This window comes from Bradyrhizobium sp. CCBAU 51753 (assembly GCF_015291565.1).
GTDB lineage: Bacteria > Pseudomonadota > Alphaproteobacteria > Rhizobiales > Xanthobacteraceae > Bradyrhizobium > Bradyrhizobium ivorense.
The window spans coordinates 7,290,299-7,347,969 of the sequence record NZ_CP030037.1 but is presented as its reverse complement, the minus strand read 5'-3'; the positions used below and the strand labels follow the sequence as shown (position 1 = coordinate 7,347,969).

46 protein-coding genes (1 of these 46 cut by a window edge) are annotated in these 57,671 nt (G+C 63.7%); 19 read left to right on the top strand and 27 right to left on the bottom strand.

Going from position 1 to position 57,671, the window contains the following annotated elements; genetic code table 11:
* Positions 1–477: 477 nt before the first annotated feature.
* From XH93_RS33535 to XH93_RS33505, 7 genes are read right to left on the bottom strand one after another with little or no spacing between them, the layout of a single operon-like run.
* On the bottom strand, positions 478–1,635 hold the full coding sequence (locus XH93_RS33535; RefSeq protein ID WP_194470749.1) for an ABC transporter substrate-binding protein: 1,158 nt from the start codon (positions 1,633–1,635) through the stop codon (positions 478–480).
* Between the two features lie 30 nt (positions 1,636–1,665).
* Positions 1,666–2,712 carry a branched-chain amino acid ABC transporter permease gene (locus XH93_RS33530; RefSeq protein WP_194470748.1) on the bottom strand — a complete coding sequence of 349 codons (1,047 nt, stop codon included), beginning with the start codon at positions 2,710–2,712 and terminating at the stop codon, positions 1,666–1,668.
* On the bottom strand, positions 2,712–3,584 hold the full coding sequence (locus XH93_RS33525) for a branched-chain amino acid ABC transporter permease (RefSeq protein WP_194470747.1): 873 nt from the start codon (positions 3,582–3,584) through the stop codon (positions 2,712–2,714). The genes XH93_RS33530 and XH93_RS33525 overlap by 1 nt, the downstream gene beginning before the upstream one ends.
* Positions 3,585–5,519 (bottom strand): long-chain fatty acid--CoA ligase, encoded by a 1,935-nt coding sequence (locus XH93_RS33520; RefSeq protein ID WP_194475424.1) that lies wholly within the window; start codon positions 5,517–5,519, stop codon positions 3,585–3,587.
* On the bottom strand, positions 5,519–6,313 hold the full coding sequence (locus XH93_RS33515; protein ID WP_194470746.1) for an ABC transporter ATP-binding protein: 795 nt from the start codon (positions 6,311–6,313) through the stop codon (positions 5,519–5,521). The genes XH93_RS33520 and XH93_RS33515 overlap by 1 nt, the downstream gene beginning before the upstream one ends.
* Entirely contained in the window at positions 6,310–7,164 is an 855-nt protein-coding gene (locus XH93_RS33510; protein ID WP_194470745.1) for an ABC transporter ATP-binding protein, read from the bottom strand. The genes XH93_RS33515 and XH93_RS33510 overlap by 4 nt, the downstream gene beginning before the upstream one ends.
* A 5-nt stretch (positions 7,165–7,169) precedes the next feature.
* Positions 7,170–8,483, bottom strand: coding sequence for an NAD(P)/FAD-dependent oxidoreductase (locus XH93_RS33505; protein WP_246799365.1), 1,314 nt, complete (start codon positions 8,481–8,483; stop codon positions 7,170–7,172).
* A 248-nt stretch (positions 8,484–8,731) separates the two neighbouring features.
* Between XH93_RS33505 and XH93_RS33500 the strand changes: the two genes are divergently transcribed.
* On the top strand, positions 8,732–9,361 hold the full coding sequence (locus tag XH93_RS33500; RefSeq protein WP_139864287.1) for a TetR/AcrR family transcriptional regulator: 630 nt from the start codon (positions 8,732–8,734) through the stop codon (positions 9,359–9,361).
* A 28-nt stretch (positions 9,362–9,389) separates the two neighbouring features.
* Here XH93_RS33500 and XH93_RS33495 read toward each other — a convergent pair whose 3' ends face one another.
* The 4 genes from XH93_RS33495 to XH93_RS33480 form a co-directional block, all read right to left on the bottom strand.
* On the bottom strand, positions 9,390–15,092 hold the full coding sequence (locus XH93_RS33495; protein WP_194470744.1) for a LamG-like jellyroll fold domain-containing protein: 5,703 nt from the start codon (positions 15,090–15,092) through the stop codon (positions 9,390–9,392).
* 235 nt (positions 15,093–15,327) lie between these two features.
* Positions 15,328–17,349 carry a DEAD/DEAH box helicase gene (locus tag XH93_RS33490; protein WP_194470743.1) on the bottom strand — a complete coding sequence of 674 codons (2,022 nt, stop codon included), beginning with the start codon at positions 17,347–17,349 and terminating at the stop codon, positions 15,328–15,330.
* Between the two features lie 10 nt (positions 17,350–17,359).
* A complete protein-coding gene (locus XH93_RS33485) occupies positions 17,360–19,510 on the bottom strand; it encodes a peptidase M50 (protein ID WP_194470742.1) in 2,151 nt (716 codons plus the stop codon).
* A gap of 10 nt (positions 19,511–19,520) precedes the next feature.
* On the bottom strand, positions 19,521–21,443 hold the full coding sequence (locus XH93_RS33480) for an HlyD family efflux transporter periplasmic adaptor subunit (RefSeq protein ID WP_194470741.1): 1,923 nt from the start codon (positions 21,441–21,443) through the stop codon (positions 19,521–19,523).
* A 282-nt stretch (positions 21,444–21,725) separates the two neighbouring features.
* On the opposite strand from XH93_RS33480, the gene XH93_RS33475 reads away from it, so the two are divergent.
* Complete coding sequence (locus XH93_RS33475) at positions 21,726–22,619, top strand: efflux RND transporter periplasmic adaptor subunit (RefSeq protein WP_194470740.1); 894 nt, start codon at positions 21,726–21,728, stop codon at positions 22,617–22,619.
* Between the two features lie 73 nt (positions 22,620–22,692).
* Here the strand turns inward: XH93_RS33475 and XH93_RS33470 are convergent, their stop codons facing one another.
* Together XH93_RS33470 and XH93_RS33465 are read right to left on the bottom strand one after the other, a co-directional pair.
* Complete coding sequence (locus XH93_RS33470) at positions 22,693–23,619, bottom strand: response regulator transcription factor (protein ID WP_194470739.1); 927 nt, start codon at positions 23,617–23,619, stop codon at positions 22,693–22,695.
* Positions 23,609–26,977 carry an ATP-binding protein gene (locus XH93_RS33465; RefSeq protein ID WP_194470738.1) on the bottom strand — a complete coding sequence of 1,123 codons (3,369 nt, stop codon included), beginning with the start codon at positions 26,975–26,977 and terminating at the stop codon, positions 23,609–23,611. Before XH93_RS33465 ends, XH93_RS33470 begins: the two co-directional genes overlap by 11 nt.
* A gap of 168 nt (positions 26,978–27,145) precedes the next feature.
* Here XH93_RS33465 and urtA point away from each other — a divergent pair, with 168 nt between their 5' ends.
* The 7 genes from urtA (at position 27,146) to XH93_RS33430 (ending at position 34,022) form a co-directional block, all read left to right on the top strand.
* The gene (gene urtA / locus XH93_RS33460) at positions 27,146–28,408 is read left to right on the top strand and encodes an urea ABC transporter substrate-binding protein (RefSeq protein WP_194470737.1); all 1,263 of its coding nucleotides are present in this window, start codon (positions 27,146–27,148) and stop codon (positions 28,406–28,408) included.
* Positions 28,409–28,582: 174 nt separating this feature from the next.
* The gene (gene urtB, locus XH93_RS33455) at positions 28,583–29,509 is read left to right on the top strand and encodes an urea ABC transporter permease subunit UrtB (RefSeq protein WP_194470736.1); all 927 of its coding nucleotides are present in this window, start codon (positions 28,583–28,585) and stop codon (positions 29,507–29,509) included.
* Between the two features lie 16 nt (positions 29,510–29,525).
* Complete coding sequence (gene urtC / locus XH93_RS33450) at positions 29,526–30,662, top strand: urea ABC transporter permease subunit UrtC (protein WP_194470735.1); 1,137 nt, start codon at positions 29,526–29,528, stop codon at positions 30,660–30,662.
* 12 nt (positions 30,663–30,674) lie between these two features.
* Positions 30,675–31,430, top strand: a complete 756-nt coding sequence (gene urtD / locus XH93_RS33445; protein ID WP_194470734.1) for an urea ABC transporter ATP-binding protein UrtD — start codon at positions 30,675–30,677, stop codon at positions 31,428–31,430.
* 195 nt (positions 31,431–31,625) lie between these two features.
* Complete coding sequence (gene urtE / locus XH93_RS33440) at positions 31,626–32,315, top strand: urea ABC transporter ATP-binding subunit UrtE (protein ID WP_194470733.1); 690 nt, start codon at positions 31,626–31,628, stop codon at positions 32,313–32,315.
* Positions 32,316–32,343: 28 nt separating this feature from the next.
* On the top strand, positions 32,344–33,573 hold the full coding sequence (gene fmdA / locus XH93_RS33435; RefSeq protein WP_194470732.1) for a formamidase: 1,230 nt from the start codon (positions 32,344–32,346) through the stop codon (positions 33,571–33,573).
* Positions 33,574–33,674: 101 nt separating this feature from the next.
* On the top strand, positions 33,675–34,022 hold the full coding sequence (locus XH93_RS33430) for a zinc ribbon domain-containing protein (protein ID WP_139485336.1): 348 nt from the start codon (positions 33,675–33,677) through the stop codon (positions 34,020–34,022).
* A 94-nt stretch (positions 34,023–34,116) separates the two neighbouring features.
* Here the strand turns inward: XH93_RS33430 and XH93_RS33425 are convergent, their stop codons facing one another.
* Both XH93_RS33425 and XH93_RS33420 read right to left on the bottom strand, forming a co-directional pair.
* A complete protein-coding gene (locus XH93_RS33425; RefSeq protein ID WP_194470731.1) occupies positions 34,117–34,521 on the bottom strand; it encodes a host attachment protein in 405 nt (134 codons plus the stop codon).
* Positions 34,522–34,684: 163 nt separating this feature from the next.
* Entirely contained in the window at positions 34,685–35,632 is a 948-nt protein-coding gene (locus XH93_RS33420; RefSeq protein WP_246799364.1) for an ATP-binding protein, read from the bottom strand.
* A 428-nt stretch (positions 35,633–36,060) separates the two neighbouring features.
* Between XH93_RS33420 and XH93_RS33415 the strand changes: the two genes are divergently transcribed.
* The 4 genes from XH93_RS33415 to XH93_RS33400 all read left to right on the top strand — a co-directional run bounded on the left by XH93_RS33415 (position 36,061) and on the right by XH93_RS33400 (position 38,891).
* Positions 36,061–37,062, top strand: coding sequence for a LysR family transcriptional regulator (locus tag XH93_RS33415; RefSeq protein ID WP_246799363.1), 1,002 nt, complete (start codon positions 36,061–36,063; stop codon positions 37,060–37,062).
* Positions 37,059–37,796: a peroxiredoxin-like family protein gene (locus tag XH93_RS33410; RefSeq protein ID WP_194470730.1), complete on the top strand. Its 738-nt coding sequence runs from the start codon at positions 37,059–37,061 to the stop codon at positions 37,794–37,796. Before XH93_RS33415 ends, XH93_RS33410 begins: the two co-directional genes overlap by 4 nt.
* 12 nt (positions 37,797–37,808) lie before the next feature.
* The gene (locus tag XH93_RS33405; RefSeq protein ID WP_246799362.1) at positions 37,809–38,090 is read left to right on the top strand and encodes a GNAT family N-acetyltransferase; all 282 of its coding nucleotides are present in this window, start codon (positions 37,809–37,811) and stop codon (positions 38,088–38,090) included.
* Between the two features lie 225 nt (positions 38,091–38,315).
* Positions 38,316–38,891 carry a cytochrome P460 family protein gene (locus tag XH93_RS33400; protein WP_194470729.1) on the top strand — a complete coding sequence of 192 codons (576 nt, stop codon included), beginning with the start codon at positions 38,316–38,318 and terminating at the stop codon, positions 38,889–38,891.
* Positions 38,892–39,171: 280 nt separating this feature from the next.
* Here the strand turns inward: XH93_RS33400 and XH93_RS33395 are convergent, their stop codons facing one another.
* The 3 genes from XH93_RS33395 to XH93_RS33385 all read right to left on the bottom strand — a co-directional run bounded on the left by XH93_RS33395 (position 39,172) and on the right by XH93_RS33385 (position 41,479).
* A complete protein-coding gene (locus XH93_RS33395) occupies positions 39,172–39,717 on the bottom strand; it encodes a carboxymuconolactone decarboxylase family protein (RefSeq protein WP_194470728.1) in 546 nt (181 codons plus the stop codon).
* Positions 39,718–39,751: 34 nt separating this feature from the next.
* Positions 39,752–40,369: a nitroreductase family protein gene (locus tag XH93_RS33390; protein ID WP_210340413.1), complete on the bottom strand. Its 618-nt coding sequence runs from the start codon at positions 40,367–40,369 to the stop codon at positions 39,752–39,754.
* Between the two features lie 192 nt (positions 40,370–40,561).
* The gene (locus XH93_RS33385) at positions 40,562–41,479 is read right to left on the bottom strand and encodes an NADP-dependent oxidoreductase (protein WP_194470726.1); all 918 of its coding nucleotides are present in this window, start codon (positions 41,477–41,479) and stop codon (positions 40,562–40,564) included.
* 438 nt (positions 41,480–41,917) lie between these two features.
* Here XH93_RS33385 and XH93_RS33380 point away from each other — a divergent pair, with 438 nt between their 5' ends.
* Positions 41,918–42,319 (top strand): hypothetical protein, encoded by a 402-nt coding sequence (locus tag XH93_RS33380; protein ID WP_194470725.1) that lies wholly within the window; start codon positions 41,918–41,920, stop codon positions 42,317–42,319.
* Positions 42,320–42,377: 58 nt separating this feature from the next.
* Positions 42,378–43,562, top strand: a complete 1,185-nt coding sequence (locus XH93_RS33375) for a GMC family oxidoreductase (RefSeq protein ID WP_194470724.1) — start codon at positions 42,378–42,380, stop codon at positions 43,560–43,562.
* Positions 43,563–43,619: 57 nt separating this feature from the next.
* On the opposite strand, the gene XH93_RS33370 is transcribed toward XH93_RS33375, so the two are convergent.
* From XH93_RS33370 to XH93_RS33330, 9 genes are all read right to left on the bottom strand, one after another.
* The gene (locus tag XH93_RS33370; RefSeq protein WP_194470723.1) at positions 43,620–44,633 is read right to left on the bottom strand and encodes an AraC family transcriptional regulator; all 1,014 of its coding nucleotides are present in this window, start codon (positions 44,631–44,633) and stop codon (positions 43,620–43,622) included.
* Between the two features lie 300 nt (positions 44,634–44,933).
* Positions 44,934–47,141, bottom strand: a complete 2,208-nt coding sequence (locus XH93_RS33365; protein ID WP_194470722.1) for a xanthine dehydrogenase family protein molybdopterin-binding subunit — start codon at positions 47,139–47,141, stop codon at positions 44,934–44,936.
* A gap of 3 nt (positions 47,142–47,144) precedes the next feature.
* Positions 47,145–47,600, bottom strand: a complete 456-nt coding sequence (locus XH93_RS33360) for a (2Fe-2S)-binding protein (RefSeq protein ID WP_139485488.1) — start codon at positions 47,598–47,600, stop codon at positions 47,145–47,147.
* A 292-nt stretch (positions 47,601–47,892) separates the two neighbouring features.
* Complete coding sequence (locus XH93_RS33355) at positions 47,893–48,348, bottom strand: DUF3788 domain-containing protein (RefSeq protein WP_194475419.1); 456 nt, start codon at positions 48,346–48,348, stop codon at positions 47,893–47,895.
* A 418-nt stretch (positions 48,349–48,766) separates the two neighbouring features.
* Positions 48,767–49,834 (bottom strand): LacI family DNA-binding transcriptional regulator, encoded by a 1,068-nt coding sequence (locus XH93_RS33350; RefSeq protein WP_194470721.1) that lies wholly within the window; start codon positions 49,832–49,834, stop codon positions 48,767–48,769.
* Between the two features lie 111 nt (positions 49,835–49,945).
* On the bottom strand, positions 49,946–50,920 hold the full coding sequence (locus tag XH93_RS33345) for a sugar ABC transporter substrate-binding protein (protein WP_194470720.1): 975 nt from the start codon (positions 50,918–50,920) through the stop codon (positions 49,946–49,948).
* 64 nt (positions 50,921–50,984) lie between these two features.
* Positions 50,985–51,968, bottom strand: coding sequence for an ABC transporter permease (locus XH93_RS33340; protein ID WP_194470719.1), 984 nt, complete (start codon positions 51,966–51,968; stop codon positions 50,985–50,987).
* Positions 51,965–52,942: an ABC transporter permease gene (locus XH93_RS33335; RefSeq protein WP_194470718.1), complete on the bottom strand. Its 978-nt coding sequence runs from the start codon at positions 52,940–52,942 to the stop codon at positions 51,965–51,967. The genes XH93_RS33340 and XH93_RS33335 overlap by 4 nt, the downstream gene beginning before the upstream one ends.
* Positions 52,939–54,447, bottom strand: coding sequence for a sugar ABC transporter ATP-binding protein (locus XH93_RS33330; protein WP_194475418.1), 1,509 nt, complete (start codon positions 54,445–54,447; stop codon positions 52,939–52,941). The genes XH93_RS33335 and XH93_RS33330 overlap by 4 nt, the downstream gene beginning before the upstream one ends.
* A gap of 353 nt (positions 54,448–54,800) precedes the next feature.
* Here XH93_RS33330 and XH93_RS33325 point away from each other — a divergent pair, with 353 nt between their 5' ends.
* The 4 genes from XH93_RS33325 to XH93_RS33310 all read left to right on the top strand — a co-directional run.
* A complete protein-coding gene (locus tag XH93_RS33325; RefSeq protein ID WP_194470717.1) occupies positions 54,801–55,280 on the top strand; it encodes a RidA family protein in 480 nt (159 codons plus the stop codon).
* A gap of 5 nt (positions 55,281–55,285) precedes the next feature.
* Complete coding sequence (locus XH93_RS33320; protein WP_194470716.1) at positions 55,286–55,603, top strand: DoxX family protein; 318 nt, start codon at positions 55,286–55,288, stop codon at positions 55,601–55,603.
* 188 nt (positions 55,604–55,791) lie between these two features.
* Complete coding sequence (locus XH93_RS33315; RefSeq protein ID WP_194470715.1) at positions 55,792–56,718, top strand: LysR substrate-binding domain-containing protein; 927 nt, start codon at positions 55,792–55,794, stop codon at positions 56,716–56,718.
* A gap of 148 nt (positions 56,719–56,866) precedes the next feature.
* Positions 56,867–57,671: the 5' portion of a VOC family protein gene (locus XH93_RS33310; RefSeq protein ID WP_194470714.1), read on the top strand. It continues 362 nt past the right edge of the window; the window shows 805 of its 1,167 coding nt (coding positions 1–805); it begins with the start codon at positions 56,867–56,869; its stop codon lies beyond the right edge, outside the window.

Below are 57,671 nucleotides of genomic sequence, written 5' to 3'. Positions count from 1 at the left end.
CGGTCGAGCCGGGCGATGACAGCGGAGTTTGCCGCAAAGGGCGCGCCGCATACGCAGTGTCGTCCCCCGGCTTGACCGGGGACCCAGTACGCCGCGGCCTATCGGTCGATCACTGCCGCCTCTGGAATACTGGATCGACCGGTCAAGCCGGGCGATGACGGCGGAGTTTGCCGCACAAGCAAGGGCGCGCCGCATACGCAGTGTCGTCCCCCGGCTTGACCGGGGGACCCAGTACGCCGCGGCCTATCGGTCGATCACTGCCGCCTCTGGAATACTGGATCGCCCGGTCGAGCCGGGCGATGACGGCGGATTTGCCGCACGAGCAAGGGCGCGCCGCATACGCAGTGTCGTCCCCCGGCTTGACCGGGGGACCCAGTACGCCGCGGCCTATCGGTCGATCACTGCCGCCTCTGGAATGCTGGATCGCCCGGTCGAGCCGGGCGATGACGGCGGGGTTTTGGATCGGGTGAGAGGAGCTCACTTCACCGGCTTGAAGCTCAGTGTCGCCACGTCGGCTTGCATGATCTGCAGCTTCTGGTTGGAGAAGCGGACGCCCGGGCCGAAGCTGATCGGCGCCATGACGCCGGTCTCGACGTTCCTGGTCTTTTCCAGCTCCGAGATCGTGCAGGCCCAGGTCGGCTGCTTGCCGCAGCGCTCGATCGCGGCGATCAGCACCTTGGCGGCGGCGTAGCCGGTCATGGTGTAGCGGTTGATGCCCTTGAACTCGGCCTCCGAGACCAGCGGCTTCGCTTTTTCGAGGAACGCCTTGCCGGCCTCGCCGGCGAACGGCTCGACATAGTCGACGGCGTAGATGCCGTCGCCCGCCGGACCCATCAGCTTCAGCACCGGCTCGATGCGGCCGGGCCAGAAGATGCCGGTCACGGGCTTCACGTTGAGCTTCTCGAGTTCCTTCATCATCGCGATGTTCTCGGCGATGATGCCGCCGGCCAAAAACACCTCGGTGCCGGAGTCCTTCAGCTGCAGCATGTCGGACGAAAAATCCTGCTGGCCCTTCTTGTAGTTGCCGCTGTAGACCACGTTCAGCTTCTTCGCCTTGACGACGCTGTCGAAACCGTCGCGCACGGTGATGCCGTAATCGTCGTCCTGGGTGATCAGGCCCCATTTCTTGCCGGGATTCTTGTCGGCGAGATAGTTGACGAGGTGGATGATGCCTTCTTCGTAGGACTGGCCGATCACGAATACGTTCTTGCGCGGCGGCTCCCACAGGAATTTCACCGGCGCGACATCGATCACGGTCGGAATGCCCGCCTTCTCCAGCACCGGCATCACCGCGATCGACTGGCCCGAGCCTGACATGCCGAGCATCGCAAACACCTTGTCGACGTCGATCACCTTCTTGGCGCCCTGGATGGTGCGCGCGGTGACGTAGCCGTCATCCTCGAGCACATATTTGATCTTGCGGCCGTTGATGCCGCCGGCATTGTTGGCCTCCGCGATCGCGATCTTGTGGCCGATCGAGGCGGCGACGCCGAGCAGGGCCGGCGGCCCGGTCAGCGGTTCGACGTCGCCGATCAGGATCTCGGTATCGGTGATGCCGGGGTCGGCGGCGAGGGCCGGGGCCGTCACGAAAGCCGCGGACAGCAGCAGCGAGGCTGCCGCGAGATGTTTGATCATGGTTTCCTCCTCATGGTGTGCTGTTATTGGTTAGTAGCGAAGCGGCCAGTGCACCCAGGTCCGCCTGATGTCGTGCCACGCGCCGACCAGCCCGCGCGGCTGGAAGCGCAGGAACAGGATGATGACGAGGCCGTAGAGCATGCTCTTCAGCTCCTGGGCGCCGGTGGTGAACATCGCGTCCATCTGCGCGCTGAACAGGCTGAAGACGAGACGCGTCGCCTCCGGCAGCAGCACGATCAGGATGGTGCCGAGCACGGCGCCGAGCGTCGAGCCGAGCCCGCCGACGATCAGGATCGCCAGCGCCTCGATCGAAAGCAGGAACGGAAAACCCTCGACGCTGACAAAGGAGAGGTAGATGCCGTAGAGGGCGCCGGCGATGCCGGTGATGAAAGCCGAGGTAACGAAGGCGAGCAGCTTGTAGGCATGCAGATTGATGCCCATCACGGGGGCGGCGATGTCGTTGTCGCGGATCGCAACGAAGGCGCGGCCGATTCGGCTGCGGCGGATGTTGAGGGTGGCGAACAGCGTCAGGATGGCGATGCCGAGGCAGAGATAGGTGAAGGCGGCATCGCCGTCGAAGCTGATGCCAAAGATCTCCGGCCGCGGCACCGCGATGCCGCGGGCGCCGTTGGTGAGCCAGCGCATCTCCAGGATCACGGTGTTGATGATGAAGGAGAAGGCGAGGGTGGTGATGGCGAGATAGAGCCCCTTCAGCCGCAGCGACGGCGCGCCGACGATCAGGCTCGCCAGCGCCGGCACCACGCCGGCGCCGAGGAAGCCAACCAGCGGCGGCAAATGGTATTTCGAGACCAGGATCGCGTAGGCATAGGCGCCGGTGACGAGAAAGCCGACATGGCCGAGCGAGATCAGGCCGGTGTAGCCGGTGAGGATATTGAGGCCCAGCGCACCGGTTACCGTGATCAGGATGATGATCAGGAATGACAGCGCGTAGGAGTTCAGCACATGGGGCGCCACGATCAGCGCCAGCACCAGCACCGCCGACCACAGCCAGACCGGCGGTGAATCGATCAGCGCAACGAGCTCGCCATAGGTCTGCTTGTAATCGCCGGTGCGCATCAGACCCTCTCGATGTCGCGTTCGCCGAAGATGCCGAACGGGCGGATCATCAGCACGACGATGATCATCAGAAAGCCCGCGACCTCCTTCATGCCGGAGCCGACATAGCCGCCGGCGAGGTTTTCGGTGATGCCGATCAGGAGGCCGCCGATCCCGGAGCCGAGCACGGCATCGAGGCCGCCAAGGATCGTCGCCGGAAACGACTTCAATCCCAGTTGGAACATCGCCGGCGACAGGTCATAGGACAGCGCAAAGAACACGCCGCCGATGCCGGCGATCACCGAGGAGGCCGCCCAGGCCAACGCGTGCACCCTGGTGGCGCTGATCCCCATCAGCAACGCGGTGCGGTCGTCGGCCGCAACGGCGCGCATCGCGACGCCGATCTTGCTGTAGCGGAAGAACGCCCAGATCGCGGCCAGCAGCGCCAGCAGTGTCACGATCACGGCGACCTGTCCGGTGCGCACGCCGATGCCGCCGAGGCGGACGATGTCGCGGCCCATGCCGACATCGAGGCCATGGGGGTAGGCGTCCCAGATGAAGTTGATCGCCGAGCGCAGGATCACCGCAAGCCCGATCGTCACCATCACAGTCGCGAACACCGGCTCACCCAGCATCGGCCGCATCACGACGCGCTCGATGATCAGTCCGAGCAGGATCGCCGCGAGGATCGCGCCGGCCGCGACCACGAACACGTTGCCGCTGACGGTGGTCGAGATCGTCCAGGCGATATAGGCCGTGATCATTGTCATTTCGCCCTGCGCGAAATTGACCAGCCCGGTCGACTTGTAGATCACGGCAAAGCCCATCGCGATCAGGCCGTAGATGGCGCCGATCGCGAGACCCGAGATCAGGAGCTGCAGGAAATACTGCATTCAGCCCTCCGTCGGATAGATGATGGAAAGCTCGCGTGCGAACTTCTTCTCGATCATGGCGCGGCGCACCTTCTGCGTGGCGGTCAGTTCGCCGTCATCGTGGTCGAGCTCCTTTTCGAGGATGGCGAAGCGGCGGATGTTCTCAACCCGGGCGAACCGCTTGTTGGTCTCGCCGACGATGCGCTCGACCAGCTCGTGCACCTCGGGGAGCTGCGACAGCGACTTGTAGTTGGTGTAGGCGAGCGCCCGGTCGCGCGCCCAGCGGCCGACATTGTCGTAGTCGACCTGGATGATGGCGCCGAGATACTTCTTGGCCTCGCCGACCACGATCGCCTCCTTGACGAACTCGGAATCCTTCAGCGCGTTCTCGATCTCGGATGGCGCGATGTTCTTGCCGCCGGCGGTGATGATGATCGCCTTCTTGCGGTCGACCACGGTGATTTCGCCGTTCTCGAGCACCTCGATAATGTCGCCGGTGCGCAGCCAGCCGCCGGGCTCGAGCGAGGCGGTCGAGGCTTTTTCGTCGAGGAAGTAGCCCTTGAAGACGCCGGGGTTGCGCAACAGGATCTCGCCGTCGTCATCGAGCTTCCACTCGGTTTGCGGCAGCGGCAGTCCGCAGCCGCCGAGCCGATGATGGCTTTCGGTCTGGATAAAGGCGACGCCGCCGCTCTCGGTGAGGCCGTAGCCCTGCGAGACCGGTCGGCCGATGATGTCGAAGAAGCGCAAGGTCTCCGGCGAGATCGAGGCGCCGGCGCAGAGCCGGTGCCGGCTATAGGCGAAGCCGAGATGGCGCTGCAAGTTCCGGAACATCAGGAGATAGAGCAGGCCGTAGACGGCGCGGTCGAACAGGCCTTCCTTGCCGGCCTGCCGCCGGTCGGACAGCGTCCGGCCCCAGGCGAGGCAGGCGCGCGTCAAGCGCTGGCGCAGGCTGCCGCTTTCGCCGAGCCTGAACATGAAGCCCTGCTGCAGCTTCTCGTAGATCCGGGGCACGCCGACGAAGAAGGTCGGCGCGATCTCGCGGATGTTGATTGCGACCGTGTCGATCGATTCGGCGAAGCTGACGGTGCCGCCGAGCACGAGATGGGTCACCAGGCCGTAGCAGCGCTCGGCAACATGGCAGAGCGGCAGATAGCTCACGGCCTCGAACGGCTTGTCGGCGATGCCGACCGCAACGGCGTAGGTATAGGCGGCGTAGATCAGGTTGCGGTGGGTCAGCATCGCGCCCTTGGGCGGGCCCGTCGTGCCCGAGGTGTAGACGAGGATGCAGACGTCGTCGGGCGCGGCCTGCGTGATCAGGCGGTCGAGCGTCGCATTCGCATCGGGGTTTTCGCGCGCATAGGCCTGGCCGCGCTGGCACAACGCCTCGAACGACATCAGGTTGGACTGGCGATAGTGCCGCAGCCCCTTCATGTCGATGCAGGCGATGGCTTCGAGCTCGGGCAGGCCGCCATTGTTGGCGAGGGCGTCGAGCACCTTGTCGGTCTGCTCCTGGTCGCCGGTGATCACGACGCGCGCGCCGGAGTGCTTGACGATGTATTGCAGCTCGACCCAGGGATTGGTCGGATAGATGCCGACCGCGACCGCGCCGATCATCTGGATGCCGAGATCGGCATAGAACCATTTCGGCGTGTTCTCGCCGGCGATGGCGACGCGGTCGCCCGGCTTGATGCCGAGCGACAGCAGGCCGAGCGCGACCGCACGCGCGGTGTTGTAATAATGGCGCCAGGAATACGGGTTCCAGATGCCGAAGTCCTTCTCGCGCAGCGCCAGGGCATCGCCGTGCATGGCGGCCCGTTGCCGCAGCAATTGGGGAATGGTGATGGCGGCGTCCCGCAACGCCGTCCGGAACGCATCGGTTTCGGTCGCAGGCAGGCTGCGTGCGGCATTGTCCGACAGCGGCGGGTGGGCGGTACGCAGGTTCTCGAGCGTCGACATCATGCACCCGCCCTTGCGAGGGTTTCGGCGCGCTGGCGGCCGAGATAGGCTTCGGCAACGGCGGGGTCGCGCTTGACGTCGTCGGGCGTTCCTTCCGCGATCTTGCGGCCGAAATTCAGCACATGGACGCGGTCCGAGATGTCCATCACGATCCGCATCTCGTGCTCGATCATCAGCACGGTGATGCCGAGCTCATCGCGGATATCCAGCACGAAACGCGCGATGTCCTCGGTCTCTTCCTGATTCATGCCGGAGACCATTTCGTCGAGCAGCAGGATCTTCGGCTCGCAGGCTAGCGCCCGGGCGAGCTCGACGCGCTTCTGCTGGCCGTAGGAGAGGGTGCCGACCACGGCGTCCCGGATATGCTCGATCTCGAGAAACTCGATGATGTGTTCGACGCGCTGCCGCGCCGCGACCTCCTCCTTGCGGGTCCGGCCGAAGAAGATCACGGCATCGAACACGTTGGAGCGCAGATGGGTGTGGCGGCCGGTCAGGATGTTCTCGACCACGGTGCCGTGCTTGAACAGCGCCAGGTTCTGAAAGGTGCGGCCGATCCCGGCGGCGGCATAGCGCCACGGTGACAGCGTCTTGAGGTCGATGCCGTCATACACGATGCGGCCGCCGCTCGGCCGCAGCACGCCGGAGATCATGTTGAACAGCGTGGTCTTGCCGGCGCCGTTCGGGCCGATCACGCTGCAGATCTCGCCGGGGGCGACGCTCAGATTGACGTCGGCGACCGCCTGCAGGCCGCCGAAGCGCTTGCTGAGATTTTCGACCGTGAGCAGCGCGGTCACGACAGCCACCGCTTGCGGCGCTTGTAGTGCTTGACGTCGCGCAGGCTCTTGCGGCCGGACGAGGAGACGCCGAGGTAGAACTCCTGGACGTCCTCGTTGGCGGCGAGTTTCCTGGCGGTGCCGTCCAGCACCACGCGGCCGGTCTCGAGAATGTAGCCATAGTCCGCGATATCGAGCGCGCGCTGCGCGTTCTGCTCGACCAGCAGCACCGTCATCTTCAACTCGTCGCGCAGGCGGACGATCACCTCGTAGATGCGGTCGATGATCAGCGGCGCGAGCCCGAGCGACGGCTCATCGAGCGCCAGCAGCCTGGGATCGGTCATCAGCGCGCGGCCGATCGCGAGCATCTGCTGCTCGCCGCCGGACATGTAGCCGGCGATCTGGTCGCGCCGCTCATGGAGCCGCGGGAACAGCGCGAACACCTTGTCGCGGCGCGCGCGCGCCTCCGCATTGCTCCTGGTGTAGCCGCCCATCTGCAGGTTTTCCTCGATGGTCAGCGACGCGAACACGCGACGGCCTTCCGGCACCTGCACAATGCCGCGCCGCACCAGCTCGTCCGGCGCCAGGTGATGCACGTCCTCGCCGCGGAAGCGGATGCTGCCGCTCTCGATCACGCCTTCCTCGGTATAGAGGATGCCGGACATCGCCTTCAGCAGGGTCGACTTGCCGGCGCCGTTGGAGCCGAGCAGGGCGACGATGCCGCCTTCGGGCACGGCGACCGACACGTCTCTGACAGCCTCGATCGCATTGTCGTAGACGACGCGGATGTTGCGGAATTCGAGCAGGCTGTCCTGCGCGGTCGTCGGTTGCGGCGCGGCAGATGGAGTCGGAATCGGGATCGTCGTCGGCATCGCGGTCAGATCCGGCTCGCCTGCGGCAGGCGCGGCCGCGTGGCAAGGATCGCGTCGGTCACGATCTTGGCCGTCTCCGCGCAGGCCTGGGTGCCGCCATTGCCGTATTGCTTGACCGCGTCGCCGACGCACCAGAGGCCCTCGATGCCGGTTTCCCGCGGCAGATCGTAGCCGGCGCAGCTCCGCTGGGCCGGCCAGTCGTCGCGCATCACCCGGATCGACAGGATTTTCGCCTGCGCGAAATTGGCGAACTGATCGCGCAGATCGGCAAGCGCGAGCTCGACTTCACTGTCCGAGTCGAAGTCGCCGAGCGCCGGCACCGGCACGGCATAGGCGACATAGAGATGCCAGCCCGGCGGCGCGAGTTCGGGGCAGGTGGCCGAGAGGTTGGCCATGTTGCAGAGCCGGCGGGTCTTGCCGAAGGTGACGATGCCGGGATGGTTCACCAGCGGCTCGCGGCTTGCGATGTTGATGACGATGTTGGCGGCCGGACGAAGCCCGTTCCGGACTTTTGCGACATAATCCGCAGGGAAGGCGGCCTCGCCGGCGAGCGCGACGGTCGCTTTCGGCCCGGCATTGCTGATGACGAGATCGGTGTCGATGCGAACCGGCGTGTCGCCCTTGCGAACCGTGACGCCGGTGACGCGGCCATCGGCAGTGTGGATCTCGGTGGCCGGGGTGTCGAGCCAGACGTCGCCGTTGCGCTTGACCGCGGTGGCGAGGCTTTCCCAGACGCCGATCGTTCCGTCCGGACAGAAGCCGAATTTCTTGAAGGCGCCCTTGCTCGTGAAATAGGTGAGGAAGGCGCGGGCCGGCAGCTCGGCGGCGTTGCAGGCGAAGATCGCGGCGCAGAGGTTGCGGAACAGCGCGTGCACGGTGGCGTTGCTGGTGTAGCCCTTCAGCCAATCCTCGGTCGACTGCCGTCCGTCCGGCAGGTTGCCGGAACGCGCATCGGCGAATTTCTCCAGGATGCGCGAGGCCTGTTTTGTCAGTTGCCCGAGCAGCAGCGACCAGCCGCCGCGGCCGACATCGATCAGCTTGCCGTCGATGAAGAAGGAGCTCGCCGGCTCCGGCGCGCGGATGTTGAGGGGGGCGCCGACCGTATGGAATGTCTCCTCGAACACGCCGCCGAACTCGATCGCGATCGCGCCGATGTTGACCTTGAAGCCGTCGATCTCCTCCGTCGAGGCGCGTCCGCCGAGCCGGCTGTTGTCGTCGACCACCAGCGTACGCAGGCCGCCATGGGCCAGCCGCGCCGCGGCGCATAGCCCGCCGGCGCCGGCTCCGATCACGATAGCATCGACCCTCTGCGTGTCCACGAACAGCCTCCCTCGATGCCGCCGGGTTGGCCCCGCGTGCCTGATTTGCTTGCTCTCGATGCCTGAGCATATTATAATCCGACTGTCCGTTCAAATTATTTTTCGTCGCAGGTTGGAGCCGGAACCTTCGGTGGAAGAGTTCTGGGGAACGGCGGGTGCAGGCCCGGGACGTCATCACCGCGGCGGTAGTATAGAGAGCGGGAGTCGCCGGATCGCGGCGGCGTCGCTTGGAATGTGAGAGACAGTCGATGGCGCGAACGCGCTCCGAGAACTACGACGGCATTCATCAGGGCATTCTTGATGCTGCCTGCGACCTGTTCGCCAGCCAAGGCTATATGCGCGCCTCGATCGCTGATCTTGCCGACGCCTGCAAGCTGTCGCGCGGCGCGCTGTATCACTACTTCGATTCGAAGGAAGCGATCCTGTTCGCCATTCTGGACGAGCATGTGCGCCAGATGATCGCCGATGTCGAAGCAGGGATCGCGAAGCACACGTCCACGCTCGATCAGTTTCGCGCCGCGATCCACGCCATCGTCGATCTCAATGCGCGCTCGCCGCAGGAGCAGCGGCTGATCCTCAACGACCTGACTTTCCTCAGCGAAGCCGACCAGCAGACCATCAAGTCACTGGAGCGCCGCATCGTCGATCTGGTGTCGACGCTGCTGCTCCAGCTCGACGATCAGGGCAAGATCGTCAAGCGGACCAAGAAGGTCTACGCGATGATGCTGTTCGGGACACTGAATTTCAGCCACACCTGGTACGACCCGAAGGGCGGCATCGGGCCGGCCGAGTTTGCCGACATGGTCGTCGATCAGTTCCTGTACGGCATCGCCGGCCACGCTGCGCCGAGGGCCGTCCGCGGGGCGACGAAGTCGTGAGGCGCGCTCGTGACTGCACAGTGACTATTCAGCCCACCGCCTTGAAGGTCGCGACCTGCATCACCCATGCCGCGGAGCCTCCGAGCGGAGCGATGCCGCTGTAGGATCCCGTCGCGGTCACGAACCGGTCTTCAGCGATGTCACCGTTGGGCGAGGTAATGATGCGCGACGTAAAGCCCGTTCCTGCTCCGCTGAACCCGCCGATTGTCGTGCCGGCGGCGAAGACCAGTTCATGGGCCGTTGTGGTCGTAACTGCACCGCTGTTGGCTGAATTGCTGGTCCCCGACGCCGAAGTGCCGACATCGAATGGGTTGGCCAGATCAAGACCGCTGTACTCCAGCGCGCGGAGATCGACGAACTGCGTGGACGCGCTGAAAGTCACCGTCACGGTATTGGTCCCGGCCGCGGCCGCTTTGATGTTCTTGGCGTAGTAGATGGCCTGGCTGATGCCGCTTCCGCGCACGGTCGGAACCGCGAGCTGGTAGACATTGCCCGCTGAATCGGTGACTGAGGTCACGTTTGAGGTGGTGTTGTTCCAGCCGACGACGAGGATGTTCAGGTCTCCCACGACCTGAGGCTTGGCGTAGGCCACCGAGACCTGAGTCTGGTTCGTTTGCGGCACGGCCGCGTTCACTTGCACGAATGCCAGCGGCACCGGCGCCGTGACCGCATTGTATGTCGCGGTATAGGCCGCGCCTCCGACCGGAACGGTGATCACGTGATCCTGCGCGCCGCCGTCCGACCAGGAGACGAAGTTGTAGGTGGTCGTTCCGACCGTTGCGTTGCGCGCTTCGATTTCGTGGTGGAAGCCGATCAGCGTGTCGTAGGTGAAGGGTGCCGTGTGCGCGATACCGTCAAGGTACAGCGTGACGCCGGCTGGAAGAGTGGCGAACTCGAGGTTGACCTTATCGGGGAAGATGATGACCGATTGGGTGGACTGCAGTCCGCTGGAGTCCGTGACCGTCAGCGATATCCGGTAGCGGGTGAAGCCACTGAAGTCGTGACCGCTGGTCGGGATGGTGAATGTGCCGCTGGTCACGCCGGTGATCGGTGTACCCGGATGAACGTGACCTTCATGGAGGAAGTCGATATTCCAGGTATACGCGCTGGCGGGCAGCGTGCCATCCTCGGCGTCAGTCGCGCTGCCGCTGAACGTGATGACATCCCCCGCGCGGAATATTGCGCCGTTGGTCGGCGAAAGGATGTTGACGAGCGGAGCGTTACCAACGCTGATTGCAAGCGGCGTCGAAAGCGTCGAATTGACCCCGTCGGAAACCGTGAGCCGGGCTTGATAGGGGCCGCTGACCGCATAGGTGTGCGACGGGTTGGCCTGCGTCGAGGTGACGCCATCGCCGAAATTCCACAGATAGGAGAGCGGCTGGCCTTCCGGATCGGATGAGCCGCTGCTGGAGAAGCTGACGGTGAGCGGGGCCTGGCCTTGCACGGGCGATGCCGAAGCGGAGGCCACCGGAGGAAGGTCGGAATTGATGAAGTCGATGCGGCGTATCTTGCTGACGCCGAAAGTCCCGCTGATATCCGAGTAGCCGAGGTCGACATAGTAGAGGGCGCCGTCGGGACCTTCGGTCATATAGACGATGTCGCCATACGGGCCGTCGACCGAGCCATCGGCCGGCTCGAAGTTGAACACGCCGGTGACGTTGCCATTGGCGTCGAACGTCAGTCGCTTGATCCAGTTTTGAGTGTAGTCGGCAAAGAAATAGCTGCCTTGATAGGAGGCGGGGAACTGGGTGCCGTGATAGACAAAGCCGCCGGTGATCGCCGCATCGCGTCCATTGTGCGGATAGTAGTAGGCCGGCGCCGTGTAAGCGGGATTGTTGTTCGGCGCTTCGACGTTCGGCCAGCCGTAGTTGGCTCCCCTGGCACCAATATCGACTTCCTCGATCGCGGTCGAATAGTCGTTGCCACCGACGTCGCCGATGATGAGGCGCCCGGTCGGCGCGTCGTAATAGGCGCGGTAGGGGTTGCGCAGACCGAGCGCCCAGATCGCGTCGAAGTTCGGCCCGGCGCCGTCATAGAACGGATTGTCCGTCGGTATGGTGCCGTCCATATTGTAGCGCAGGATCTTGCCGCGCGGCTTGGTGAGGTCCTGGGCCTCGCTGGCGTTGAAATGCTCGCCGGTCGTCAGCAGGATCTTTCCGTCGTTGCTGAAGTTGATCGAGCCGCCGTGATGTTCGGCATTGGCGGTCTCGCCATCCTGATAGATGACGAATTCGGAGCCTGCGATTGTCCCGGTCAGGGTCGCATTCGCGGTGAAGCGCGAGAAGCGATCGACGTTCGGCGTCCCCAGCGTGTAGAAAATGTAGTAGTAGTGATTGGTGGCGAAGTTGGGATCGAGCGCGATGTCGTAGATTCCCTGTTGCACGCCTGCCGAGCCGATATTGGTGAGTTGCAGGAAAGGCGTGGCGCTTGGCGTCGTGTAGGGCGGCGGCAGCACCTTGATCGTGCCGGCGAGCTCAACCACGAGCATGCGGCCATCGGGAAGGAACTTGATCGCGGTCGGCAGATTGAAGCCGGTGGCCAGAATCGTGTTCTGGAAAAAGCTGCTGTTCGCGACGTTGACGGAAATTGGCGCCGACATGGTCGAATGACCGTCGATGTCGGTCGCGAGCGCCGTCAGAGTATGCGCGCCGTTGCTCGTCGCGCGCGTATCCCATGCCAGCGCGTAGGGATCGGTGGTGTCCGGTGGGCCCATCGCGACATTGTCGACATAGAACTGAACACTGGCGATGCCGGTGTCGTCGGTCGCGTCGGCCGTCACGTTGACGATGCCGCCCACCTGGGCCCCATTGGCGGGGAAGTCGATCAGAACCTGCGGCGCTCCGACGATCGTCCCACCGACTGGCGTTGCCATGTCGGTTTGGACCTGTGCCTGTGTGAGCACGCGACTGTAAATGCGCACGTCGTCGAGCGCTCCATGGTAGAACTGCCCCGTCGAGGCATCCGCACCGATGTTCATCGAATTGCCGCGAGCCGTAATGGTCCCGACGAGCGCTTGCGTATTGACAAGCGTGCCGTTGACGTAGGTCCTGACCTGCGCGCCGTCGAAGGTGATCGCAAGGTGAGTCCACTGGTTGTAGGGCAGCGTCGTGCCCCCACTGGCGATGAGCGGTCCGCTCGCCGTCCCGACGAGGAAGTCAGTCTTGTTGCCGCCGCTCAGCTCCAGCCCGTACTGGTAGTAGGGCGACGCCATCGTCGTGTTCCAGAACTTTCCGAGGACGACGGAATCTCCGCTCGCGAGGGGTTGGGGATTGATCCACATCGACAGCGTAAGGGCATTGCCGGAAAAGTTGGTCGAGGCAGAGTTCGGAATCGTAATGAAGTCGTTCAGTCCGTCAAAACTCGCGGCCGATCCGTTCTTGCCGGGTACCCGGGCAACTCCGTTGTTGAGCGTCGCCGTATTGCCCTGGCCCGAGGCATCGATGGCGGCTCCCGTCGCCTCATCGAACGAGTAGGCGGCGACTAAACCGGATAGCTGGGTATTGGTTACGGTTATGCTGACGGGCAGGGAATCGCCCGTGTTACCCGACGTATCGCGTGCACGCGCGATAATCGTGTGAATGCCGTTCGGTACCGAGGTGGTGTCCCAGTTGACGCTGTAGGGAGACGTCGTGTCTTCGCCTCCGCCGACCACGACGTTATCCACCAGGAAAGTCACGCCGCTCACTCCGACGTTGTCGGATGCATTGGCGCGGATTGCGATCGTCCCGGAAACCGTGGCCGATCCGGTCGGGGCGGTGATCGTCGCGGTCGGCAACGTCGTGTCGGGCGTGAGCGTCGTGGTGCTGGCGGGCTGCGATTGTCCGGACGGATTGGCGGCCGCGTCGACCGCGCGCACCGTATAGCTGTACGTCGTGCCGGGCGACAGGCCGGTGTTGCTGAAGGACGTCGTCGTCGACGTGCCGATTTGCGTTCCGCCGCGGAAGATCTGATAGCCGGTCACTGCAACGTTGTCCGTGGACGGGTTCCACGAAAGGTTGATCTGGGTCGACGAAACCGCAGTGGCGGTGAGACCGGTGGGGGTCGACGGCGGTATGGTATCGGGAGCTGCAGCCGTCTTGAACGTACCGTTCGAGCCGATTTGTTCGTTGCCGGCAGCGTCGATCGAGCGGACGCGATAGTTGTACGTGGTGTTGGGAGCAAGAGCGGTCAGCGCGACGCTGTGCGCCGTCACGAGAGCTGGGTCGAGCGTCGTCGATGATCCGTAGCTGGTGGTCAATCCGTATTCGACGCGGGACGTCGCAGCCTCGTTGGTGGTCCAGGTGACTTGTGCGGTGGTCCCCGTAAGATTCGTCGCGGTCTGCCCGGATATCGTCGGTGCAGTCTTGTCGAGAATGATGGTGTCGGTGGCGGCGGCCGACCAGTTGCCGGCCGCGTCCCTGAACTGGACATAGACCGTCTTGGTGCCGACCGTGTTCTGCAACGTCCACGCCTTGGTGGGTGCAAAGGGTTCTGCCGTCGAATAGGACGTGCCGTTGTTGGAGAAACGCATTTGCGTGACGGAGGTCACTGCGTCGCTCGCACTGAGCGTAAGCGTGACGGCGGTGTTGTTGGTGGCCGCCGCATTCCCGTTTATGACGACTGTTCCGGTCGGCGCCTGATTGTCGACGGTGACCGTGAACGCTGTCGAGATCGCCACGTTGGTGGCGGCGTCGCGTGCCTGTGCGGTAAGCGAATGGATGCCGTTCGATGCGGTCGTTGTGTTCCAGGAAACCCCGTAGGGTGACGTCGTGTCTTCGGCGCCAATCTGGGTGTTGGCGTCGAGCAGGAATTTAACGCCGGCAACGCCGACGTTGTCGGAGGCGGTCGCCGCAAGGTTCACCGTGCCGGATACGATGGTTGCCGGCGGCGTCAGCGAAACGTTCGGCGGCGTCGTATCGGACGGTGGCGGCGTGGTCCCGCCAAGCGGCGTGACCATGTCGGTCTGGATCTGGTCCTGCGTGAGAGCATGATCGGCAATACGGACGTCGTCGATGCGGCCCGGGAATTCGAAGCCGGTGGCGCCCGCCCGACGGCCGATGTTCACATTGGCCGTGGAGTTCTGCTGGGAATTGGTGACCGTGCCCAGCAACTGGCCGTTATCGAGCACGCCGTTGAGATAGACGTTCAGCGTCTGGGTTGCCGCGTTGTAGACCCCGGCGATGTGATACCAGGTGTTGGTCTGCAGCGCCGTGGCGCCGTAGCGGAACATCGTGCCGCCGGAACTGCTGGTCAGCTTGAAGCCGATGGTGCGCACGCCGGTGTCGGCTGTCAGGTCAAGCTGGTAGCCAGACTCGCTGCTGGTGCGTTTGGACACGACCGCCGCATCATCCCCGGGGAACGAACTGGCGAAAACCCAGGCACTGATGGTCATGCTGCCGGTAAACTGCAGCGCGGTGGGATTGCCGAGATTGACGAAGTCGTTGGTGCCATCGAGGGCGATTGCATTGCCGTATTTTCCGGCCGTGAAGGTCGGGCCGTTGGTGAGCGTCCCGACGATCCCGTGCCCCGATGCATCCGCCGTGGTGGGTCCCGAGGCCTCGTTGAACGCGTAACCTGCCGTGATGCCAAGGGGATCTGCGGCGAGCAGCAGTCGGGGCTCAAGAGTTTCAAAGAGGATTTGCGAGGGGCGATTGGCGCCGTTGTTCTCACCGCTTGGCTCTTGGGCGCGTCCGCTGCTGCGATGGGTGAGTCGTTGCGTCAATCGACTGACAATGTCCCGAGCAATCGACATTGTGCCCTCCTAGCGCAACGAGTGGACGATCGAACAACACAGCGTTCCCAATCCTGCCTGGGATTGGGCACACTGTCTCATTCAGTAGTGTGACCTGATTATTCGCGTATCGATTGTGCTGTCGCGTCAAACGCGAATGATACGTTCTCCCGCGATATTCGCTTGCGGCGCATAAGGAGTACCTCGATCGTGCCAACTTTCGGATGCTCTAGTATTGTCAAAGCGTTAGGCGATCTCATTCAGTGCCGGCGAAACCGAGAATCCTGTTGATGCGCAGATCCTCCGCCAGCGCGGCCCGTCGGGCCCGGCCATGCAGGCGCTCGGCTGCGTGCTGGCTATAGCCGCGCAGCGTGCGTCCGCTCAAAGCAGAAATTGGCTGATCCGATTTCCATCCTTTGCCGACCAAGCGCAGCAGCTCGGCGTTCACGAAGCGTCGGAAGATCTCGTCATCGATAGCCACGATGGATTCGTAGCTGCCGGGATCGCCCTGACGGCCGGCCCGCCCGAAGAGCTGGCGGTCGATGCGGCGGGATTCGTGGTATTCCGTCAAGATGACATGCAAGCCGCCGGCGTCGCGCACGGCCGGATGTAACTGAATGTCTGTGCCGCGGCCTGCCATGTTGGTGGCGACCGTGATGCGCCCGGGTTGACCAGCAAGCTCGACGATGCGGGCTTCGGCGCGATCCTGCCGGGCGTTGAGCACCACGGGCTCGAGCCCGGATCTGCGGAGCAATTCCGCAACATGCTCGGAAGCCTCGACCGAACGGGTGCCGACAAGCACGGCGCGGCCGGCGCGCAGCGTCTCGGAAACCGATTCGACCACTGCGTTCCATTTGAGCTCAGCGGTTCGAAACACGCGCGTGCCCGAATTCGTCCGCCGTAGTGGCTTGTTCGTGGGGATGCGCACCACGCGCAAGCCATAGGTGCCGTAGAGCTCTCCCGCTGGCTCGATCGCGGTTCCGGTCATGCCGCAAAGATGCATGTAGCGCCGAAAGAACCGCTGGTAGGTGATCTGGGCAAGCGTCCTGCGGCGTTCCGTGATCGCGCAATGCTCCTTGGCTTCGATCAGCTGATGAATGCCGCTTTCCCATGAACGGTCGGGCATGACGCGCCCGGTGTATTCGTCGACGATCTGGACCTTGCCGTTGGCAACGATGTATTGGACATCGCGCCGGTACAGGTGAAGCGCGGCGAGCGCGTGTTGCACCAGCTCCTCGCGCGCGCGCCGCATCGCCCACAGGCCGGGTAGTCCGGCAGCGAGCAGGGCGATCCGGGCTTTGCCAGGTGCGGTCAGCTGGATCGACTTTTCGTTTGCGCGCAGAGCGAACTCCTCGCCGGCTGCCAGACGTCGGGCGATACCGAGCGCGGTCTCATAGAGGCCGCCGGCGTTTTCGGCGCCATCCTGCGTTCCGGCGAGAATCAGCGGCACGCGCGCCTCGTCGATCAGCAGGCTGTCGGCTTCGTCCACGATCGCGAAATGCAGGCCGCGCAGGAGGGGCTGGTGGTGGCCCGCAAGTCGGCTGTTGAAGATGCCGTCGACGGCGAGTTGTGCGCGCGCGCGACGAGAGCCGAGCGCGAGGCGATCGCGCAGGTAGTCGAATACGAGCTCCTTGTTGGTGCAATAGGTGACGTCGCTTGCGTAGGCGCGTTGCCGTTGCTGCGGGGGCTGACCTTGCTCGACAAGTCCAACTGTGAGGCCAAGGGCATTGTAGACAGGTGCGAGCTGCTCGGCGTCGCGGCGCGCGAGATAGTCGTTCACCGTGATGATATGGACTGGGCGGCCCATCAACACAGCGGTGATCGCCGGTAGCAGCGCCGTCAAAGTCTTGCCTTCACCGGTCTCCATTTCGGCGAGGGCGCCGCTCATCATGGCGGCTCCGCCGAGCAACTGAACCGGAAAGTGGCGCATCCCGACGTGCCTGCGCGCCGCCTCGCGCGCAAGCGCGAAGGAGGTGGCCATCTCATGCGAATAAAGGCTTGCCGAGAGCATCCGCGGGCGCAGATCGTCGGCGAAGTCACGCAGGCGGCGGTCTGTCAAGGTGACCAGCTGCGGTTCCAGTTCCCCCACCTGCCGCGCAAAGCGCCAGAGCCGGTTACGTGAAAGCGCCAACGGCAGGCGGGGCGAGATCCGACCCCAGGCGCCGAGCAGTGCGGTATCGAATCCGGTTTCCTTGCAGGCGGACCTCTCCACATAGGGTGCGTCTGCCGACACCGAACAGAAGCTGTTGATCTGTCGTGGGCCGAGCGAAAGCGACATGCGCGTGGCCTCAGATCTGCAGTTGCGAAAGCAGCAGCTGCTGCAATCGTCGCAGGATTTGTTGGCCAGCCGGTTCCCAGTCATAGTCGAAGCGGACATAGGCGCGGCTGCCGAAGGCGGACGCTGCTGCGTTGCCGGGCAGAGCGATGTCAACCTGGAAGACGCGTTGAAGCGCCTTCGTGCCGTGCGGATCTCCGGGATTGACGGCGACGGCGCCACCGCCGGCGCCACCCAGCGCCTTGCTGGGAAGGTCGTCATGCCCGGCCGGCACCTCGCGGATGATCTCCGCGGCCAGAATTTCATCAAGGCGCTCGGAAAGGACAACCGAGGCCCTCCGCAATCTGTGACGAACGAGATCTATGTCGGATTGAGATATCGTGGCCCGCACGATGCACGAACCCGACGCGAGAACGTAACCAATCTGCTGACCCTCGCGCAGAAAGCGTCCGGCCAGGTCCTCCGCCTTCATCACGGCGAAGGTGCCGTCACTGCGACTGCGGACGATGAGGCGGTCGACGCGATCGGCCGCGGTCGAGAGTTCGGCGCGGGCCTGATCCAGTTCAGTGGTCGTGATCTCGGCGCGCGCACGGTCGGTGAAGCGCTCGGTGGCAAGCTTCGCCTCGAGCTCAGCGACGCGCGCGCGCAGGATTTCGAGCCCGGTCACGAGCGCGGGATCTTCGCTTTCGACCAGTTTTTCTCCTGAGGTCACGAGGCTGCCTGGCTGGATCGCCAGGGCGCGCACGAAGCCGTCGGCTCCTGCGCGCACAATCGCATTCTCCGGCAGCCAAACCACGCCTTCGGTCGTGGTGTACGATGGCGCCGGAACCCAGAACAGCACAAACCCGGCGGCCAGAATCGTGGCGAGCGTCGCGCCGACGGCTCGGGAGCGGTTGCGCTGAAGGCGCGGGCTCGCGAGCACGAACCACAGCGCTTTGCCGATCGGCCGGACGACACCTGTCAGCAGGCTCCAGACCGCGATACCGATACCGACGGCGAGATATTGTGACGCGACGAAGACTGCGATCGTCAGCATCACGATCTGGCGATACACGAAGGCGGCCGGCGCGTAGAGCAGCAGCCACGCCCGCTCGCCGTCGCTCGCGACAAAGTCCTTCGATCCATCCGTGCGAAACACGTATCGGTCGACCAGATGGCCCCAGTACCGCGTGGCCCGCTGTGCCAGGTTCGGGGTTTCCAGCAGATCGGCAAGAATATAATAGCCGTCATACCGCAGCAGCGGGTTGCCGTTGAACACCACGGTCGAAACGCCGGCGATCACCATGGCGTCGAACGCCAGGGCTCGAACGAGGCCGGTCTCGACCGCGAGCCAGACATAAAGCGCCAGCGCGGCGAAGAACACTTCGACGATCATTCCGGCAGCGCCGACAAGCGCGCGATGCCACTTGTTGCGGAATCCCGCCGCGGTCGAGGCGTCAACATATGGCAGCGGCGCGAACACCAGGATCATCAGCCCAAACTCCTGGACTGCGCCGCCAAACGCCTTGACCGCGAATCCGTGGCCAAATTCGTGCAGGATCTTGAGTACAATGTAGATCAGGGCTAGCGGGAGAAGGTTTTCGGCCGCCAGGATGCGGTCGGAAGCGTCGGCGCCGAGCTCCTGCCAGTGCTGTGCCGCCAGTACCAGCGCCGGCAGCACCACAATAAGCCACAGCAGGGTGCCCGGCACGCCGAACAGCCAGTGTGCGAGCGGCCTTGCGCGCTCGAAAAACCTGTCGGGGTGCCAGAGCGGAATCCGTAGTGCCAACGGGTAAAGCGCATTGGCGAGCCATCCGGATCGTCCGGCCCGGGCCGCGCGCTGTTCCAGCGCGTCCGGGTCTGGCGTCACATCGGTCTGCAGCAGGTCGCAAGCATTGAGCTCGGCTAGCAGCTGGATGACGTCGCCTTGGCTGGGTGCCTCCTCTCCGAGATAGGAGCCTGCTTCCAGCCAGAGCTGATCGACGGTCCGCACGCCGTCCATTGCGGCAACGATCATGTACCCTGCCGGTGACAGTCGGTGCACGCGTCCGGTCGCATGATCCTGAATGACATACCAGACGCTACCGCGATAGCGATGCCGGCCGATCGAGGTATGCTCGCGAAGCCTGGGTTTGCGCAACGCGACGCGATACCATGACGAACTCAGGAACGGGCCGGCGGTCATGTCGACAATCTCACGGCAGGTACCTCCACGCCGCGAGGCGCAGCCAATCGACAACTGGATGCATCCAGATCCATACGATCGACCGTCGGCCCGCTTTGACCTTGGCCACGCCCTCCATACCCGATCGCAGCTGCAGTCCTGATCCCGACAGGCCCGCCTCGACCCGGAACGAATTGCGGCCTTCCTCGGCGACCGTGACCGGCGTGATCTTGTTCAACGTGATCGGCACCGGGTCGCCGGGCCGTCCCGCGAACGCGACGGTGCCGTTTTGTCCGACGGCGACATAGCGAACGTCGCGTTCGTCGACCTGTACGATCAAGCGATAAGATTCAAGTGGCGCAATTTCGAACAGCACCTTTCCTTTCTCGATTGGCGATCCGAGCATCTGGCTTAGGTCTCCGGAGACGACGATGCCGTCGAACGGAGCAATAATACGGGCGCGCGCAAGCTTCTCCTCAGCCAATGCGAGTTGCGATTCGGCTTGCCGGATCTGCGGATCGAGGACGGCAAGGCTGCTACGGTCGTGCTTGCCAAGCGCCTCACGCTGGCGTTGAAGCAATTTGTCGCGTTCGGCACGCCATTTCAAACGATCGAGAACCAGATCGCGATCGTCGAGCGCGGCCAGAAGATCGCCGCCTTGTACGGTGTCGCCGGCCCGAACCGCTGCTGACCGCACGAATCCGTCAAACGGAGCGACCGCCGCCCGCTGCACCTCGGCTTCGAGCACCGACTTTGCAGTGACGCGATGCTCGCCCTCGGCAAAGGGCAGGGTCAGCGCGAGTACAACGATGGCGAGAGCGCCGAGCTTGAGCACCGGACGGCGTGCGCCGAACAGCGCCTGACATGCATCGCCGACGCGATCTGCCAGCCGTCCGGCCACCAACCGGTTCGCTCGCAGCAACAGGCCGAGTTGAGGACCCAGTAGCGAGGTGATGGCTTCGGCCAGTTTCAATGTTTCTGCCGTAAAGGGCTCGTTGCGGTGACGTTCGAAGGTGAGTGCGCCGATCGGCTTGCCGCGACCGTCGACCAGCACGGCGGTCATCGCCGACGCGCCGGGGGCTTTTACGCTCTCGGCCAGCGCCCGCTGGGCAATCGTCACGGCGCGCTCCATTGCGGGCAGCACAGGATAGGCGACGGTGCCGCGCTGCTCGATCGCCTCGTCCATCGCATCCTCGATCGCGTCGGCCAGGCGATTGTCTCGCCTGAAGCCGGCGGAGTGCGAGACCGCGCGCAGGCGAACCGCGCCATTTCGCCGAACGATGCCCAAGGACACGCGATCGCAGGACAGGCGGGTGGCGAGCTCGTTCGTGACCGCGATCGCCATTCCGCGCAGCCGCGGCTGCGCCCCGACCGCGGCGAGAAGATCAAGGCACGAGGCTGCCCGCGTCACGTCGGATGAAAGATCCCCGGCTAGCCTTGCCCAAGGTAGTGTTTCAAGCCAACCCGCTTCCCATCGCAACCGATCGGCGATGATTTCGGGGGTGAGCACCGGCTTGCCCGCCGTCGTCGTCAAGGCGATGGCTGCCGCTGCAAAGGGACCTTTCGCGAAGCCAAGCGGCACCGCTACGACAAGGGCCACGGGGTGGGCCGAGCTGGTATCGGAGCCCACGCGGCCGGGCCCAACGACCATGCGGCGCTCGGCATACGCCGTTTCCGCAAATCGCGACAAATCGCTCGCATCAAGGTCGCGCGGCGGCCACGTCACCGTCAGGTGGGGCGCGGCTGCATCGGCCTGCCGGATCAGCAACAGGCCGCCGGCCACGCCGGGCAAGCGGCTGCATTGCAGCGCCAGCCAGGCGGAGCCAAATGCGGCTTCGTCTCTTGCATCCAGCAATCCACGCCAGTGCGGCGACGTGGCCGGATCGACAGGGACGCGCCGCAGTTGCAGGCCGAGGCCTTCGTTCGCCAATCGGCTCGCGTCCGGTTCAGACATTTGCTGCCTACCAAACCGGCCGACAGATGACCTTGCCGCTACGCCACTCGCGATTTCGATTAAAGCGGGTGGCCGCCATGCCCTGTCGCCGGGGCTGGAGCTTAATCATCACAGCGCAGCGCGAAGAATACTCCCCTCCGGAGGTACTCCATCCGTATAGTGTTCCCCGCGAGAGGGCATCGCCCACGCATTCCATACGCGTTAGCTTACGAGCAAGGTGCGAAAACTGTTGGAGGCCGCGCGGTGCTTTCAATTGGTAGGGCTTTTGGCAAGACTCAGCGCATGGTTGGCTTGGTTTTGCGCCTGATTGTCCCGTTGGGGAGCGTCCTTGCCACCGCTGCCGCGATGTCGCAGACCCGAACGATACCAGCCGCAGACAGGGGCGAGTTCGATTGCGTCATCGAGCCGCAACAGGTCGTCAAGCTCGCGAGCGCGGCAGTCGGGGTGATTGCACGGCTCGACGTCGACCGAGGAGACGTCGTTCGGCAAGGCCAGGTCGTCGGCAATATCGAGGATGGAGTCGAGGCGGCAACCCTGGCGCTTTCGCGCGCACGGGCAACAAATGATTCACCGGTGAAGTCGGCGGAAGCTCGAGTCCAGTTCCTCCGTCTCAAATACGAGCGACTGGCACAGCTTCATGCCAGGGCCGTCAGCCCTCTTGCGTCGCTTCAGGAAGCGGAAGCGGAAGTGCAGGTTGCCGAGCAGCAGCTCAAGGAGGCGCAACTCACCAGGGAGATCGCGCGCCTCGAGGTTGTTCATGCGGAAGAGATCGTGAAGCAGCGCACATTGCGAAGCCCGATCGATGGCGTGGTGGTCGAGCGCCTTCTGGTGCCGGGCGAGTATCGAAATGATCAGAGCCCGGTTCTCACGCTCGCGCAGATCGATCCGCTGCGAGTCGAAGTGTTCGTGCCGACAGCATATTTCGGGCAGATCCGGATCGGTAGCAACGCCGAAGTGCGGCCGGAACCGCCTGTCGGCGGTACGCACCTTGCCACTGTCACGGTGGTCGATCGCGTGCATGACGCCGCTAGCGGCACGTTCGGAGTCCGGCTGGCCTTGCCAAACCCGCGCTTGGTGCTACCCGGCGGGATTCGATGCCGGGTCATATTTGCACTGCATCCGGCCGGGGAGACCCCGACCCTGGTGGTGGGCGACGCTCCAAAATCCCAGAACTAGACGGCTCCGCTCGGGGGCCGACGTTGCCGCGCAGGTCGCTTGTGCGTGAGTAGCCAACCAGGCGAACAGCGCGTTAGCTCTTGCGTTGTTTCGCGCGGACAGCGATCGTGGCCGCTGCGGTGCGATTGTCGACCCCGAGTTTCGAATAAATCTGCTCGAGATGCTTGTCGACGGTGCGTGGGCTCAGGCCGAGTATCTGCGCGATGTCGCGGTTGGTCTTGCCCTTCGAGAGCCAAGACAGCACCTCGCCCTCGCGGGTGGTCAGACCGAGCTCGCTGGAGAACTCGGCCGGCATGTCGCCGCTGGTGTCCTTGGCAAGCCGGAGCAGGAATTCGTCTGCGCCGAGCTTGCCCATGTATTGCAGCCGAAGCTGCTCGTCGCCGGGGAGTAACGCTACGGTCGCGGTCTTCGATCCTGCCTTGCCTTTTTGCGCCTGTTCTAACCATTGCGGCGTCGGATCCGTCAGCACAAAATTGTCCGCTGCATCGCCGAGTGTATCGAACAGCAGTCGCTGCGCCTGCGGCGTCGCCCACAGCAGCTTGCCGGCGCCGTTGACCGCGAGTAGATAGCGGCCGGAGACGTCGAGCGCCGCGCGGGCGCTCTGCGTCATCCGTGCGTTGGCGAGGTGGACGCGGATGCGTGCCAGCATCTCCTCGACCACGATCGGCTTGGTCACATAGTCGACACCGCCGGCCTCCAGGCCGCGCACGATGTGCTCGGTTTCGGCGAGGCCCGTCATGAAGATGATCGGCACGCCGTCGAGCCCGGCGTCGCGCTTCAGCCGCTTGCAGGTTTCGAACCCGTCCATGCCGGGCATCACGGCATCGAGCAGCACGATGTCGGGCGTGATCTGGTCGACGATCCGCATCGCCGAGGATCCGTCGAGCGCGACCATTACGGTCATGCCGGCGCCGTCGAGCGCGTCGGTCAGCAGGCGCAACGTTTCCGGGGAGTCGTCGACGACGAGCGCAATGTCGCGCTTCTTCTGTTCAATGGTCATAGCTGTGCAATGTCTTCAACGTCGCCATGAATTGATCGAGATCGAAACGATCGATCAGCGTACGCATCTGACCGACGAAATCGGCGTGTTCGGGCTGCTCGCTGCCGATTTCATCGAGCTTGAGCTGGATCGCCCTGACATAGCCGAGCTGGCCAAGGCCGATCAGCTCCTCGACATATTGCACCGGCGGGCGCGGACCACTTTCCGGCTTCCACTGCGGGGGCGGGGCCGGCTCGGCCTGATACTGCCATTCGATCCTGAGCAACTGCCGGATGGTTTCCAGCAGACGCGGAATGTCGATCGGCTTCATCAGATAACCGTCGTGGAACGGCTGGGCCAGCGGCGCGCCGTGGGCTTCGAGTGCGCTTGCCGAGATCATCAGGATGCGGGCCTGATGGTGGCCAGCCGAGCGCAGTGTCTCGGCGACGGTCCAGCCGTCCATCCCCGCCATGGAGATATCGAGCAGGAACAGGTCGGGACGGCAGTGCTGGGCCAGCGCGAGGCAGGCCGGCCCGTCGGGCGCGCTCAGCAGGATGAAGCCGAGCGGCGCCAGCACCTCGCGAAGCAGGTCGCGGTGCGTCGGATCGTCGTCGGTGATCAGGATGGTCTTGCGCGGCCCGTGATAGCCGTAGACGGGGGCGTCGACCGGCGCCTCGCGCCGCGGATTGGTCACCTCGGAGAGCAGGAGTTTGACGCGGAACGTGCTGCCTCTACCGACGGTGCTGGTGACCTTGATGTCGCCGCCCATCACGCCCGCGAGCAGACGGCTGATGGTCAATCCCAGGCCCGTGCCGGTCTGGGGCTGCGCGACGCCGAGCGCGCCGCGCTCGAACGGCGCAAAAATCCGCTCGAGATCGTCCGGCTGGATGCCCGGCCCGGTATCGATCACCTCGAACTCGGCGACCGGGCTGCGGTAATGCACCACGAACTGCACCTGTCCTGTCTGGGTGAACTTGATCGCATTCGAGAGCAGGTTGATCAGGATTTGCCGCAGCCGCTTCTCGTCGGCATAGACCACGACGGGCAGCACCGCCGGTCGTCTGAATATGAAGTCGATGCCTTTCGCCGCGGCCTGCAGGCGGAACATGCCGACGAGCTGTTCGAGGAAGTCGTTCAGCCGGACTTCGTCGCGCGACAGATAGAGCCGGCCGGCCTCGATCTTGGAGATATCGAGAATGCCGTCGATCAGTCCCGACAGATGATCGGCGCTGCGGCGAATCACCCGGACCTGATCGCGCGGCCGGACCTGAAGGCTCTCGTCCTGCTCCAGCAACTGTGCGTAGCCGGAGATCGCGTTGAGCGGCGAGCGGAGCTCGTGGCTGAGGCCGACGACATAGCGGCTCTTGGCGAGGTTGGCAGACTCCGCCACCTCCTTGGCGCGCTGCAGCTCGGCATCCGTACGCTTGTGGGCATCGATCTCCTGGATCAGGAGCGCGGTCTGCCGCCGGGTTTCCGCTTCCGCGGCGCGCCGGCTCTGCTGCGCCAGCACGAACAGCCAGGCGACCACGCCGATGATCAGGATCAGTGCAAAGAACACCTTCCAGAGCACGTCGGCCAGCAACTCGTCGGCATGGACCGCGGCCGAGGTCTGCAGATAGATCAGGCCGAGGACCAGCGCCACGAGGCCGGAGGAGGCTGCAAACACGCCGAGATAATGCCCGAGCTGCGAATTGATGCGGGCGTAGATCGGCTGCGGCATCAGCTTGCCGAGTGTTTCCGAAATCTGCACGCCGATCCGCGCATGCGGCTTGCAGAGGTCGTGGCAGCGCGCGTCGAGCGAGCAGCACAGCGAGCAGATCGGACCGGCATAGGCCGGGCAGGCGGCCATGTCCTCGGGTTCGAACGCGTGCTCGCAGATGCAGCACTGGATCTGTTCGAGCTCTCGCCAGCTCCGCTTCGGCTTGCGCGCGATGTAGTACTTGCCGTCGGTCGCCCAGGCGATCAAGGGCGCTGCGATGAAGGCGACCGCAAGCGCGACGAAGGCGGACAGCGCCTTTGCGGTCGGCCCGAACAGGCCGTAGAACGCGCTGATCGAGACCACGGTCGCAATCGTCATCGCGCCGACGCCGACCGGATTGATGTCGCAGAGATGCGCGCGCTTGAACTCGATGTGCTGCGGGCGCAGGCCCAGCGGCTTGTTGACGACGAGGTCGGCGACCAGCGCGCCGACCCAGGCGATCGCAACGTTGGAATAGAGCGCAAGCGTCTGCTCCAGCGCTTTGTAGACGCCGATCTCCATCAGCAGCAGCGCGACGACGACGTTGAACACCAGCCACACCACGCGGCCGGGATGGGAGTGGGTGAGGCGGGAGAAGAAATTCGACCAGGCGATCGAGCCGGCATAGGCATTGGTGACGTTGATCTTGACCTGCGACAGGATCACGAAAGTGCCGGTCAGCGCCATCGCCAGGTCCGGCTGCGACAGCACGTAGCGGAAGGCCTCCAGATACATGCTGGCGGGCTCGGCGGCGTGCTCGGCTGAGACGCCGTGGCTGAGCGCGAAGAAGGCGAGGAAGGAGCCGGCAAGCAATTTCAGCGCGCCGAGCACGATCCAGCCGGGCCCGGCGCTGAGCAGCGCGATCCACCAGGCCTTGCGCGAGGTGCGGCGGTCGCGCGGCAAAAAGCGCAGGAAGTCGACCTGTTCGCCGATCTGCGCCACCAGCGCGAACACCACGGAGGCGGCGGTCCCGAACAGCAGCAGGTCGAGATGGCCGGAGGGATCGCCATGGTCGCCGGCGAATTTGCGCCACTCGGTGAAGGAATGCGGATTCGCCCACGCGATCGCCGCGAACGGCATGATGTGGAGGATGATCCAGAGCGGCTGGGTCCAGAGCTGAAAGCGGCTGATCAGCGTGATGCCGTAGATCACCAGCGGAATGATCACGACGGCGCTGATCAGATAGCCGATCGGGCGCGGAATGCCGAAGCACATGTCGAGCGCGCTGGCCAGGATCACGGCCTCGATCGCGAAGAAGATGAAGGTGAAGGAAGCGTAGATCAGCGAGGTGATGGTCGAGCCGATATAGCCGAAGCCGGCGCCGCGGGTCAGCAGGTCGATGTCGATGCCGCTTTTCGCGGCATGGTAGGCGATCGGCAGCCCGCAGAGGAAAATGATGACGCTGACGACCAGGATCGCGGCCGATGCGTTCATGGCGCCGTAGTTCAGGGTAATGGTGCCGCCGATCGCCTCCAGCGCGAGGAACGAGATCGCGCCGAGCGCGGTATTGGCGACGCGGGCGGCTGACCAGCGCCGCGCGCTCTTGGCGGTGAAGCGCAGCGCGTAGTCTTCCAGGGTCTGGTTGGCGACCCATTGATTGTATTGGCGCCTGACGCGGTCGATCCGCTGCCGCCCTGCCACTTGTTCAAACTCCTGGTCCACGATGCGCTGATCGCGGGCAAATCCCGTACCAAAACCTACGTCGCTATTTTGCGGTGCAGTATACGCAATCTCACGTATCAGTGCGCTGCACAAAAGTGAGCAATCCTCGCCTCATCAGTAAGCGTTTTCGAACCAGATGGGGTGCTCATGTCAGACGAAACCAAACCAGGCCTGAAGTCTCCGCTCCGGCGCACGCTCTTGATGGGAATGGCCGCTTTGCCGGCTATTGCAATGCTGCCGCGTCCCTCATTTGCGGACGTTCCCGCAACTTCCGCGGTCAACACCACGGGCCTTGCAGTCACTGATAGCGAAGTCACCGTCGGCATCCTGCACTCGGTCACCGGCACCATGGCGATCTCCGAGACCGGATCGGTCGAAGCCGAGAAGCTCGCGATCGAGCAGATCAACGCCGCCGGCGGCGTACTCGGCCGCAAGATCAAGTTCATCCAGGAAGACGGCGCCAGCGACTGGCCGACCTTCGCGGAAAAGGCCAAGAAGCTCTTGGTCAACGACAAATGCGCGGCGGTGATGGGCTGCTGGACCTCGGCCTCGCGCAAGGCGGTGCTGCCGGTGTTCGAGCAGTACAACGGCATGCTGTACTACCCGACCTTCTATGAAGGTCTCGAGCAGTCCAAGAACGTGATCTACACCGGGCAGGAGGCGACGCAGCAGATCATCGCCGGCCTCGACTGGGTCAACAAGACCAAGGGTGCGAAGTCGTTCTATCTGCTCGGCTCCGACTACATCTGGCCGCGCACCTCGAACAAGATCGCGCGCAAGCACATCGAGAACCATCTGCAGGGCTGCAAGGTGGTCGGCGAGGAATACTTCCCGCTCGGCTCGACCCAGTTCAACTCGGTGATCAACAAGATCAAATTGACAAAACCCGACGTGATCTACGCGATCATCGTCGGCGGCTCCAACGTCGCGTTCTACAAGCAGCTCAAGGCCGCCGGCATCGACCTGTCGAAGCAGACGCTGCTGACGATCTCGGTCACCGAGGACGAGATCGACGGTATCGGCGGCGAGAACATCGCGGGCGCCTATGCCTGCATGAAGTACTTCCAGTCGCTCGACAATGCGAACAACAAGGCCTTCGTGCCCGCGTTCAAGAAGATGTGGGGCGAGAAGACCGTGATCGGCGACGTGACGCAGGCGGCCTATCTCGGCCCATGGCTGTGGAAGCTGACGGTGGAGAAGGCCGGCTCCTTCGACATCGACAAGGTCGCGGCTGCATCTCCCGGCGTCGAGTTCAAGGGCGCGCCGGAAGGCTATGTCCGCATCCACGAGAACCATCACCTCTGGTCGAAGACTCGCGTCGGGCGCGCCAAGGCCGACGGCCAGTATGAACTGATCTACGAGACCGCCGATCTCGTCGAGCCGGATCCGTTCCCCAAGGGCTACCAGTGAACCCGTAGCCCGCATGAGCGGAGCGATATGCGGGACCATCCCGGGTATCGCTGCCGCTCACCCGGGCTACGAAGTTCCACAACGCATCGCGGCGTGGACGGCACCGTCCGCGCCCACGATCCGGCGTCGCGTCCTTGCCGCGGCGCATGCCCCTGGAAATGACGGAGCATCACAATGTTCGGCGACTATTCGATCAGCGATCTCGGCGCCATCCTGGCGATGCAAGGATTTGCCGGGCTCATCCTGTTCTCCGTCTACGTGCTGATGGCGCTCGGGCTCGCCATCATCTTCGGCCAGATGGGCGTCATCAACATGGCCCATGGCGAATTCATGATCCTCGGCGCCTACGTCACCTGGATGACGTCGAACACTGTGCAGCACGTCGCGCCTTGGCTGTTCCCCGGCTACTTCTTCATCGCGATGATCCTGGCGTTCATCGCCTCCGGCGCGCTCGGCATGCTGGTCGAGTGGGCGCTGATCCGCCATCTCTACAAGCGCCCGCTCGATACGCTGCTCGCAACCTGGGGTCTCAGCCTGATCCTGCAGCAGGCCTATCGCTCGATCTTCGGCGCGCGCGAGGTCGGCGTCGAACTGCCAGACTGGATGATGGGCTCCTGGCAGGCGACCGACTCGATCCAGATTCCGATCAACGGCATGTTCGTGATGGCGCTGACCATCCTGATCACGATCGCGGTGGCCTACGTGCTGTTCTGGTCGAGCTGGGGCAAGCAGGTGCGCGCGGTGGTGCAGAACCGCGTGATGGCGGGTACCGTCGGCATCAACACCGAGAAGGTCGACCGCTACACGTTCGGGCTCGGCTGCGGCATCGCGGGCATCGCCGGCTCGGCCTTCACCATGATCGGATCGACCGGGCCGACCGCCGGCCAGCTCTACATCGTCGACACCTTCCTGGTCGTCGTGTTCGGCGGTGCCGCTTCGCTGTTCGGCACCATCGCCTCGGCCTTCTCGATCTCGCAGACCCAGTCGACGCTGGAGTTCTTCCTGTCGGGATCGATGGCCAAGGTGATCACGCTGCTGACGATCGTCGCGATCCTGATGGTGCGTCCGCAGGGGCTGTTCGCCCTCAAGGTCCGCAAATAAGAACAAGCAGGTGGTCATGATCATCAACTCGCGCTTTTTCAATCGCTCCGAACTGCTCGGTTTCCTTGCGCTCGCGGTGCTGTTGTTTGTCATCCTGCCGCTGTCGCTGGATATCTTCCGCCTCAACCTGGTCGCCAAATACCTGACCTACGCTTTCGTCGGCATCGGCCTCGTGCTGTGCTGGGGCTATGGCGGCATCCTGAGCCTGGGGCAGGGCGTGTTCTTTGGCCTCGGCGGCTACTGCATGGCGATGTACCTCAAGCTCGAGGCATCCAGCGTCGAGAACACCAAGATCCAGTCGACGCCAGGCATCCCCGATTTCATGGACTGGAACCAGCTCACCTCGTTGCCCTTCTTCTGGAAGCCGTTCCACAGCTTTCCGATCACGCTGCTGGCGATATTGCTGGTTCCCGCGTTCTTCGCGCTGATCATCGGCGCTGCGATGTTCAAGCGTCGGGTCGGTGGCGTGTACTTTGCGATTATCACGCAAGCGATCGCCGCGATCCTCACCATCCTGATTGTGGGGCAACAGGGCTACACCGGCGGCATCAACGGCATCACAGATCTGCGCACGCTGCACGGCTGGGACATCCGCACCGATCACGCCAAGTTCATTCTGTATTTCGTCGAGGTTGTGCTGCTGTTCGGATGCATCGTCGCCGCGCAGTTCATCCGGCTGACAAAACTCGGGCGCATCCTGGTGGCGATGAGGGAGCAGGAGGACCGCGTGCGCTTCTCCGGTTACAGCGTCGCCAACTTCAAGATTTTCGCGTTCTGTGCCGCGGCGGTGTTCGCCGCGATCGGCGGCGCCATGTTCACGCTCGAGGTCGGCTTCATGTCGCCGTCCTTCGTCGGCATCGTGCCCTCGATCGAGATGGTGATCTACACCGCGGTCGGCGGCCGGATGTCGATCTTCGGCGCGGTATGGGGCGCGCTGCTGGTCAACTTCGCCAAGACCAGCCTTTCGGAATCCTTCCCGCAGCTCTGGCTGTTCGGCCTCGGCGCCCTGTTCATCGCGGTCGTGCTCGCCTTCCCGAACGGGCTCTCCGGCATTTGGGCGGATCATGTCCAGCCCCGCATCGATCGTCTGCTGGCGTCACGCAAACCGAAATCGGCGGCCGGCTATGTCGCCGACGGCGCACCGGCCGAATGAGGAGGGATCATCGTGCTCATCGGTCATCAGCCAAAAGAATTCCTGCTCGCGGTCTCCGGTCTCACCGTCTCCTTTGACGGCTTCAAGGCCGTCAACGATCTCTCCTTCTATGTCGAGGAGAATGAGATCCGCGTCATCATCGGCCCGAACGGCGCCGGCAAGACCACGGTGCTCGACCTGATCTGTGGCAAGACAAGGGCGACGTCGGGCTCGATCCAGTTCCGCGGCCAGGAACTGACCAGGCTGCGCGAAAACGAGATCGTGCAGGCCGGCGTCGGGCGCAAATTCCAGACGCCGTCGGTGTTCGAGGATCTCACCGTGTTCGAGAACCTCGAGATTTCATACCCGCGCGGCCGCACCGTGTTCGGCTCGCTGGCCTTCCAGCGCGACGACGCGGTCAAGCAGCGGGTCGAGGAGGTCGCCGAGATGATCTTCCTGAAGGATCGTCTCAACACCTACGCCGATCAGCTCAGCCACGGCCAGAAGCAGTGGCTCGAGATCGGCATGCTGCTGATCCAGGATCCGGACCTGCTGATGCTCGACGAGCCGGTCGCCGGCATGAGCGTCTCCGAGCGCGCCAAGACCGCCGAGCTGCTCAACCGCATCATCAAGGACCGTTCGGTTCTCGTGATCGAGCACGACATGAAGTTCGTCGAGGACATCGCCCACAAGGTGACGGTGCTGCATCAGGGCCAGATCCTGTCCGAGGGGACGATGGAGCACGTCAAGAACGATCCGAAGGTGATCGAAGTCTATCTGGGGCATTGAGAGATGATCGACGTTGGTCGAGCTCCTGCAGCGACCTCGGTTCACCTCTCCCGAAGGGAGAGGTCGAATTGCGAAGCAATTCGGGTGAGGGGTCTCGCTCACTCGTGGGACCTGAAGGCCCTCACCCGGCGCTGCGCGCCGACCTCTCCCCGATGGGGAGAGGTGAAGACAAGTATCCCGTTCTAGGAGCTATCGATGCTGGCAATCTCCGATCTTCACGTCGCCTACGGCCAGAGCGAGGTGCTGCACGGCCTCAACGTCCAGGTCGCGCCCAACGAGATCGTCGCCATCATGGGGCGCAACGGCATGGGCAAGACCACGCTGATGAAGTCCCTGATGGGCATCCTGCCGGCCAAGAGCGGCAAGGTGACCATGGACGGCGCCGAGCTTGGCACCATGAAGAGCTATGAGCGGGTCGCGAAGGGCCTCGCCTATGTGCCGCAGGGCCGCATGATTTTCTCCACCATGACGGTGAAGGAGAACATCGAGACCGGGCTCGTGGTGTCCGGCGGCTCCGAAGTGCCCGGCGACATCTACGAACTGTTTCCGGTGCTGCTGGAGATGAAGGGCCGCCGCGGCGGCAATCTCTCCGGCGGGCAGCAGCAGCAGCTCGCGATCGCCCGGGCGCTTGCGACCAAGCCGAAGGTGCTGCTGCTGGACGAGCCGACCGAGGGCATCCAGCCGTCGATCATCAAGGACATGGCGCGGACGCTGAAGCGCATCCGCGACCAGCGCGGCCTGTCGATCGTGGTCTCCGAGCAGGTCCTGAGCTTCGCGCTCGACATCGCCGACCGCGTGCTCGTCATCGAGAACGGCGAGATCGTCCGTGACGATCCGCGCGACAGCGTCGATGCCGCGCAGATCTCGAAGTACCTGTCTGTCTAGTCACCAGTAAACGAAGGGGAGCATTGCGATGCCAGATACACTGATCAAGGTCGATCTCAGCAAGTCGGCCTATGAAAACGACAAGATCCACAACCGCTGGCATCCGGAGGTTCCGATCGTCGAGTGGGTCAGCCCGGGCGACGATTTCATTATCGAGACCGTCGACTGGACCGGCGGGTTCATCAAGAACAACGACTCGGCCGACGACGTGCGCGACATCGATCTGTCGATCGTGCACTTCCTGTCCGGCCCGATCGGCGTCAAGGGCGCCGAGCCCGGCGATCTGCTGGTGGTCGACCTGCTCGACGTCGGCCCGCTGAAGGAGAGCCTGTGGGGCTTCAACGGTTTCTTCTCCAAGCAGAACGGCGGCGGCTTCCTCACCGATCACTTCCCGCTGGCGCAGAAGTCGATCTGGGACATCAAGGGCCTCTACACCTCGTCGCGGCACGTGCCCGGCGTCAACTTCGCCGGCCTGATCCATCCCGGCCTGATCGGCTGTCTGCCCGACGCGAAGATGCTCGCGGCCTGGAACGCGCGCGAGGCCGAGCTGATCGCGACCAATCCGACCCGCGTGCCGGGCCTGGCCAATCCGCCGTTTGCGCCGACCGCGCATGCGGGGCAGGCCAAGGGTGACGTCAAGGCCAAGATCGGTCTGGAAGGCGCCCGCACCGTGCCGCCGCGCGAGCACGGCGGCAATTGCGACATCAAGGATCTGTCGCGCGGTTCAAAGATCTACTTCCCGGTCTATGTTCCGGGCGGCGGGCTCTCGATGGGCGACCTGCACTTCAGCCAGGGCGACGGCGAGATCACCTTTTGCGGCGCCATCGAGATGGCCGGCTGGCTGCACATCAAGGTCGATGTCATCAAGGACGGCGTCTCGAAATACGGCATCAAGAATCCCGTGTTCAAGCCGTCGCCGATCACGCCGAACTACAAGGACTATCTGATCTTCGAAGGCATCTCGGTCGACGAGGCCGGCAAGCAGCACTATCTCGACGTTCACATCGCGTATCGTCAGGCCTGCCTCAACGCGATCGAGTATCTGAAGAAGTTCGGCTACTCGGGCGCGCAGGCCTATTCGATCCTGGGCACCGCGCCGTGCCAGGGCCACATCTCCGGCGTGGTCGACGTGCCCAATGCCTGCGCCACGCTGTGGCTGCCGACGGAGATCTTCGACTTCGACGTGATGCCGGCATCGGCCGGTCCGATCAAGCACATCAAGGGTGACATCCAGATGCCGATCTCGCCCGACAAGTGATGCTTTGAGTGATCCCTGCGCGAAGGGTGCGGGACGGCGCGTTCTTGCCGCCCCGCATCCATCGCGGGGAGCTTCACAGGAAAATGCGCAAGGATACGAAGATGCCTGTTTACGAATATCTCTGCAACGATTGCGGCCCGTTCACCGACATGCGGCCGATGGCCGAATGCGACCAGCCGCAGGATTGTCCGCAATGCGAAACGTCATCGCCGCGCGTGATCCTGACCGCGCCGGCGTTCTTCTGCATGCCCGCGGACAAGCGCAAGGCGCAGGCCACCAACGAGCAAAGCCGCCACGCGCCGAAGACGCTCGACCAGTACAAAGCCGCGCACGGCCCGGGCTGCGGCTGTTGCTCGACCGGCAGGAAGAAGCCGGGACGGTTGGTGACGAAGACGCGGAGCGGCGCGAAGGGCTTTCCCACCGCACGCCCATGGATGATCAGCCATTAGGTCGCCTCGCCGCTGGTCTCAAAACTGGGGCCCTGGCTATTCGCGCAGGCTTTGGCTGGACAGGCTTGCGCTGGCAGCCGCTTGCAGAGGCACGTCAGGCGTCAGCGATCAGTGAGGCGATGTCCTCGAGCGGTCGTCGGCTGAAGTCTTTCGCGAGCTCACCTATGATCTTGCCTTTCAGGTCGCGGTGGAAGTGCTTGCGCATCTCACCCAGGGTCCTCGGGTCGGAGACAACGACCAGATGTTCTATGGTCCCGTCCATGCTGAGCTTGTTCAGGAATGCTGCCGTCGCCGCCGCGAAGTCATCTTCGACGAGCCGCCTGCCATCGGGGTTGGCGGCACCGACCTGATGCCGTGCACCCGAGCCTGCGTGGGCGCGCGCGGGCGAAGCCACCGTGATCTCGACCAGGTGCACCCCGGGTTTCACGCCCGTGTTGTGGAACATGCGGATCGTCTCGCCGTCGGCGACTGCTACTGTCGTACCGGCAGGTAGAATCATCGAAAGATCTCCTGTTCACCATCCGGCGGGCCATGACGCTTGCATGCCGGCGCTCCGCGGCGCCTTTTCGATGAGCCGCTGTCGCGCGGTCGAACGGATGGTCGAGGCAGCCGGGCGAGATCATGGCTCACTCGCTGAGCCGGCTTCCAGGTGTTCGCGCCGGCTAAGATGCCGCCATAGCTGTCGCTCGGCTTACAACGTGAAATACTCCGCCGTTGGGTGAGGGCGTGTACGCGATCTCCGTGCCGACAACAGTGCCGGGGCGCCCGGCTGCGTGCACGCGCGGGAGGAAGAGACGCACCTGCGGGAGGACCCTCTCGGGCACGCCGTCCCCGTCGTCGGCGACGACGATCTCGACGAATCCCCGGGCCGCGTCAGCGGAGGATTCGACGTTATGCGCCGTGACGGAGATCGTGCCGCCCCTTGGCATGGCATCGGCCGAGTTTCGGCAAAGGTCCAGCAAAGCGAAGTACAGCTCCCCGGGGTCGGCATTGAAGGCCCACAAGTCTGGAGCGATGTCGATGCGGACCGCGATGTCCGGAGGCAACGTCCAGTAGAGCGTACCCGCGACCGTTGCGAGGCGAGTGCCTGAGACAAACCCGTCGATCGGCCTGGGACATGGTTGCTCGGCGTCGAGGAGCCGGCTGGACAACGCGCCTCGCGCGATCGCCTCCCGCATTTGGCCAAGGATGGCCTTTCGGTGCGCGGCGTCGCTCCGGCCCTCGAGCAGCAACAGGCCGCTGTCGATCACGGCAAGGAGGTTGTTGACGTCGTGGACGAGCAACTGCGCCACGTCCGCTAGGGCGCTCACCGTTTTCCGCCTGCGAGGGGCGACCACACCACGCGCGTCGGAGAACGCGCCGGTACGGCACAAGATCCCCGAGACCTCGCCATCGGCCCCGACGAGCGGGATCTCCACATACCTGGATGCGATGAGACCGCTGCCGCCGTTACGGGTGCCTCGCACCGTTGCGCTAAACACTCGCTCCACGCCGAGCGCGACGCCGGCGCTGTCCGCGAGCACGACCACATCCTCCAGCGGCGGGACTTCGACAGAGCCGGGCAATGAAACGCCGATTGTATCTTTGATTTGCATATCGGAGATTTGCATATCGGACCTCCTGGCCTGCGATCTTTCAACGGAACAACGGCATCGGCTCGTCTGAGCGGCGGACGATATAGGTTGAAGATTGGGTCCATGACGGCCGAAAGGAAAATCACCTATCGCCATGGAGTCGATAGCCGACCGTTATCGGATTGACCGGAGGACGCGTGGCTCGCTGCGGCGGAAGTGGCGGTTCCTTCGGCGAGACTCGCCGAGCGGAACTCTTTGCGACGGCCGGCCGGCGGATGGCGCGAGCCGCGGAGCGGCGGTTCTCCGGACTCTGGCTCGCCCCCAGCCCGTCCGGTTCGCGGCCCACCTCGCAGCGCACCGGCCCGGCTCTCAGAAGCTCCTGAAAGCGTGTCCGTGCGTCCAAAACAACAGGCCGGCCGTTCCAACGCGTGCACGCAAGTAGCATCTACGCCCTATGATTCGACGTGCCCGTCACGTCGTCGGGAAGGCTCGTCGGTATCGGCAGCCGCACCTTGACGGAGAAACACAACGCCATGGAGCTTCATCAGGTTCGCTACTTCCTCGCCGTTGCGTCCACACTCAACTTCACCCGCGCGGCCGAGCAGTGCAATGTCACGCAGCCCGCCCTGACCAAGGGGGTGCAGAAGCTCGAGCAGGAGCTCGGCGGCCAGTTGATCTACCGCGAGCGCCAGCTGACGCAGCTCACCGATCTTGGAAAGGAGGTCCTTCCGATGCTGGAGCGCACACTGGCCTCGGCGGAGGCGGTGCGTCGCCGAGCCCAGGAGTTCCAGCGCAAGGACGTCGCGCCACTGAAGATCGGCCTCGCGCCATCCATCTCGGCCTCGCTCATCCTCGATCCGATCGCGGAGATCGCGAAGTTCGTCCCCGGACTTCACGTCGAGCTGCGCGAGGGCGCGGCGAAGAAGCTCGTCGACCTCTTGCTTGAGGGGGAGATCAACGCGGCAATGGTCGGAGATGTGCAGGACATGCCCGACCGCATCGACGATTGGTCGCTGTTCGAGGAGCGCTACGTCGCGGTTCTTGCGCCGACCCATCGGCTCGCAAACCGCCTCTCGATCGGCGTCGACGACCTCCGTGAGACTATCTTGCTGGAACGCACCGACTGCGACGTCGCCGTGAAGATCCAGCAGTCGTATTTCCCCGAGGAGCCGCCCCAACTCGGCCACTGCAGCGGTCACGACCTGCACCTTCAGCACATGGCCGCCGCTGGCTTCGGCGTGATACTGGCGCCCGAGCACATGCCTCGCCTCCCAACACTCAAGACCATTCCACTCGAAGGCTCCCCGGTGTCGCGGGAGGTGCGGCTACTGGCCGTGCAGGGGCGCCGCTACTCGCCGGCGCTTGACGCTTTCGTCAAGGTCGCGCGCCTTCGCGACTGGTCGTTCGAAGTCGACCGGGGGGTGTCGCGCGCAACGGTCTCCGGGGTGGCAAGGGCGCCCGCATGACCACCACACGCACGCCGCCGGCCGACCGTTGCCAGCCTATCGATCCTCAGCTTGACAACTTCCCACCGATGCTAAGCCAGACCGACAAGACACTCGCCCGGATGCGCACCGAACTGCTGACGACGTTCAGCGGCGCGGACTGGGAGTCATACAACCACCTCGTCGGCTGGCTCCGCGATACGGGCGTGGCATCGCACGCGTTGAAGGTCGGAGACCACGCGCCGGATTTCCTGCTGCCGGACGCCGACGGCCGTCTCCACTCCTCCGAACAACTGCGCCGCAACGGACCCCTCGTCCTGAGTTTCTTTCGAGGCGGCTGGTGTCCGTTCTGCACCGCTGAGCTCTGCGCCCTCCAGGCCGCGAAGGATGAGTTCGAGAGCATCGGCGCGACCCTCGCGGTCGTGACCCCCGAGACGAGGGACTTTCCGCGGCAGCTCAAGCGAAGCCTGGGCCTGGAGCTGAAGGTGCTCTCGGACGTCGACTACGGCGTTGCCATGTCGTATGGCGTGCTGTTCCGGGTGCCCGACGAGACCAAGGCGCACTATTCCAGGCTAGGGTTCGACTTCGGCGCCCGGCACGGGTCATCGACGTGGATGTTGCCCATTCCCGCGACCTACGTGATCGGCGCAGAAGGCCGGATCCGCAGCGCGTTCGTCGAGCCCGACTTCACAATACGGGAGGAGCCGGCGCAAATCCTGGCGTCGCTGCGCCGGGTCGCTTCGGCATCCAGGTGAGGGAGGCCGAAGGTGAAAAGCGACATCCGGGACAATCCGGCAATGAGCCGGTTTGAAATGCCCCTCGGCGACAGCTTGCTCGCAGTCGCCTACTACACGATCGAAGACGGACGCGTCGTCCTGCTTCACACGGAGGTGCCGCAAGAGCGATCCGGCCTGGGGTACGGATCGAGGCTGGCGCATGGCGTTTTCGAAGCGTTGCGACGCGACGGGAAACGAGTCATCGCAAAGTGCCCGTTCATGTCCGCCTATGCCGCGCGGCACCCCGAGTACGGCGCGCTCCTCGACGGCTGATCGCGGACGGATGGGACGCCGGCGCACGGCGCTTTTGGACGACGATACCTCGCGCCTATCGAATGCATGTCCAAAGGGAATTTTTAATTTCGCCGGCTGCGTCCGATCTTTGGGACTGCCTGGATCCGCCGGGCACACGCGGTCGGCTCCACAGCGAATGAAACAGTGATCGAGGCCGCTGCGCCGAGTCACCATGCCGCGTGCGAGCAGCACAGGAGATCCCCCATGAAATTATCGAGGACTGCCGGCCTGGCTGTCGCCGTCTCGCTGGTCGCCGGCACCGTGGCAGCGCTCGCGCAGATCAGCGGAGCTACTCCGGCCGGCCCGACCGTGAACGTGGTGGACGCCGCCGGGCACCTGCGCGTGCCGGCGGACTACCGAACCCTCTACCAAGCGCTCGGCAGCTGGGCGATTGCCGCCGACAGCGGCCAGGGCGCGAAGGAAATGCACGCCGTCTACGCATCCCCGGGGGCGATCGACGCCTATCGGAAGACGGGCCACTTCCCGGACGGCGCCGTTCTGGTGAAAGAGGTCTTCGCGACTTCGACGAACGAGATGACCACGGGCACGGTGAGCCACGCCGACAAGCTCCAGGGCTGGTTCGTCATGGTGAAAGACAGCAAGGGAACGCACCCCGGCAACCCGTTGTGGGGCGACGGGTGGGGATGGTCGTGGTTCGACGCCGACAAGCCGCTCAAGACCACCTCGACGGACTACCATTCCGATTGCCAGGGGTGCCACGTGCCGGCCCAGGCCACGGACTGGATTTATGTGAATGGATATCCCGTCCTGCGTCGCTAAAGCGCGATGAGATCGGGTCGAATCGTCAGCCTATTGGATCATTCCTGAACAGGCCGATCGCCCGTTCGCCGTTCGAGCCTGCCTCCGCGAGGCAGGCTCCCGGCCATACATTACAGTCTCGCCGGTTCGACCATGAGCATCAGCGGAAGGCGAAGCACGTTCGAGTTCGTCCCGCACGTGCTCGTCGTTTTCGTTAGTGAACAGGTAGCCTCGGCGTTACGGTGGCATCAAACAGAGGGGCCAAGCAGCCTTGGAAATGGTCGATGCGCCTGGATCGAGCCTAGATCGAGCCAGCCGGCGCAACATCAGGAAAGTCCTTCTCCGGATCGAACACATTATTGAAAAAGTTCGTCAGGGAGTACATCGCAACCAGCGCGACGATCTCCATGATATTGGCATCCGTGTAGCCCGCATCGCGGACGGCCTTCAGATCGGCATCACTGACCTTGCCGCGGGTCACGATCACCTTGCGTGCAAACTGGATGGCGGCATCCCGCTTGGGATCGCTGGCATGGCCCATCCGGGCGAGAATGATTTCATTCGCCGGCAGCTTTGCCATATGCTCGGCCGTGAAGCTGTGAACCGTCAGGCAGTAGTCGCAGCCATTCACTTCGGAGACGGCGAGGCCGATGCTGTCGCGCGTTTTCACGTCGAGCGCCTTGCTGAGCGAGCCGAGGAGGGTGGCCCATGAGTTGAACGCGATCGGGCTTGCCGCGAAGGTCGACATCATGTTTGGAGTGAACCCGATGTTCTTGGTGAACATATCGAGGGTCGGTTTCGAATCGGCCGGCACCCGTTCCGGCTTTAAGGCCGCAGTTCTTGGCATCATAAGCTCCGTAAAATGCTGGGTTCACAGATAGTCAAACGAGATCCAACACGTCAGCCACCGGACGGCGCGGCTTTTGTGCCCAGTTTCCCGAACGCAGAGCCCCTACGGACAACAGCATGACCGGGACTTCATCCTTGGCCAGTCCGAACTCCCGGTGCACCTTGTCGGCATCGAAACCGATCATTGGCGTCGAACCAAGTCCTATCGAGCGGGCCGCGTAGATGATCGCGGCCGCGCCGAACGTGCCGGTGCGAACTGCCTCGTCGCGCTGGCGCTGCGGGTACTCCATGTAGAGATCGCGTGCGGGGATTTCCCATTCCGGCACCATCTTTGCCGGCATGATGCCGGCTTCCACCAGGGGCGCCAGGCGCTCCGGTACTACGCTGGAATCGGCCAGCTGGCCGCAGACGATGAAAGTAACGGCTGCCTCGGTGATCGCCGGTTGATCCCAAGCGATCGGACGCAGCCGGGCCTTGGCTTCAGGCGAGCGCACCGCAATGAAGCGCCAGTTCTGCAGGTGGAAGGATGTCGGCGCGGTGGTGCCGATTCGCACGAGCTCGCGGATGAGGTCGTCGCTCAGGGTGGCGGAAGGGTCGTAGTACTTGGCGGCGCTGCGGCCGAGGATGCATTCGATGACAGCGTTGGTCATGGCTATTCCGTTAGTCATGGTGATTCCTATGCGCGAAGGGATGGGTTGAGAGAACGAGTTCTTTCGCTCTCTCTGCTCGAAGTACCGCAGCGATGGTGCGCGTTGGAAATCTCGTGCCGGGTGCCGTGGGCGGTTTCCTGGCTTGCCGCGGGCGGCCGACAGGACGCGTGCGGGCCGGCATCGAACGCGCGTTCAGGGACGAACGCGGATGATTGTCTTCCCGCTGATCCGCCTGCTCGGATTGAAAGCAGCGACGGCCTCGTCGAGGGTTGCGATGTTGCCGATGTTCGTCCGCAGCCGTCCGTCCCTTACCCGCTGGACGATCTCACTCAGCTGGGCACGATTGGACTCGACGACGAAATCGACCGCGAGGACGTCGGCGGGCGGTGCCTCAGCCGGCCCGACGATGGACACCAGCCGTCCTCCGGCTCGAATCAGCCGCGCGGAACGCTTCCCGATGTCGCCGCCGATGACGTCGAACACCAGATCTATTCCGCCGACGTCTTCGAGGGCGTCGGTCTCGAGATCGACAAACTCCTTCGCGCCGAAGTCGAGCGCCTTCTGCCGATCGGCGGCGCGTCCGGTGCCGATGATGTAGGCGCCAGCCTCTCGTGCGAGTTGCGTCACCATCGACCCGACTGCGCCGGCCGCACCGTGCACGAGGACGCTCTGCCCCGCCTGAACGCGGCCGTGCTCGAACAGTCCCTGCCATGCAGTCAGGCCCGAGATCGGCAGGCTCGCGCCCACCGTAAAGTCGACGTCACCCGGCAGCGGCGCGAGGTTGCGTGCCTCGATTGCCACATACTCGGCCAGCGTGCCGTCGCGATACCAGTCCGCGACGCCGAATACCCGCTGTCCCACCGACAGCCCCGTCGTGCCATAGCCGAGGGCGGTCACCACTCCAGCCAGCTCATGGCCGGGGATCGACGGTGTTCGGTCACGATCGAGGCGATCGGTCCAGGTCGAGGGCCACGTCAGCTCGGTCGGAACAAATCCCGACGCATGAACCCGAACTACGACGTCGTTGATCGCCGCCTGCGGCTCGCGCCGCTCGACGAGCGTCATCCCGGCCGTTCCCGCGGCCTGATCCGCTACGACGATTGCCTTCATGGTCCACCTCCTTGTGTGTGTGTGGTGTGCATTTCCCTTGCAGGTGAGCAAAAAGTACGACCGCGAAACTCGATCGTCCAATGACCGGTGGCTATGGAATCGATGCCATCGACTTGGCGCGTGAAGATCAACGCGCGTCAAACCCGGCAGCGGACTGGTCCGAATGCCCCGCGAGCGCATGATTGCTGTGGCTGACGCCACACTAACCCGCTTCCACGGCGCTGGGCGAGTGGAATGGAAACGATAACGACCGGGCATTTCTGATGGTTGGCATGCCTGCGTACTGTTCGTCCAACCGGGCTGACCTGTGACGGTTGCATGGAGTGCTTGCCGGCGCGGGACGGCGTAATCGCCCTGATCATCCTCTTGGGTGGATGCGCTCTTCGCGTAAGGAGCCGCTCAAGCAACCAGACAAGTCCAAACAAGTAGGAGTCATCGATGTCGTTTCGCTTCGTCACCAAGTCCATTCACGCTTACCTGATCGACTACCCTGTCGCGATCGTCTTGATCGCAGCGCCGTTCGTGCTGGAGCTCGGCCAGAGCAAGCCGGCCGCAATGTGGCTTTCGGTCATTGCCGGCGCGGCTGCGCTGCTCTTGGCCGCCCTGACCGACCATCCCACCGGGCTCGTCCGCATCATTCCCTACTGGCTTCACCTTTGGGTCGATCGCGCCGTCGGCGTGGTGTTTGTCGTCGCCCCGTTTGCCTTCGCATTCGCCGGGCTCGACGCCTGGTACTACTGGGTTCTCGCCGCCGCTGTCCTGCTCACGACGACAGTCCTGAACGCGCCTGAGGAGCAACTCGCTACGCGTTCGGCATCGGACAGGCGCACAGCGGCTTGAAGGCCGCGACGGCGTTCCATCGCTTGGACCAAAAATGGTGCGAAAGAGAAAGATGCAGATGTCCCAGGAGAGGTACGACATCGTCATTGTCGGCGCGGGCGCGGCCGGCTGCGTCGTTGCGAGTTATCTCGCCGAACACACCGATGCGTCGATCGCGCTGATCGAAGCGGGCGACATGGATCGCGATCCGTTCATCCACATCCCCGCCGGCTTCGCCAATATCTTGGTCCACGACCGGCATGTCTGGAAATACGAGACGATTCCCCAGCACGGCAAGAAGAGAGCATATCGCTCAGGCAAAGTGCTCGGCGGCGGCTCCTCGATCAACGCGATGTGCTACGTTCGTGGCCAGATACGCGACTTCGCCGCGTGGCAGGATGCGGTCGGCGACACCGGCAAATGGTCGTATGAAGACCTGCTTCCCGTCTTCATGGCGCAGGAACGCAACGCCGAGCAGCTGCGGCGACACGGCATCGCGGTGATCGTCGATTCTCCGGGCGTGGGCGAAAACCTCCACGACCACCCGATGGTCCCGGTTCGCGCCTATGTGAAGGGCGATCTCGGCTATCAGGCAGCCGCGCAGGGGCTCGGCACCATCAAGGCGGGTCTGCGGTATCTCGTCACCAAGGACGGCCCGGCGTCAGGCAACGGCATCGAGACTGTTACCCACTGGAATCCGTCAGACTTCGCCGCCGACCCCACCATCCAATGCTATCACGCTCCTATCATCTTGAACGAGCAACTCGGCCCGACCGGCGACCGCTCGGGCGTCACCTTCGAACTCGTGGTGCTGCAGCCCAAGAGCCGTGGCTGGGTGAGGCTGGCCGATAGCGACCCGACGTCGATGCCCCTCATCAATCCGAACTTCATCGGCGAGGAGGAAGACCTGAGAGCCGCGGTAGAATCGGTGCGGGCGATCCGCGAAGTCATGGCCCAGGAGTCGCTGGCGTCGGTGATCGAGGAAGAGATGGATCCCGGCCCGCACATCCAGTCGGACGCGGAGATCGGCGAATGGGTGAAGCGTGTCGTGACGACGATGTGGCACCCTGTCGGAACGTGCCGGATGGGTCGGGATGAGCGAGCGGTGGTCGACGCGAGGCTCAGGGTCCGCGGGGTTGACGGACTTCGGGTGATCGACGCCTCGATCATGCCGAACATCACCAGCGGCAATACCAACGCCCCGACCCAGGCGCTTGCGCGCCACGCTACAGCGATGCTGGTCGAGGATCTGAAGCGAAGTTAGGACGCTCCGGCGCAAGCCGGCGGCAGCGATGTCAATCTCGTTGTCAGGATCTCGCCTTCAAATGTCCTTGCGGGCTTCGCTATCCTTGGCCATCCGCCGATAGTCACTCGGATCTCGTTCGTACGCCTTTCGAAAAGCCCGCACAAAACTCGAACGGCTCTCGTAGCCCGCGTTATGGGCAACGACGTCGATCGACATCGTCGTTGTCGTCAAATCGATCGCAGCCTGGCGCATCCTCAAGGCTCGCAAGATGACCATCGGGGATTGTCCGAAGATGTCCGAGAATCGCGCCATGAACGCCGAACGACTCAACCCCGCACTGTGTGCCAGGCTTTGAACAGAATGGGCAGCTCCTGGCCGCGCCACCATATCCGCAAAAGCACGGGTGACTTGCCTGTCGGCAAGTATTGAGAATCGCTCAGTCCAGCGCTGGGATGATTTGACGGACCGTCGCACCAATGAGACGACGATCTGCTTGAGCAGGGACGCTGTCATGGCTCCAACGCCGACCTCTTGCTGCATCAGCTCGTCCATAGCCTCGCGAAGCTTCAGATCGATCTTGTCCGCCGGCTCGAACTGCTCGATCACCGGTACGCCGAGTTCTCCGAACAGCCTCACAGACTGACCAAAGGATGCGTTGAAAAAGCCGCAAATCTGAACGATTTCGGGCTGCTCGTTCGGCACTGCGACGCGGAGGATGCCGTCTTGACGAGTCCAGCATTCTTTCGAAATGAGCTTCGGCGGGCCACTTCCACCGTCAACCTCGATCGTGAACGGAGTGTTTGGCGGCACGATGATGAGCAGATGAGGGCTCAACGGCATCGTTGGTCCGCCGTTGATCGATATGCGTCCGACGCCACTCAAGTTGTAGTGGATCCCCGGTGCGTCAATCGTGCCAAATTCGACTCGATGGCCGTGCGGCACCAGGATCTCGGTCAGCGCGATGACATCGATGTCGAGCGCCTGCATGAGGTTGTCGAGGTCTGTTGTAGACAATTTGACGGTGGAACCCGTGGGCAGCAACACGTTCTGCCCGACGAGAGCCTGCGCTGAAACCGCCTTCGTGTGCATGAGTGGCCCTTTGTTGCCTGGCGACCGGATTGCCTGGCGACCGGCGCCGATAGTGCCCCTAGGCCCGTTCTCCAGGGATTAGCGAGGGCATCGTCACGCTGGCTCCTGCCGCTGGCCGACCGTCCTCCCGAACCCAATGGCGCAATCATGATCAGAATGCCGCGGTTTGGAAGTGAAACTCTTGCAGATCGATCCTGAACCGCCTTCAGGTCGCGGCAGCTCACACCAAGGTCTTCGACGCCGCCATCGAAGACCGCGGCATGCGATGGGCAAGCCGCGACGCGGGATGACGGGCAGGGACTAGGACGACGACTTCAGCGAAGCCGTATCGATCGGCAGGCTGCGCACGCGCTTGCCGGTCGCGGCGAAGATCGCATTGGTCACTGCAGCACTGACGATGGCCGTCGGAGCCTCACCAACGCCGCCTGGAGCTTCGGCGTTCCTGATCAAGTGCGTCTCCACCACCGGCACTTCGTCGATACGCATCGGCAGATAGGTATCGAAATTGCTCTGCTCGACCCGCCCATCCTTGAACGTGATCGAGCCATGGAGTGCAGCGGTCAGCCCGAAAAGCGTTCCACCCTGAACCTGGGCTTCGATCGTATCGGGATTGACGTACATTCCGCAATCAAGCGCACAGACGATCCGCTTGACCTTGACGGAGCCATCAACTGACACTTCGACCTCGGCGACCTGCGAGACGTAACTTCCGTATGCGAATTGCACCGAAATCCCGCGGCCATGCCGCGCGGGAAGTGGTGATCCCCACTGCGCCTTTTCCGCAGCAAGCGACAGAACAGCAAGCGCGCGCGGGTTGTGGCCGAGCAATCCCTTGCGATAGGCAACGGGATCCTGTTTCGCGGCGTGCGCAAGCTCATCCATGAAGCTTTCGACCACAAAGACATTGTGAGTCGGTCCGACGCCGCGCCACCAGGACGTCCGGACACCACGGGGCTCGACCTGAACATAGTCGACGTGAATGTTGGGCAATGCATAGGGCGGCTCGGCCGCCGCTTCCACGGCATCGGGGTCCAATCCATCCTTGATATAGGGAGGATAATAACGAGCGAAGATTGAGGACCCGGCGATCCGATGTGTCCAGGCAACCGGCTTGCCGGCCGCATCAAGGCCGGCCGACAGCCGATCGAGATAGTACGGCCGATACATATCGTGCTGGATGTCTTCCTCGCGGCTCCAGACCACTTTCACCGGGCCGTCGACGTGCTTGGCGATCTTGACGGCCAGCACCGTACCGTCAGCCTCCAGCCTGCGGCCGAAGCCGCCGCCGATCAGATGATTGTGAATTTTGATCGCATCCCTTGGCAGGCCGGTCAGCTCGACCAGCAAAGCCTGCGTGATCGTTGGCGCCTGTGTCCCGACCCAGATGTCGCAGCGATCTCTTTGCAGATGGACGGTGCAGTTCATCGGCTCCATCGCCGCATGGGCCAGGAAGGGTACCTGGTACACGGCATCAAGCCGTTGCGCCGCCCCCGCGAGCGCCTTCTCCGCATCGCCGTCGTTGCGAGCAACAACGCCCGGCTTTTTGGATTCGTCCTCCAATTGCTTGACGATGCCGACATTGTTGACCTTGCCGTTCGGTCCGTCGTCCCACGTGGCCGCGGCGGCCTCGAGCCCCTTCTTCGCCGCCCCCATGTGATCAGCTACCACGGCTATAGCTTCGCCGATGTTGACCACCTGCCGGACGCCCTTGACCGCCAGCGCGGCCCTCTCGTTCACTGTTTTCGCGTGGCCGCCGAGTACGGGCGAAATGGCAATCGCCGCGACCTTCATACCCGGCAGCCGTGCGTCGATGCCGTAAAGGGCGCGCCCATCGACCTTGATCGATGAATCCACGCGCTTGGCGCGCGTGCCGATCAGTGTGAAATCCTTCGGACCCTTCAACTTGACGCTTGCCGCAGGCGGCACAGGCAAGTTCGCCGCGGCCTGCGCAAGTTCGCCGTAGCTCAGATGCTTCGAGCCCGTCGCGTCCGACACAACGCCGTTCCTGGCGCGGCAAGTCGCCGGATCGACACTCCACCGCTTGGCGGCGGCCGCAATCAGCAGGTTTCGGCCCACTGCGCCTGCCTGCCGCAATGGCGTCCAGAAGGCGCGGATAGAGGCAGAGCCACCCGTATTTTGAATGCCGATAATCGAGTTGACGTAGAGCGCATGATTTGGAGGCGCGTGCTGAACTTGAATCTGGTCAAGCTGCACTTCCAGCTCTTCAGCGAGGAGCATCGAGAGCGACGTGTAAACTCCCTGTCCCATCTCAACCATCGGCATGATCAGGGTCACGGCGCCGGTCGGATTGATCCGTATAAATCCGTTCGGGGCGAAAGTACCCGTGATCTCGTTTTCGATGACCTGCGAAGCCGGCGCCGCGAACACGGACTCCGTGCCTGCGCCGGTCGAGGTAAAGCCGAGCAGCAAGCCTGCGCCCTGAAGCAAGGTGCGCCGCGACATCACCGTTTCACCTTCGATTCGGTTCGTTAGAAGCGGCCTATCCATGACTCAAACTCCCGCTGCTTGCTTGATCGCGGCCCGGATACGCTGGTAGGTGCCGCAACGGCAGACGTTTCCCGACATTGCCGAGTCGATATCCGCGTCGCTCGGCTTCGGAGTGTCCTTCAGCAATGCCGCCGCCGACATGATCTGGCCGGACTGGCAGTAGCCGCATTGCACGACCTCCAGATCCAGCCACGCCTTCTGCAAGGCCGCGCCTTGCGGCGTGCGGCCGATCGCCTCGATCGTGGTGACCACGCTGCCGCCGACGCTATCGACCGACGTCTGGCAGGAGCGGACCGGTTGGCCGTCGACATGCACGGTGCATGCGCCACACAGCGCTTGGCCGCAACCGAACTTGGTCCCGGTCATGCCGAGCACGTCGCGCAGCACCCACAGCAACGGGATGTCGCCGTCAACGTCGACCTCATGGGCTGAGCCGTTGATGTTCAATGTGAAAGCCATGAATGCCTCTTGAGCGCGTTGGGAGTGAGCGGTGAGCCGATCAACGTCACTCATGAAGTCCGCGAAAGTGGTGCGCATTGATCGCAGCATGGAGCGAGGCTTTCCAATAGCCGGCATGAATAGTTTCTATAGCAACGGGGAATGCAGCCACGACGCTCGGCTCGGGCGCGAGCAGTGCTGCATTCCCCGTTGCCTGCGAACTGTATATTCCAGCTACTGGATAGCTTCGTCTTGCGCTCCCGAAAGTCCGGCGTCGCCGACTTGGCCGCGAAACCTAGGGGTTTCGCAACATTCAACCGCGCAACGGTGGCGGGCGCTTCATCGTCAAAAGCTCGGTCACATCATGCCGATCATCCGCGGAGGAGATCGCAACTGTCAGGAATTTTCCGTCCGGGTATGTTTTGGCTTCATCGTAAAGCTTGACCAACTGCGAGCGCCATGCATAACGCCGCTCCTCAAATTGTTTTCGTTCCGCTCCTCCCAGGACCACCACGGCCGAAAACCGCTTGTATTCCGGCAGCAGGGTGCAGAACGCCTTTGTCTTCTTGTAGCGCAGGGACCAGCCGCGCTTCTTGCCGCCATAGAGCCATTCCGGCGCGAAGACGCCGGGGTAGAATTCCTCGATCCAGCTCTGCAGCCGGGCCCAATGCTTGAAGGCACTCGGTCCGATCCAGTCGCGGACAGCGCCGTCATCGGGCGAAGCTGACTTGTCGGTGATCCTGTCGCCGACCCGGGGGGACTGTTCCATGCCGCTTTCCTTCCACCACGACCTGACGGCCGACCTTGAGGCTTGCGCGAAAGGTGTGCCGCCATGTTCCTGAGGATTGAATTTGTGTTGCGCCTGATATTTCTTCCGTCGCAGAACCGGACGTTCTGTCACGGGCTTCTCTCCGCCATTGGCGCATGGGCGAGTTGCCCGTCAATGCGGAAATCCGGCGCGTGGATTTGCGGACACGTAGTATGGACTTCTGGTCAATTCTTGCAGGACAGGCAGGCACCGCGAAACGCCCTCGGCAGGTCTCGAACGCCGACACCTACTTCGTGGACATTGCGGGCGGAGGACGTCTGTAGGAGCGTCTGCGTCCAGGATCTAAACCTTCTCAGGGATATTTTCGAGCCGGCGACAAATGCTGATGTCCGACGCTATTCCGAGCGGCCACGTCCATTCACGATTGCTTGCCTCTTGGCGTCCGGGACGAGGGCGCCGCGGTGGAGCCGCGAACCACCATCGACGCCGGCAGCAGCACATGCTTCGGCTGCCGCTCCTCCGGCGCGATCTTGATGTCGGCGAACAGGATCTCGGCGGCGGCCTTGCCCGCGCGCAACGGATCGACCTTCACCGTCGTCAGTGGCGGCGACCACCGTTCGGCCATCGGAATATCGTTGAAGCCGGTCACCGAAACATCGCGCGGGCACTCCAGGCCATGCCGCTGCAAGGTCTTCAGGGCGCCGAACGCGAGCAGGTCATTGGCGGCCATCAGTGCCGTGAAGGGGACGCCGGAGCGCAACAGCTCCTCGGCGCAGCGCGCGCCCTCTTCTTCGCGATATTCGTTGCTGTAGACCACGAGGTCGTCCGAGGCCACGGCCTTGACCCGATCGATCCAGTAGCGATAGGCGGCCAGCCGCTCCTCCGCCGTCGACCAGGATGATGGCCCGGAAATGAATGCGATGCGCCGGTGGCCGAGTTCGAACAGATGTTTCACGAGCGCGCCGATGCTCGGGCGCACGTTGTAGCTCACCGACGATACCGAATCGTCGTCGACATGGCTGTTGACGGTGACGATCGGCGTCCCGTCATGGGCGACCGCGGAGACCACCTCGTCCTCGCGCAAGGCGCTGGCGACGATCAGCCCCTCGATGCCGCGGGCGAGGAAGGTGCTGATCAGCTTCTCTTCCTTCTCCGGGTTGTTGTCGGTGTCGCCGATCAGCGCGACATAGCCGTGCTCCGACGAGATGCTGTCGATGCCCTTGATGATGGGACCGAACAGGCTGTTGGTGATATCAGGAACGATGATGCCGATCGTCTTGCTGGAATGGGTACGCAGCGTGGCGGCGGCGACGTTGTGGCGATAGTTGAGCTCGGCGACGGCCGCGTGGATGCGCGCGCGGACCTCATCGGTGATGCGATGCGCGGTCGCGGGGTCCAGCGCGCGCGACACCGTCGAGAAGTGGACGCCGACATGGGCCGCCACATCCTTCAGGGTTGGACGCTTACCTTTCGTCGGGCCCGTCAATGGTCAAAAATCCCTGCGCTCGCCTGCGGCCTGATCTCTTTGCAAGCAGATAGCAAACGCAGCTCCGCCGGGCAAACCTCCGGCGAGCTGAGCAAGCCATCGGGCATCCGATCACTGTCCGACATACTCTGCTGCGGCGGGGCAGGTCCGCTGCTGGTAAGGCACCAGCCATTCGGCATGGTTGGCCCTGGTGATGACAGCGCCGGGAATCACGACCCGCTTCGGCACCGGTTCGCCGCGAATGGCTTTCAGGCCGATCTCGGTCGCCACGCAGCCGATCTTGAAGCCGTTAAACTCGGCGATCGCGAGCAGGCCGCCGTTCTTGACGGCTTCCACGGCCTCGGGAACGCCGTTGATCGACACCACGGGCACGTTGCCGCGCCCGGCGGACTTCAATGCTTCGGCCGCGCCGAGCGCCGATGCATCCGCGGCGGCGATCACGCCGTTGATATCGCTGAACTGCTGGATCAGGTTCTCCATCACCTGCAGTCCGAGCAGGCGCTGGAAGTTGGCCGGCTGCGACGCCAGCAGCTTGATGTTGGGATACTCCTTCAGCGCCGCGTCGAAGCCGCGCTTGCGCTCATCGCCGGTGTTGGAACCCTTGATGCCCTCGAGGATCACGACATTGCCCTTGCCCCCGAGATGGTCGAACAGCGTCCTTGCGATGTCGTAGCCGAGCTTGTAGTCATCCTGGCCGACGAAGGCGAGATAGGGCGCATCGCCGGCCTTGTCGTTGTAGTTGAGAACCGGCGTGCCGGATTCGATCAGCCGCTTGATGGTTGGCAGTTGCGCCTTCGGGTCGATCGGCATGAACAGCACGAGGTTCGGCTTGGTGACGCCGACATCCTCGAGCTGCGACATGCCTTCGGTGATGTTGTTGGGCTTGGTCGGCACGTACTGGCGAACCGTCGCGCCCATTTTCTTCGCCATCTGCTCGACACCGGCGCGAACGCCCTCGAAATGCGGATCGACCTGGTTCTTGGTGAAGGCCGCGATGACCTCGCCGGCCGCGAAAGCGGGCGAAGCAGCAAGTCCACAAGCGACTACGGACAACAATCCAATTCGTCTGAGATGTCTGGTCTTCATGAGAACTCCCGATCGAGATGGCCAAGGGTGCAATGAGATTCGCTGCAGTCGGATCGTGAAACTTTCATCGTCGCGCCCCGCGATTGACCGCGGCATCCGCCAGAACGGCGACGAGCACGATCACGCCGGTCACGAACGGGTGCCAGCTGGCGCTGACATTGAGCAGATTGAGCGCGTTGACGATCAAAGTGAGAATGATCGCGCCGAGCAGCGTTCCGACGAGGCTGCCGCTGCCGCCGAACAGCGAGGTGCCGCCGACCAGCACCGCCGCGATCGCGGGCAGCAGCAGCGGCTCGCCGATGCCGGGCTCGGCCGCATTGAGCCGTGCCACATAGATCAGCGCCGCGAGGCCCGCCATCAGGCCGCTCACCACGTAGAGCAGGGTTCTGCGCCGGGCGACTGGAATTCCCGACAGCACTGCGGCCGCTTCATTGGCGCCCATCAGATAGACCTCGCGCCCGATGGTGGTGCGTGACAGGAAGATCACGCCGCATGCGCCGGTGACCAGCATGACCCAGATCGGCAGCGGGATGCCGAGCCAGAAGCCGCTGCCGAAGAAGCGGAACGCCGGCGAGAAGCCATAGACGACCTGTCCGGCCATGAACCAGTAGGCGATCCCCTGCGCCACCCACAGCATGCCGAACGTGGCGAGGAACGGCGGAATCTTCACCCGGTTGATCAGCACGCCATTGGTCAGCCCGACCAGCGCGCCGCAACCGAGGGCGACGACAATGCCGGCGGCCGGCTGGCCGGTGGACTTGATCGCAGCCGCGGAGAGACAGGCGCACAGCGTGAGGTTCGCGCCGATCGAGAGGTCGAGCCCGCCGCCGATGATCACAAGCGTCAAGCCGGAGGCGACCAGGAAGAGCAGGCTGGCCTGGCGCAGGATGTTGAGCAGATTGTCCGTGGTGGCGAAACCCGGGCTGAAGCTCGACAGCAGCACGCCGATGCAGGCGATCAGGCCGAGCCGCACCACGATGGCGAGCGTGCCGGGAGCAAGCGGCTGTGATCGTGCGGATGCAGGGGCAGGGGTATCCATTGTCGTCATGCGATGTCCCGTGAGGCCTGTTTGCGATTGCGATCGATCAGCAGGGCCGCGATCAGCAAAAGGCCGACGCAGACGACCTGGAGCGAGGGCTCCACCGAGAGAACGTTGAGGCCGTTGCGGAGCACGGAAATCGCCAGCACGCCGAGCACGGTGCCGAACAGCCAGCCCTGGCCCTTCTCGAACGAGGTCCCGCCGAGCACCACCGCGGCAATGGCTTCGAACTCCATGCCGACCGCGACCGACGGGTGCGCCGAGTTGGTCCGTCCGAGCAGCAACAGCGCCGAGAGCGCCACCGTGAGGCTACAGAGCAGATAGACGCCCATATGGACGAGGTTGGCATTGATGCCGGCGAGATGCAGCGCATCCTTGTTGCCGCCGATCGCGAAGACATAGTTGCCGAAGCGGGTGCGATAGAGCAGCAGCGACAGCAAGCCATAGAGTATCGCGGCGACCAGCACTGGGGTCGGCAGCCCGAGCAGCGTGGATCGATAGAAGGCCTCGAGCGCCGGCGTGAAGCCGCCGATCGGATCGCCGTTGGTGATGACCAGCGACAGCCCCTCGCACAGTCCCATGGTCCCGAGCGTGACCACGAAGGCCGGCAAGCCGAGATAGCCGACCAGAAACCCGTTCACGGCGCCGGCGACGAGCCCGACCAGCATCGCGGCCGCTACGGCCGCCGGCAGGCTCCATCCCGCGACGAGCAGTGCCGCGATCACGACGCCGCACAGGCCGAGCAGCGCGCCGACCGAAAGATCGAGCCCGGCGGTGAGGATGATCAGGGTCATCGGCAGCGCCAGCATCAGCAGCAGCGAGGCCTGCAGGCCGATATTGGTGAGGTTGACGGCCGACAGGAAGCGCGGATTGCCGACGGCGAACAGCACGATCATGCCGACGAGAATGAAGGTGACGCCCGGGATCCGGCGCAGCAGCGCAGCGGGCGCGGCCGTTGTCGCATGGACGGTTTGATCGGTCATTGCTGCACCGCCAGGTCGAGAATGGCTTTCTCTGAAAGCGCGTCGCGGCCGAGATGGCCGACGATCCGGTAGTCGCGCATGACGTAGGCGCGATCGCAGAGGTGGATGAGCTCCGGAAGCTCCGAGCTGATCACCAGCACGGCGGCGCCGTCCTGCACCAGATCGTCGATCAGCCGGTAGATCTCGGTCTTGGCGCCGATGTCGACGCCGCGCGTCGGCTCGTCCAGCATGAACAGCCGCGAGCCGGCTGCGAGCCATTTGCCGAGCACGACCTTCTGCTGATTGCCGCCGCTGAGATTGCGCACGATCTGCGCCGGCCCGGGCGTTGCGATGTTCAGCCGCGCGATCAGGTCGCGGCACACTTTGTCCGCCGCGGCGGGCGCGAACCAGCCGCGGCGAAACAGCCGCCACAGCGCCGCAGCGGTCGCGTTCTCACCGACCGCGAGCGGCAGCGCGAGGCCTTCGCGCTTGCGATCCTCCGGCAGCAGCGCAAGTCCGGCGCGGGTGCTGCGGTCCGGGCGCTGCGCAAAATCCGCGCCGTTCAGTTTGATGGTCCCGGTGCGCAGCGGATCGGCGCCGAAGATCGCGCGCACCACCTCGGTGCGGCCCGATCCGACCAGCCCTGCCAGCCCCACAACCTCGCCGGCGCGGACCTCCAGCGAAATGTCGGCGAGCCTGGCGGTCTGCAAATTGCTCACGGTCAGCACCGGCGCACCCGCCGGAACTGGCTCACGGCGCTTCAGTCCCGCAAGCGAGCGGCCGATCATCGCGCCCACCATCACATCGGGCGACACCTCGTCCCGGCGATAGGATGCGACCACGGCGCCATCGCGCATCACGGTGATGCGGTCGCCCAGCGCGACCACCTCCTTCATGCGATGCGAGATATAGACGATGGCGACGCCACGCTGCTTTAGCCGGGCGATGACCTCGAACAGCCGCTCCGATTCGCGCTCGGAGATCGCCGCGGTCGGTTCATCCATCACCAGGATGCGGGAGTTTTGCGACAGCGCCTTGGCGATCTCGACCATCTGCTGCTGCGCGACGCCGAGATCGGCGGCGAACGCCCGCGTGTCGTAGTGCAGGCCGAGCTGCGCCAGCACATCGCGGGCCGCTGCGTGCATCGCCGCCTTGTCGATGACGCCGGCTTTCGCGAAGGCGCGCTCGCGGCCCAAAAATATGTTCTGCGCGATGTCGAGATACGGCGCGAGCGAGAATTCCTGAAAGATGACGCCGACGCCGATCGCATTGGCGTCGGCCGGACCGTGGATCGCGACGCGGCGTCCCTCGTGTTCGACGGCGCCACCGTCGGCGAGATAGGCGCCGCAGAGCACCTTGATCAGCGACGATTTTCCTGCGCCGTTCTGTCCGAGAATGACATGCACCTCTCCCGCATGAATCTCGAGAGAGACGCCCCTGAGCGCATGCACGCCAGGAAACGACTTGCTGATGTCGATCAGGCGCAGCAACGGCGCCGTGGTCTCTGTCGCCGGCGTCGCCGCCATCTCGTCAGGTCCCTGATCGGGACTTTGCTCGTTCGCAAGCATATTCCGTCCCCGTTTGACGAGCGTGGCTCCGCTCTCCTGTTGACGGAGCTATAAACGCAAACGTTTGCACAATCAAGTGCGAAAATACGTCGCAATCAATCCGATCTCGAGAGCACTAAGATCGAAAAATATCAATGAAGTTGGATTTTGTCACAGAATCACAATGTTAGTGCAGAAATTGTGAGTGACGATGTGCAGAATATTTATGCAAGCGATTGCACAATTCATTCGATTGCGGTACAGGCGGTGCCCGAGCGGCGTTCGACCGGACGCCAATCAGCAACTCAGACAGAGCCTGGAGAGAAGCGCCCATGAACACGCCCGCCACGAGACGATCCGCTTTCGCGACGTCGCCCTCGAACCCGGACGTCAAGGAGATCCAGACCATTCCGGAGCGTAAGATCGACATGCCCTATGCACCGGCGATCCGCGTCGAGAGCCCCTGCGGCCTGTTGTTCATCTCGGGCGCGACGCCATCGCCGCTCTATCACAAGCATCCGCATCAGCTTGCCGAGCACGATCATCCCAACTCGATCGTCGATCAGACCCGCCGCGCCATGGAAACCATCAAGTCGATCCTCGACCACGAGGGCTTGGCCTGGACCGATATCGTGAAGGTCACGAAATATCTGACCGATATTCGCGACCAGGACGGCATGGTGGCCGTGCTCAAGGAATATTTTGGGACGTGGACGCCCGCGAGCACCACGATCTGCATCAACCAGCTGTCGACACCCGGCGCGCGCGTCGAGCTCGACATGATCGCTGCGTTTCCGAGGGCCAAGAGCTGATGGCGATGGCGGATAGTCTCCCCGTCCTGCTCGCCGTCGTTCTGGCCTGGGCAGGAAGCTTCAACCTCGCGGCGCCGGATTTCATCCGCGAGGAATTTCGGGCGTGGGGATATTCGGATCGCCTGCGCATGCTGGTCGGAGCGTTGGAGTGGATTGCAGCTGTGGCGCTGCTGATCCAGCCGCTCCGTTTGATCGGTTGCGCGATTGCCGTCATCATTTTGGCCGGCGTGCTCGTCACGCTGTTTCGGCACCGCGCTTTCATGCGGATCGAGTATCCGCTGGTGCTGCTGACGTTACTTCTGCTTGTCGCACAAGGAGCCTGACGCGTCACGTCGGGCACGGTTGTCACGCATGAGGAGCACACATGGACTTGATTGCCAGGCTATGACCGGTGAGCAGCCGCAAGGCATTTGCGCACGAGTACTTGTATCACGCGTGACGGTGCCTTGCCTGCCGCCGCGCCAGGCCGGCTGATGTCGCGAAGTGATCGGACCACGGTAGCACCCAAATCATGCTCGATCTCAAGGACGTGTTTTATTTTGTCCAGGTCGTCGACAAAGGCGGATACACCGCTGCGAGCAAGTCGCTCGGTTTTCCGAAGTCGACGTTGAGTCATCGTATCAGGGCGCTCGAAGACGCCCTGGGCGTAACTCTCCTGAGCCGGACGTCGCACCGTTTCGCCGTCACCGAGGTCGGCACGCAGTTCTACCACTACGCGCAGACCCTGTTGCAGGCCGCGGAAGTCGCCGAAGAGGCGGTTCGTCAGCGTGCGACCGAGCCCAGTGGCGTGATTCGAATGACGACCGCAGTCGAGATCGCGCAGTTTGCGTTGAAGGAATTGATCCCAGGCTTCTTGAGGATGCATCCGCAGGTCCGCATCGTCGTCAACACCACGGATGCTCTCGTCGATATCGTGGCCCACGGGTTCGACCTGGCTCTGAGAGGGCACAATACCTCCTTGCAGAATTCGTCACTGGTACAGCGAACGATCGCGCGCGCGCCCTGGTACCTGTTTGCGGGCGAGGATTATCTGAGCGCGCGAGGTGTGCCCGCCACCCCGGAGGAGATCGCGCAGCATGACACGCTCGCGATTGCCAAAAGCGGTCCATCGAATTGGACGCTGACCGGGCCGAACGACCGTCGCTGCATTGTTCAGATCACGCCGCGTCTTCAGAGCAACAACATGGTGGCGCTCAAGGAGGCTGCCTGCGCCAATCTAGGGATCGTTGCGCTACCCGGGTACATTTGCCGGGATGAGCTGGCCTCAGGGAGGCTAACGCAAATACTGCCGCGCTGGACGGCGGCCGATGCGCGAATCTCGGCGCTCATCCCGTACAAGCGCGGCGTGCTTCCCGCGGTGCGGTCCCTGGTGGACTTTTTCGCGCGTGAAATGCCGCGCCTGACCGCTTTTGACCCCGCGGATGCGACCCCGATGTGAATCCAAAGGCTGCAGTTGAACCGCGATCGTCGGCGTTCAACGGCTTGAACGCTGCGTGCCGCGGCCGCCGTCTTCCACTCACATCGCAATCGCTGCAATAGTTCGCCAGCAACGCACCGATGGCGACCGGAACGCGGGAGAGCTGGCGATGAACAATATGATCATCAGTGGCGTCAACAACCAGGTCTTCGTGGCCAGCAATCTCGGACGCATCGAGCATTTCTACGCGGAGATTCTCGGCCTGCCGGTGGTGAAGCGGACGGTCCACCATCTCGATCCGAGGTTGCCGGTCATCACCTTCGGCTTCCACGCATTCAAGGGCGAGCCGAAGCGTGGGCACACCATCAGCTATATCGAATGGAATCCGATCTTCTACGCGATGCCCGAAACCGGCTTTGTCGATCCGGCTGCGACTGCGGCGGGTGTCGCGAGCCCGCGGGTCGGTGACCCGAAGGGACGCTGGGGCGCCGGAACCAATCATCATCTCGCGCTGCACGTTCCGACGCGCAACGGCCTGCTGAAGTGGAAGCGGCGGTTGACCGATCTCGGACTGCATGTCACGGGACCGTACAATCGCAACTACTTCCATGCGGTGTACCTGCGCGATCCCGACGGCGCGATCATCGAAATCGCGACGACCGAACCCGGCTTCGGCCACGACGAAGCCGTGCTTGGATCCGGCTTCCGGCCTCAGCCCAAGGCGAACCTGATCGGCGGGCGCGACGAGGTGTTAACGGCGGCCGAGACGTGGCCACAGCCCGTGCCGGTCGTCACTGAGGATTTCGCGCTGCGCGGCTTCCACCACATCACATCGATTTCGTCGAACGCGGAACGGACGGAGAAGTTCTTCGTCGAGACAGTCGGGTTGCGATTGATCAAGAAGACCGACTATTTGGACGAAAAAGGCGGAACGCACTATTACTATGCGTGCGACGATGAACTGTCGCCGGGCT

Coding starts and splice junctions, on each gene's coding strand:
- XH93_RS33340 (WP_194470719.1), bottom strand. CDS start 51,968: ATGACGACAATGGATACCCCTGCCCCTGCATCCGCACGATCACAGCCG.
- XH93_RS33495 (WP_194470744.1), bottom strand. CDS start 15,092: ATGTCGATTGCTCGGGACATTGTCAGTCGATTGACGCAACGACTCACC.
- XH93_RS33355 (WP_194475419.1), bottom strand. CDS start 48,348: ATGGAACAGTCCCCCCGGGTCGGCGACAGGATCACCGACAAGTCAGCT.
- XH93_RS33510 (WP_194470745.1), bottom strand. CDS start 7,164: ATGCCGACGACGATCCCGATTCCGACTCCATCTGCCGCGCCGCAACCG.
- XH93_RS33345 (WP_194470720.1), bottom strand. CDS start 50,920: ATGAAGACCAGACATCTCAGACGAATTGGATTGTTGTCCGTAGTCGCT.
- XH93_RS33500 (WP_139864287.1), top strand. CDS start 8,732: ATGGCGCGAACGCGCTCCGAGAACTACGACGGCATTCATCAGGGCATT.
- XH93_RS33320 (WP_194470716.1), top strand. CDS start 55,286: ATGGCGGATAGTCTCCCCGTCCTGCTCGCCGTCGTTCTGGCCTGGGCA.
- XH93_RS33490 (WP_194470743.1), bottom strand. CDS start 17,349: ATGTCGCTTTCGCTCGGCCCACGACAGATCAACAGCTTCTGTTCGGTG.
- XH93_RS33395 (WP_194470728.1), bottom strand. CDS start 39,717: ATGCCAAGAACTGCGGCCTTAAAGCCGGAACGGGTGCCGGCCGATTCG.
- XH93_RS33315 (WP_194470715.1), top strand. CDS start 55,792: ATGCTCGATCTCAAGGACGTGTTTTATTTTGTCCAGGTCGTCGACAAA.
- XH93_RS33330 (WP_194475418.1), bottom strand. CDS start 54,447: ATGGCGGCGACGCCGGCGACAGAGACCACGGCGCCGTTGCTGCGCCTG.
- XH93_RS33485 (WP_194470742.1), bottom strand. CDS start 19,510: ATGACCGCCGGCCCGTTCCTGAGTTCGTCATGGTATCGCGTCGCGTTG.
- XH93_RS33400 (WP_194470729.1), top strand. CDS start 38,316: ATGAAATTATCGAGGACTGCCGGCCTGGCTGTCGCCGTCTCGCTGGTC.
- XH93_RS33335 (WP_194470718.1), bottom strand. CDS start 52,942: ATGACCGATCAAACCGTCCATGCGACAACGGCCGCGCCCGCTGCGCTG.
- urtC (WP_194470735.1), top strand. CDS start 29,526: ATGATCATCAACTCGCGCTTTTTCAATCGCTCCGAACTGCTCGGTTTC.
- XH93_RS33410 (WP_194470730.1), top strand. CDS start 37,059: ATGACCACCACACGCACGCCGCCGGCCGACCGTTGCCAGCCTATCGAT.
- urtB (WP_194470736.1), top strand. CDS start 28,583: ATGTTCGGCGACTATTCGATCAGCGATCTCGGCGCCATCCTGGCGATG.
- XH93_RS33380 (WP_194470725.1), top strand. CDS start 41,918: ATGTCGTTTCGCTTCGTCACCAAGTCCATTCACGCTTACCTGATCGAC.
- XH93_RS33535 (WP_194470749.1), bottom strand. CDS start 1,635: ATGATCAAACATCTCGCGGCAGCCTCGCTGCTGCTGTCCGCGGCTTTC.
- XH93_RS33360 (WP_139485488.1), bottom strand. CDS start 47,600: ATGGCTTTCACATTGAACATCAACGGCTCAGCCCATGAGGTCGACGTT.
- XH93_RS33325 (WP_194470717.1), top strand. CDS start 54,801: ATGAACACGCCCGCCACGAGACGATCCGCTTTCGCGACGTCGCCCTCG.
- XH93_RS33530 (WP_194470748.1), bottom strand. CDS start 2,712: ATGCGCACCGGCGATTACAAGCAGACCTATGGCGAGCTCGTTGCGCTG.
- XH93_RS33430 (WP_139485336.1), top strand. CDS start 33,675: ATGCCTGTTTACGAATATCTCTGCAACGATTGCGGCCCGTTCACCGAC.
- XH93_RS33520 (WP_194475424.1), bottom strand. CDS start 5,519: ATGTCGACGCTCGAGAACCTGCGTACCGCCCACCCGCCGCTGTCGGAC.
- XH93_RS33385 (WP_194470726.1), bottom strand. CDS start 41,479: ATGAAGGCAATCGTCGTAGCGGATCAGGCCGCGGGAACGGCCGGGATG.
- fmdA (WP_194470732.1), top strand. CDS start 32,344: ATGCCAGATACACTGATCAAGGTCGATCTCAGCAAGTCGGCCTATGAA.
- XH93_RS33475 (WP_194470740.1), top strand. CDS start 21,726: ATGGTTGGCTTGGTTTTGCGCCTGATTGTCCCGTTGGGGAGCGTCCTT.
- XH93_RS33370 (WP_194470723.1), bottom strand. CDS start 44,633: ATGCACACGAAGGCGGTTTCAGCGCAGGCTCTCGTCGGGCAGAACGTG.
- XH93_RS33425 (WP_194470731.1), bottom strand. CDS start 34,521: ATGATTCTACCTGCCGGTACGACAGTAGCAGTCGCCGACGGCGAGACG.
- XH93_RS33470 (WP_194470739.1), bottom strand. CDS start 23,619: ATGACCATTGAACAGAAGAAGCGCGACATTGCGCTCGTCGTCGACGAC.
- XH93_RS33365 (WP_194470722.1), bottom strand. CDS start 47,141: ATGGATAGGCCGCTTCTAACGAACCGAATCGAAGGTGAAACGGTGATG.
- XH93_RS33390 (WP_210340413.1), bottom strand. CDS start 40,369: ATGACCAACGCTGTCATCGAATGCATCCTCGGCCGCAGCGCCGCCAAG.
- XH93_RS33525 (WP_194470747.1), bottom strand. CDS start 3,584: ATGCAGTATTTCCTGCAGCTCCTGATCTCGGGTCTCGCGATCGGCGCC.
- XH93_RS33480 (WP_194470741.1), bottom strand. CDS start 21,443: ATGTCTGAACCGGACGCGAGCCGATTGGCGAACGAAGGCCTCGGCCTG.
- urtA (WP_194470737.1), top strand. CDS start 27,146: ATGTCAGACGAAACCAAACCAGGCCTGAAGTCTCCGCTCCGGCGCACG.
- urtE (WP_194470733.1), top strand. CDS start 31,626: ATGCTGGCAATCTCCGATCTTCACGTCGCCTACGGCCAGAGCGAGGTG.
- XH93_RS33420 (WP_246799364.1), bottom strand. CDS start 35,632: ATGCAAATCTCCGATATGCAAATCAAAGATACAATCGGCGTTTCATTG.
- XH93_RS33375 (WP_194470724.1), top strand. CDS start 42,378: ATGTCCCAGGAGAGGTACGACATCGTCATTGTCGGCGCGGGCGCGGCC.